The sequence below is a fragment of the Streptomyces sp. NPDC031132 genome (assembly GCF_055570595.1).
On the sequence record NZ_JBVIGX010000002.1, the window covers coordinates 55712 to 112078 of the forward strand.

Annotated in this window: 53 protein-coding genes and 1 pseudogene (1 of these 54 running past the window's edge); 17 read left to right on the top strand and 37 right to left on the bottom strand. The window is 71.7% G+C overall.

Annotation, left to right across the window (positions count from 1 at the left end):
- Positions 1 to 190: 190 nt before the first annotated feature.
- From trpA to hisI, 9 genes are all read right to left on the bottom strand, one after another.
- Positions 191 to 1003: a tryptophan synthase subunit alpha gene (trpA, locus tag ACZ49B_RS03270; RefSeq protein WP_468299936.1), complete on the bottom strand. Its 813-nt coding sequence runs from the start codon at positions 1001 to 1003 to the stop codon at positions 191 to 193.
- Positions 1000 to 2253, bottom strand: coding sequence for a tryptophan synthase subunit beta (trpB, locus tag ACZ49B_RS03275; RefSeq protein WP_468299938.1), 1254 nt, complete (start codon positions 2251 to 2253; stop codon positions 1000 to 1002). The genes trpA and trpB overlap by 4 nt, the downstream gene beginning before the upstream one ends.
- A gap of 222 nt (positions 2254 to 2475) precedes the next feature.
- Positions 2476 to 2685: a tryptophan biosynthesis modulator TrpM gene (gene trpM, locus ACZ49B_RS03280; protein WP_468299940.1), complete on the bottom strand. Its 210-nt coding sequence runs from the start codon at positions 2683 to 2685 to the stop codon at positions 2476 to 2478.
- Between the two features lie 8 nt (positions 2686 to 2693).
- Entirely contained in the window at positions 2694 to 3503 is an 810-nt protein-coding gene (trpC, locus tag ACZ49B_RS03285) for an indole-3-glycerol phosphate synthase TrpC (protein ID WP_266630169.1), read from the bottom strand.
- 183 nt (positions 3504 to 3686) lie between these two features.
- On the bottom strand, positions 3687 to 4178 hold the full coding sequence (locus tag ACZ49B_RS03290) for a DUF2752 domain-containing protein (RefSeq protein WP_468299942.1): 492 nt from the start codon (positions 4176 to 4178) through the stop codon (positions 3687 to 3689).
- Positions 4179 to 4248: 70 nt separating this feature from the next.
- Entirely contained in the window at positions 4249 to 4500 is a 252-nt protein-coding gene (locus tag ACZ49B_RS03295; protein WP_362635444.1) for an HGxxPAAW family protein, read from the bottom strand.
- 96 nt (positions 4501 to 4596) lie between these two features.
- Complete coding sequence (locus ACZ49B_RS03300; RefSeq protein ID WP_468299944.1) at positions 4597 to 5253, bottom strand: TIGR02234 family membrane protein; 657 nt, start codon at positions 5251 to 5253, stop codon at positions 4597 to 4599.
- Positions 5254 to 5267: 14 nt separating this feature from the next.
- Positions 5268 to 6758, bottom strand: a complete 1491-nt coding sequence (locus tag ACZ49B_RS03305; protein ID WP_468299946.1) for an anthranilate synthase component I — start codon at positions 6756 to 6758, stop codon at positions 5268 to 5270.
- Between the two features lie 19 nt (positions 6759 to 6777).
- A complete protein-coding gene (hisI, locus tag ACZ49B_RS03310) occupies positions 6778 to 7140 on the bottom strand; it encodes a phosphoribosyl-AMP cyclohydrolase (protein ID WP_053786912.1) in 363 nt (120 codons plus the stop codon).
- Positions 7141 to 7224: 84 nt separating this feature from the next.
- On the opposite strand from hisI, the gene ACZ49B_RS03315 reads away from it, so the two are divergent.
- Positions 7225 to 7857, top strand: coding sequence for a TIGR03085 family metal-binding protein (locus tag ACZ49B_RS03315; protein ID WP_468299948.1), 633 nt, complete (start codon positions 7225 to 7227; stop codon positions 7855 to 7857).
- 167 nt (positions 7858 to 8024) lie between these two features.
- A complete protein-coding gene (locus tag ACZ49B_RS03320) occupies positions 8025 to 8477 on the top strand; it encodes a hypothetical protein (RefSeq protein WP_468299950.1) in 453 nt (150 codons plus the stop codon).
- An 82-nt stretch (positions 8478 to 8559) separates the two neighbouring features.
- On the opposite strand, the gene hisF is transcribed toward ACZ49B_RS03320, so the two are convergent.
- From hisF to hisH, 4 genes are read right to left on the bottom strand one after another with little or no spacing between them, the layout of a single operon-like run.
- Entirely contained in the window at positions 8560 to 9315 is a 756-nt protein-coding gene (gene hisF / locus ACZ49B_RS03325; protein WP_468299952.1) for an imidazole glycerol phosphate synthase subunit HisF, read from the bottom strand.
- Positions 9312 to 9722: a RidA family protein gene (locus tag ACZ49B_RS03330; protein ID WP_468299954.1), complete on the bottom strand. Its 411-nt coding sequence runs from the start codon at positions 9720 to 9722 to the stop codon at positions 9312 to 9314. The genes hisF and ACZ49B_RS03330 overlap by 4 nt, the downstream gene beginning before the upstream one ends.
- Positions 9719 to 10450 carry a bifunctional 1-(5-phosphoribosyl)-5-((5-phosphoribosylamino)methylideneamino)imidazole-4-carboxamide isomerase/phosphoribosylanthranilate isomerase PriA gene (gene priA / locus ACZ49B_RS03335; RefSeq protein WP_468299956.1) on the bottom strand — a complete coding sequence of 244 codons (732 nt, stop codon included), beginning with the start codon at positions 10448 to 10450 and terminating at the stop codon, positions 9719 to 9721. Before priA ends, ACZ49B_RS03330 begins: the two co-directional genes overlap by 4 nt.
- A 5-nt stretch (positions 10451 to 10455) precedes the next feature.
- A complete protein-coding gene (gene hisH / locus ACZ49B_RS03340; RefSeq protein ID WP_468299958.1) occupies positions 10456 to 11115 on the bottom strand; it encodes an imidazole glycerol phosphate synthase subunit HisH in 660 nt (219 codons plus the stop codon).
- A 163-nt stretch (positions 11116 to 11278) separates the two neighbouring features.
- Between hisH and ACZ49B_RS03345 the strand changes: the two are divergent.
- A pseudogene (locus ACZ49B_RS03345) lies at positions 11279 to 12463 on the top strand (RNA-guided endonuclease InsQ/TnpB family protein); the annotation flags it as partial.
- A gap of 197 nt (positions 12464 to 12660) precedes the next feature.
- Here the strand turns inward: ACZ49B_RS03345 and hisB are convergent.
- From hisB to hisD, 3 genes are read right to left on the bottom strand one after another with little or no spacing between them, the layout of a single operon-like run.
- Positions 12661 to 13254: an imidazoleglycerol-phosphate dehydratase HisB gene (gene hisB, locus ACZ49B_RS03350; protein ID WP_030155936.1), complete on the bottom strand. Its 594-nt coding sequence runs from the start codon at positions 13252 to 13254 to the stop codon at positions 12661 to 12663.
- Positions 13251 to 14366, bottom strand: a complete 1116-nt coding sequence (locus ACZ49B_RS03355) for a histidinol-phosphate transaminase (RefSeq protein ID WP_468299960.1) — start codon at positions 14364 to 14366, stop codon at positions 13251 to 13253. Before ACZ49B_RS03355 ends, hisB begins: the two co-directional genes overlap by 4 nt.
- A complete protein-coding gene (gene hisD / locus ACZ49B_RS03360) occupies positions 14363 to 15685 on the bottom strand; it encodes a histidinol dehydrogenase (protein ID WP_468299962.1) in 1323 nt (440 codons plus the stop codon). Before hisD ends, ACZ49B_RS03355 begins: the two co-directional genes overlap by 4 nt.
- A gap of 125 nt (positions 15686 to 15810) precedes the next feature.
- Between hisD and ACZ49B_RS03365 the strand changes: the two genes are divergently transcribed.
- The 3 genes from ACZ49B_RS03365 to ybaK all read left to right on the top strand — a co-directional run bounded on the left by ACZ49B_RS03365 (position 15811) and on the right by ybaK (position 18743).
- Positions 15811 to 17409: an oxidoreductase gene (locus tag ACZ49B_RS03365; protein ID WP_468299964.1), complete on the top strand. Its 1599-nt coding sequence runs from the start codon at positions 15811 to 15813 to the stop codon at positions 17407 to 17409.
- A gap of 73 nt (positions 17410 to 17482) precedes the next feature.
- Positions 17483 to 18223, top strand: a complete 741-nt coding sequence (locus tag ACZ49B_RS03370; RefSeq protein WP_468299966.1) for an LON peptidase substrate-binding domain-containing protein — start codon at positions 17483 to 17485, stop codon at positions 18221 to 18223.
- Between the two features lie 28 nt (positions 18224 to 18251).
- Positions 18252 to 18743, top strand: coding sequence for a Cys-tRNA(Pro) deacylase (gene ybaK, locus ACZ49B_RS03375; protein WP_468299968.1), 492 nt, complete (start codon positions 18252 to 18254; stop codon positions 18741 to 18743).
- 168 nt (positions 18744 to 18911) lie between these two features.
- Here the strand turns inward: ybaK and ACZ49B_RS03380 are convergent, their stop codons facing one another.
- The 4 genes from ACZ49B_RS03380 to ACZ49B_RS03395 all read right to left on the bottom strand — a co-directional run bounded on the left by ACZ49B_RS03380 (position 18912) and on the right by ACZ49B_RS03395 (position 22899).
- The gene (locus tag ACZ49B_RS03380) at positions 18912 to 19673 is read right to left on the bottom strand and encodes a hypothetical protein (protein WP_468299970.1); all 762 of its coding nucleotides are present in this window, start codon (positions 19671 to 19673) and stop codon (positions 18912 to 18914) included.
- 67 nt (positions 19674 to 19740) lie between these two features.
- Positions 19741 to 20523 (bottom strand): ABC transporter permease, encoded by a 783-nt coding sequence (locus ACZ49B_RS03385; protein WP_468299972.1) that lies wholly within the window; start codon positions 20521 to 20523, stop codon positions 19741 to 19743.
- On the bottom strand, positions 20520 to 21560 hold the full coding sequence (locus tag ACZ49B_RS03390; RefSeq protein WP_468299974.1) for an ABC transporter ATP-binding protein: 1041 nt from the start codon (positions 21558 to 21560) through the stop codon (positions 20520 to 20522). The genes ACZ49B_RS03385 and ACZ49B_RS03390 overlap by 4 nt, the downstream gene beginning before the upstream one ends.
- Before the next feature lie 28 nt (positions 21561 to 21588).
- Positions 21589 to 22899: an NYN domain-containing protein gene (locus ACZ49B_RS03395; RefSeq protein WP_468299976.1), complete on the bottom strand. Its 1311-nt coding sequence runs from the start codon at positions 22897 to 22899 to the stop codon at positions 21589 to 21591.
- Positions 22900 to 23122: 223 nt separating this feature from the next.
- Between ACZ49B_RS03395 and ACZ49B_RS03400 the strand changes: the two genes are divergently transcribed.
- Positions 23123 to 23290 carry a hypothetical protein gene (locus tag ACZ49B_RS03400; protein ID WP_468299978.1) on the top strand — a complete coding sequence of 56 codons (168 nt, stop codon included), beginning with the start codon at positions 23123 to 23125 and terminating at the stop codon, positions 23288 to 23290.
- Positions 23291 to 23384: 94 nt separating this feature from the next.
- On the opposite strand, the gene dnaE is transcribed toward ACZ49B_RS03400, so the two are convergent.
- Positions 23385 to 26927, bottom strand: a complete 3543-nt coding sequence (dnaE, locus tag ACZ49B_RS03405; protein WP_468299980.1) for a DNA polymerase III subunit alpha — start codon at positions 26925 to 26927, stop codon at positions 23385 to 23387.
- A 170-nt stretch (positions 26928 to 27097) separates the two neighbouring features.
- Between dnaE and ACZ49B_RS03410 the strand changes: the two genes are divergently transcribed.
- The 5 genes from ACZ49B_RS03410 to ACZ49B_RS03430 all read left to right on the top strand — a co-directional run bounded on the left by ACZ49B_RS03410 (position 27098) and on the right by ACZ49B_RS03430 (position 33036).
- On the top strand, positions 27098 to 28423 hold the full coding sequence (locus ACZ49B_RS03410) for a DUF2252 domain-containing protein (RefSeq protein WP_468299982.1): 1326 nt from the start codon (positions 27098 to 27100) through the stop codon (positions 28421 to 28423).
- 128 nt (positions 28424 to 28551) lie between these two features.
- Positions 28552 to 29241, top strand: a complete 690-nt coding sequence (locus ACZ49B_RS03415) for a hypothetical protein (RefSeq protein WP_468299984.1) — start codon at positions 28552 to 28554, stop codon at positions 29239 to 29241.
- A 49-nt stretch (positions 29242 to 29290) separates the two neighbouring features.
- The gene (locus ACZ49B_RS03420) at positions 29291 to 30085 is read left to right on the top strand and encodes a thioredoxin domain-containing protein (RefSeq protein WP_468299986.1); all 795 of its coding nucleotides are present in this window, start codon (positions 29291 to 29293) and stop codon (positions 30083 to 30085) included.
- A gap of 110 nt (positions 30086 to 30195) precedes the next feature.
- Positions 30196 to 31860, top strand: a complete 1665-nt coding sequence (locus ACZ49B_RS03425; protein WP_468299988.1) for an alkaline phosphatase D family protein — start codon at positions 30196 to 30198, stop codon at positions 31858 to 31860.
- 234 nt (positions 31861 to 32094) lie between these two features.
- A complete protein-coding gene (locus ACZ49B_RS03430) occupies positions 32095 to 33036 on the top strand; it encodes a zinc metalloprotease (RefSeq protein ID WP_468299990.1) in 942 nt (313 codons plus the stop codon).
- Positions 33037 to 33101: 65 nt separating this feature from the next.
- Here ACZ49B_RS03430 and ACZ49B_RS03435 read toward each other — a convergent pair whose 3' ends face one another.
- Entirely contained in the window at positions 33102 to 33671 is a 570-nt protein-coding gene (locus ACZ49B_RS03435; protein WP_468299992.1) for a dienelactone hydrolase family protein, read from the bottom strand.
- A 65-nt stretch (positions 33672 to 33736) separates the two neighbouring features.
- Between ACZ49B_RS03435 and ACZ49B_RS03440 the strand changes: the two genes are divergently transcribed.
- Positions 33737 to 34789: a mechanosensitive ion channel family protein gene (locus ACZ49B_RS03440; protein ID WP_468299994.1), complete on the top strand. Its 1053-nt coding sequence runs from the start codon at positions 33737 to 33739 to the stop codon at positions 34787 to 34789.
- A 75-nt stretch (positions 34790 to 34864) separates the two neighbouring features.
- Here ACZ49B_RS03440 and ACZ49B_RS03445 read toward each other — a convergent pair whose 3' ends face one another.
- Both ACZ49B_RS03445 and ACZ49B_RS03450 read right to left on the bottom strand, forming a co-directional pair.
- On the bottom strand, positions 34865 to 36307 hold the full coding sequence (locus tag ACZ49B_RS03445) for a sensor histidine kinase (RefSeq protein WP_468299996.1): 1443 nt from the start codon (positions 36305 to 36307) through the stop codon (positions 34865 to 34867).
- A complete protein-coding gene (locus ACZ49B_RS03450; RefSeq protein WP_468299998.1) occupies positions 36304 to 37011 on the bottom strand; it encodes a response regulator transcription factor in 708 nt (235 codons plus the stop codon). The genes ACZ49B_RS03445 and ACZ49B_RS03450 overlap by 4 nt, the downstream gene beginning before the upstream one ends.
- A 72-nt stretch (positions 37012 to 37083) precedes the next feature.
- Here ACZ49B_RS03450 and ACZ49B_RS03455 point away from each other — a divergent pair, with 72 nt between their 5' ends.
- The 3 genes from ACZ49B_RS03455 to ACZ49B_RS03465 all read left to right on the top strand — a co-directional run bounded on the left by ACZ49B_RS03455 (position 37084) and on the right by ACZ49B_RS03465 (position 41084).
- A complete protein-coding gene (locus ACZ49B_RS03455; protein ID WP_468300000.1) occupies positions 37084 to 38289 on the top strand; it encodes a UDP-N-acetylglucosamine--N-acetylmuramyl-(pentapeptide) pyrophosphoryl-undecaprenol N-acetylglucosamine transferase in 1206 nt (401 codons plus the stop codon).
- Positions 38286 to 39281 carry an SDR family NAD(P)-dependent oxidoreductase gene (locus ACZ49B_RS03460; RefSeq protein WP_468300002.1) on the top strand — a complete coding sequence of 332 codons (996 nt, stop codon included), beginning with the start codon at positions 38286 to 38288 and terminating at the stop codon, positions 39279 to 39281. The genes ACZ49B_RS03455 and ACZ49B_RS03460 overlap by 4 nt, the downstream gene beginning before the upstream one ends.
- Positions 39282 to 39491: 210 nt before the next feature.
- Positions 39492 to 41084, top strand: coding sequence for a Na+/H+ antiporter (locus ACZ49B_RS03465; RefSeq protein WP_468300004.1), 1593 nt, complete (start codon positions 39492 to 39494; stop codon positions 41082 to 41084).
- A gap of 116 nt (positions 41085 to 41200) precedes the next feature.
- Here the strand turns inward: ACZ49B_RS03465 and ACZ49B_RS03470 are convergent, their stop codons facing one another.
- From ACZ49B_RS03470 to ACZ49B_RS03485, 4 genes are all read right to left on the bottom strand, one after another.
- On the bottom strand, positions 41201 to 41677 hold the full coding sequence (locus ACZ49B_RS03470) for a GNAT family N-acetyltransferase (protein WP_468300006.1): 477 nt from the start codon (positions 41675 to 41677) through the stop codon (positions 41201 to 41203).
- Entirely contained in the window at positions 41674 to 42615 is a 942-nt protein-coding gene (locus ACZ49B_RS03475; protein ID WP_389409288.1) for an RluA family pseudouridine synthase, read from the bottom strand. The genes ACZ49B_RS03470 and ACZ49B_RS03475 overlap by 4 nt, the downstream gene beginning before the upstream one ends.
- Positions 42616 to 42656: 41 nt before the next feature.
- Entirely contained in the window at positions 42657 to 43217 is a 561-nt protein-coding gene (gene lspA, locus ACZ49B_RS03480) for a signal peptidase II (protein WP_468300008.1), read from the bottom strand.
- A 134-nt stretch (positions 43218 to 43351) separates the two neighbouring features.
- Entirely contained in the window at positions 43352 to 44356 is a 1005-nt protein-coding gene (locus tag ACZ49B_RS03485) for a TraR/DksA family transcriptional regulator (protein ID WP_468300010.1), read from the bottom strand.
- Between the two features lie 613 nt (positions 44357 to 44969).
- Between ACZ49B_RS03485 and ileS the strand changes: the two genes are divergently transcribed.
- Entirely contained in the window at positions 44970 to 48116 is a 3147-nt protein-coding gene (ileS, locus tag ACZ49B_RS03490) for an isoleucine--tRNA ligase (protein WP_468300012.1), read from the top strand.
- Between the two features lie 266 nt (positions 48117 to 48382).
- On the opposite strand, the gene ACZ49B_RS03495 is transcribed toward ileS, so the two are convergent.
- From ACZ49B_RS03495 to ftsW, 9 genes are all read right to left on the bottom strand, one after another.
- A complete protein-coding gene (locus ACZ49B_RS03495) occupies positions 48383 to 49594 on the bottom strand; it encodes a DivIVA domain-containing protein (RefSeq protein WP_468300014.1) in 1212 nt (403 codons plus the stop codon).
- Positions 49595 to 49676: 82 nt separating this feature from the next.
- Complete coding sequence (locus tag ACZ49B_RS03500; RefSeq protein ID WP_030155988.1) at positions 49677 to 49973, bottom strand: YggT family protein; 297 nt, start codon at positions 49971 to 49973, stop codon at positions 49677 to 49679.
- Between the two features lie 60 nt (positions 49974 to 50033).
- Entirely contained in the window at positions 50034 to 50642 is a 609-nt protein-coding gene (locus tag ACZ49B_RS03505) for a cell division protein SepF (RefSeq protein ID WP_053790919.1), read from the bottom strand.
- Between the two features lie 151 nt (positions 50643 to 50793).
- Positions 50794 to 51513, bottom strand: a complete 720-nt coding sequence (locus ACZ49B_RS03510; protein WP_468300016.1) for a YggS family pyridoxal phosphate-dependent enzyme — start codon at positions 51511 to 51513, stop codon at positions 50794 to 50796.
- The gene (pgeF, locus tag ACZ49B_RS03515) at positions 51500 to 52288 is read right to left on the bottom strand and encodes a peptidoglycan editing factor PgeF (protein ID WP_468300018.1); all 789 of its coding nucleotides are present in this window, start codon (positions 52286 to 52288) and stop codon (positions 51500 to 51502) included. Before pgeF ends, ACZ49B_RS03510 begins: the two co-directional genes overlap by 14 nt.
- Positions 52285 to 53490, bottom strand: coding sequence for a cell division protein FtsZ (gene ftsZ, locus ACZ49B_RS03520; RefSeq protein WP_468300020.1), 1206 nt, complete (start codon positions 53488 to 53490; stop codon positions 52285 to 52287). The genes pgeF and ftsZ overlap by 4 nt, the downstream gene beginning before the upstream one ends.
- Positions 53491 to 53776: 286 nt before the next feature.
- Positions 53777 to 54637, bottom strand: a complete 861-nt coding sequence (locus tag ACZ49B_RS03525; protein ID WP_468300022.1) for a cell division protein FtsQ/DivIB — start codon at positions 54635 to 54637, stop codon at positions 53777 to 53779.
- A 16-nt stretch (positions 54638 to 54653) separates the two neighbouring features.
- Positions 54654 to 55748 (bottom strand): undecaprenyldiphospho-muramoylpentapeptide beta-N-acetylglucosaminyltransferase, encoded by a 1095-nt coding sequence (gene murG / locus ACZ49B_RS03530; RefSeq protein ID WP_468300024.1) that lies wholly within the window; start codon positions 55746 to 55748, stop codon positions 54654 to 54656.
- A 6-nt stretch (positions 55749 to 55754) separates the two neighbouring features.
- On the bottom strand, positions 55755 to 56367 hold the 3' portion of the coding sequence (gene ftsW, locus ACZ49B_RS03535) for a putative lipid II flippase FtsW (RefSeq protein ID WP_468300026.1). 803 nt of this gene lie beyond the right edge of the window; 613 of the gene's 1416 nt are visible here — the last part of the coding sequence; the start codon falls outside the window, past its right edge; the stop codon is at positions 55755 to 55757.

Genomic DNA, 56367 nt, shown 5'->3' on the forward strand with positions numbered 1-56367 from the left:
TTTCTCGCGCCCCCGCATCAGCGGGGGGCGTGGGGGTTGTGTTTTTTGTTTTGTGGGGCCCGTGTTTTTTTTTTTCGTGGCGGGGGGAAAAGGGGGGGGGGGGGGGCCCCCCCCCCCCCCCCCCCGCCCCCACTTCCACCCGATCGGACTACAGAACCCGATCAAGGGTTCGCGCCGCGAATCGAACGCGTCAGCTCCTGCGTACGCCTTCCGCCAGCTCGCCCGCCAGCTCCCGTACGGCGGCCAGCCCGGCCGGCAGGTCCGGCGCGTCCAGCAGCAGCTTCACGAACGCCGAGCCGACGATCACCCCGTCGGCGAAGCCCGCGACCTCCTTGGCCTGCACCGCGTTCGAGACGCCGAGGCCGACGCAGACCGGCAGGTCGGTGGTGGCGCGGGTGCGCCGGACCAGCTCCTGGGCCTCGTTGCCGACCGACTCGCGGGTGCCGGTGACGCCCATCAGCGAGGCGGCGTAGACGAAGCCGGAACCGGCGGCCGTGATGGTCGCCAGGCGCGCGTCCTTGCTGCTCGGAGCGACGACGAAGACGGTCGCCAGACCGTGCTTGTCGGCGTGCTCGCGCCACAGCGCGGACTCCTGGACCGGCAGGTCGGGCAGGATGCAGCCCGCGCCGCCCGCCGCGGCGAGCTCGGTGGCGAATCGCTCGACGCCGTAGCGGTCGATCGGGTTCCAGTACGTCATCACCAGCACCGGGGCCCCGGTCGCCGCGTGGGCCTCGCGCACGGTGCGCAGCACGTCGGCGATCTTGACGCCGCCGCGCAGGGCGATGTCGTCGGCGGTCTGGATGATCGCGCCGTCCAGGACCGGGTCGCTGTGCGGGAGGCCGACCTCGACGACGTCCGCGCCGCCCGCGATGACGGCCTTGACGGCCTCGATGCCGCCGTCGACGGTCGGGAAGCCGGCGGGGAGGTAGGCGACGAGGGCCGCGCGGTCCTCGGACTTGGCCTTCGCGAGGGTGGCCGAGAGGAGTTCGATGTTGCCGCTCACTTGGTCTCCCCCTCGGAGGCGTCGGTGTCGTACAGGTTGAAGTAGCGGGCCGCCGTGTCCATGTCCTTGTCGCCCCGGCCGGACAGGTTGACCACGATCAGCCCCTCCTTGCCCAGCTCCTTGCCCAGGTCGAGGGCGCCCGCGAGGGCGTGCGCCGACTCGATGGCCGGGATGATCCCCTCGGTGCGGGAGAGGAGGCGCAGGGCCTGCATCGCGGCGTCGTCGGTGACCGCGCGGTACTCGCCGCGGCCGCTGTCCTTGAGGTACGAGTGCTCCGGGCCGATCCCCGGGTAGTCCAGACCGGCCGAGATCGAGTACGGCTCGGTGATCTGCCCCTCCTCGTCCTGGAGGACGTAACTGCGGGAGCCGTGCAGGATGCCGGGCTCGCCGGCGGTCAGCGTGGCCGCGTGCTCGCCGCTCTCGACGCCGTGCCCGGCGGGCTCGAAGCCGACCAGGCGGACGCCGGCGTCCGGGATGAAGGCGTGGAAGAGGCCGATGGCGTTGGAGCCGCCGCCGACGCAGGCCGCGACGGCGTCGGGCAGCCGGCCGGCGCGCTCCAGGATCTGGCGGCGGGCCTCGACGCCGATGACCCGGTGGAAGTCGCGGACCATGGCCGGGAAGGGGTGGGGGCCGGCGACCGTGCCGAAGAGGTAGTGGGTGCGGTCCACGTTGGCGACCCAGTCGCGGAACGCCTCGTTGATGGCGTCCTTGAGGGTCCGGGAGCCGGACTTCACCGCGATGACCTCGGCGCCCAGCATCCGCATCCGGGCCACGTTCAGGGCCTGGCGCTGGGTGTCGATCTCGCCCATGTAGACGGTGCACTCGAGGCCGAAGAGCGCGCAGGCGGTGGCGGTCGCCACGCCGTGCTGGCCGGCTCCGGTCTCGGCGATGACGCGGGTCTTGCCCATGCGCTTGGTGAGCAGTGCCTGGCCCAGCACGTTGTTGATCTTGTGCGAGCCCGTGTGGTTGAGGTCCTCGCGCTTGAGGAAGATCCGGGCGCCGCCGGCGTGCTCGGCGAACCGCGGCACCTCGGTGAGGGCGCTGGGGCGGCCGGTGTAGTTGACCATCAGGTCGTTGAGCTCGGCGGCGAAGGCCGGGTCCCCCTTGGCCTTCTCGTACTCGACGGCGACCTCGTCCACGGCGGCGACGAGCGCCTCCGGGATGAACTTGCCGCCGAAGTCGCCGAAGTAGCCCTCGGCGTTGGGGACGTGACCCTCCGGGTCCGGAATGAAGAACGAGCTGCTGGACATGCCCAGTACTCCTACGGGTGCGATGGGATGGATGCACCGTATTGCGCTGCGGGCCCGTGGCACGCGCACCCCGCTGCGGGGGCGGGGATGCGTACGGACCCGGCGGCCCGCGCCCGGAGCCGGCGGCTCGGGGCGACGGGCCGTGAGCGAGCACCGCTCGGGGCGGTACACCGGGCGCCGTCGGGTGACGACGTCAGACGTACCGGACCGGGACGGCCCTCGTTACAGCGCGCCTGTCGTGCGCCATCGCATGCCGTTGACCTGACCGGGCTCGGAGCCGATCACGTACCTGACCCGCCGCCCGTGCACCCGCCGTGCCGGGGCGCGGCAGCCGCGGGGGCGGCAGCCGCGCGCCAGGGGCGCGTGCGCCGTCGGCACGCCGGCCGGGCCATGGCCCGGTCGGGTGCGGACGGAGGGGCGGTCGGGGGCCATGGGACGGGTCAGCTCCGTCCGTGGCGCAGGGCGGGGTGGGCTCCGGCGGCGACGAGGTCGGCCACGGCCGACTTCGGGTCGCGTCCGGTGACCAGGGACTCCCCGACGAGGACGGCGTCGGCGCCCTCGTTGGCGTAGGCGATCAGGTCGTGCGGCCCCCGGATGCCCGACTCGGCAACCTTGACGATGTGGGCCGGGATCTCGCCGACGACGCGCTCGAAGGTGGAGCGGTCGACCTTGAGGTCCTTGAGGTTGCGGGCGTTGACGCCGATGATCTTGGCGCCGGCCGCAACCGCGCGCTCGACCTCGTCCTCGTCGTGGACCTCGACGAGCGGGGTGAGCCCGATGGACTCGGCCCGCTCGATGAGGGAGACGAGGGCCTCCTGCTCCAGGGCCGCGACGATCAGCAGCACGAGGTCGGCGCCGTAGGCGCGGGCCTCCCACAGCTGGTACGCCGTGACGATGAAGTCCTTGCGCAGGATCGGGATGTCCACGCGCGCGCGGACGGCCTCCAGGTCGGCCAGCGAGCCGCCGAAACGGCGCTGCTCGGTGAGGACGGAGATGACCGCCGCACCGCCCGCCTCGTAGTCGGCGGCGAGTCCGGCGGGATCCGCGATCGCGGCCAGCGCGCCCTTGGAGGGGCTGGAGCGCTTGACCTCGCAGATCACCTTGACGCTGTCGCCGCGCAGGGCAGCGACGCCGTCCTTGGCCTGGGGCGCCTTGGCGGCACGCTCCTTGAGCTCGTCGAGGCTCACGCGGGCCTGCCGTTCGGCAAGGTCTTCGCGGACCCCTTCGATGATCTCGTCGAGCACACTCACGCGAGCGGCCCCCTTCCGGGTTGATGACGGTCGGCCGCCTTGCAGACACGTACAACTGCAAGGTCAGCAATCAAATGGTATCCGCAGGAGGCCTTGCGCTCCGCACGCGGTTGACGGCATCCCAATCGCTGGACATTCGGAATCCGGGATTCATATGGGCCCCGGTCAGGCCTGATGCGGGCCTCAGGGGGCCAGGGCAGATCCGAACGGCAGGTTTCGGACCACCACGAAAACCAGTGCCAGCACCCCGATGGCCCACCAGTACGGCCGCCGCAGGGCGAAGCGCGGGGCCGGGCCGCCGCGGTAGGCGCGAACCAGCCACAGGGCCATGAAGCCGACGAAGGCGAAGTAACCGACGACGGCCAGGGCATTTGCCCCGAAAGCGGTGATCAGATCGCCGTGGGCGAAGGCGTGCGCACTGCGCAGCCCACCGCATCCGGGGCACAGAATTCCGGTCAGCCGAAAGAGCGGGCAGACCGGATAGTGGCCGGGTTCATTGGGATCCACGGCCCCCACGTACGCAAAGGCCAGCGCTGCCGCGGCCAGCGTGAGCGCCGGCCTGGCCAGCCGCCGCGCGCGGCCGGGCGGCGGCGCGGGCGCGGGCGGCACGGGCGCGGGCCCGGGCGCCGCGAGGGGGCTGTGAGAGGCGTCCACGCGCTGATTGTCTCCGCTCATGACAAAAGGCGCAGCCCGACGGGGCCGCGCCTTTCGAAGGTATGCACCGGTACCCGGACCTCGGCGGTACTCAGACCTTGGCGGCGGCCTTGTTCGCGGCGATGACCACGGCCAGGTCTTCGTGAGCGGCCTTCGGCGCGCCCATGCCCGCCGCCTTCATCGCCAGGCCCACCACACCGCCGAGCGCGACGACGACGAGACCGGCCCAGAAACCGAGCGGGTTCGCGATCACCATGAACGCGCCGGAGATGCAGAAACCGATGAAGGCGATGATGACACCGGTCCAGGCGGCCGGGGTGTGTCCGTGGTTAGTGCCCGCCATGAGTTGCTCCTCGTTGCTCTGTCTCAGGGTGTTCAGAAATCGCGTTCTGTGTCGAATGCTCGGTGCCCATTGTCCCGCACCGGGCGCGGTGCCTGGTCAGCGGGTCGGGTCCTCACCGCGGTCCAGGGCCTTCCACAGGTCCTCGGGCCGGTCGGGGTCCACCGACGCCGCCTTGCGGGGCCGGGGGCTGCCGTCGCGCTCGTAGCGGCCGCCCATCGCCGGCCAGCTGCCGCCGAAGCGCAGGGCGAGCAGTCCGGCGACCAGGATCAGGGCCGCACCGGCGGCCGTGACGTACGGCCAGGCCGTGTGCGTCAGCGCCCCCACGTGCGCCGCGGTGTCCGCGGTCGTACGGGCTGCCTGCGCGTCCAGGGCCTGCCGGTCGTCGGCGGCCAGCGCCGCGGAGAGGGCCGCGCCCAGGCCGCTCAGCGCGAGCAGCCCGGAGACCAGCAGCCGGCTCCTGCCCCGTACGGCGAACACGGCGACCAGGGCCGCGAGGCCCACGATGGCCAGGGCCGCCGGCAGCCCGGTCACGGCCCGCCCGTCCGCGGTCAGCGGCAGCGAGCCGCCCCCCACGGCGGCGGTGCCCCGGGCCCAGACGCGGCCGGAGGCGAGCAGGACGACGGTGGAACCGAGCGCGCCGAGCAGCAGGGCGACGGCCACGCTGCGGCGGCCGCCGCGGCTCTCCGTGCCGTCCGCGGCGGTGGGGGCGTCGGTGTCGTTTCGGGGTGGGGGTACGGCACTCACGTACCCCACTATCCCCTACGCCGTCACGGGCCGTTCAGCCGGTTCGCCGCTCCCACCGCGCGCAGGACTGCGGCCGCCTTGTTGCGGCACTCGTTGTCCTCCAGCTCGGGCACCGAGTCGGCGACGACTCCCGCGCCGGCCTGGACGTACGCCGTGCCGTCGCGCAGCAGCGCGGTGCGGATCGCGATGGCCGTGTCGGAGTCCCCGGCGAAGTCGAGGTAGCCGACGCAGCCGCCGTACAGGCCGCGGCGGGAGGGTTCGAGCTCCTCGATGATCTGCATGGCGCGCGGCTTGGGGGCGCCCGAGAGGGTGCCGGCCGGGAAGCAGGCGGTGAGCACGTCGAAGGCGGTCCTGCCCTCGGCGACCCGGCCGGTGACGGTGGAGACGATGTGCATGACGTGCGAGTACCGCTCGATCGACATGAAGTCGACGACCTCGACCGACCCGGGCTCGCAGACCCGGCCCAGGTCGTTGCGGCCCAGGTCGACGAGCATCAGGTGCTCGGCGCGCTCCTTGGGGTCGGCCAGCAGCTCCTCGGCGAGCTCGTGGTCCTCCTGCGGGGTGGCCCCGCGGTGGCGGGTGCCGGCGATCGGGTGGACCATGGCCCGCCCGTCCTCGACCTTGACCAGGGCCTCCGGGCTGGACCCGACGACGTCGAAACCGTTCTCGAAGCGGAACAGGTACATGTACGGGGACGGGTTGGTGGCCCGCAGCACCCGGTAGACGTCCAGCGCGGAGGCGGCACAGGGGGTCTCGAACCGCTGCGAGGGCACCACCTGGAAGGCCTCGCCGGCCCGGATCCGCTCCTTGATGTCCTCGACGGCGTCCTGGTACTTCTCGCCGCCCCACAGCGCGGAGAACGCCGGCAGCTCTGAGGCGGGCAGCGGCGTGGGCGTGTACGGGGCGGGCCGCGCGAGGTCGGCCTCCATCGCGTCGAGCCGGGCCACCGCGTCCGCGTACGCCTCGTCCACGCCGGTGTCGAGGTCGTTGTGGTTGATGGCGTTGGCGATGAGCTGGACCGTGCCGTCCCAGTGGTCCATGACGGCCAGGTCGGAGGTGAGCAGCATGGTCAGCTCGGGCAGCTGCAGGTCGTCGGCGGTGTGCTCGCCGATGCGCTCCAGGCGGCGCACGATGTCGTAGCCGAGGTAGCCGACCATGCCGCCGGTGAAGGGCGGCATCCCTCCCGCGAGGTCGCGGGGCGTGTGCAGGGTCTGGACGGTGGCGCGCAGGGCCTCGAGCGGGTCGCCGCCGGTGGGGACGCCGACGGGCGGGGTGCCGATCCAGTGCGCCTGGCCGTCGCGGACGGTCAGCGTGGAGTCGCTGCGTACGCCGACGAAGGAGTAGCGGGACCAGGAGCGGCCGTTCTCGGCGGACTCCAGGAGGAAGGTGCCCGGGCGTTCGGCGGCCAGCTTGCGGTAGAGCCCGACGGGGGTGTCGCCGTCGGCCAGCAGCTTGCGGCTCACGGGGATGACGCGGCGGTCCGCCGCGAGCTTGCGGAACGTCTCAAGATCCATGGCTTGGGACCCTACCTACCTATTCGGCCAGCGGAAGGACATCGGCGTCGAAGCACGTACGGGCGCCCGTGTGGCAGGCGGCGCCGACCTGGTCGACCTTGACGAGGAGGGTGTCGGCGTCGCAGTCCAGGGCGACGGACTTCACGTGCTGGAAGTGGCCGGACGTGTCCCCCTTCACCCAGTACTCCTGGCGGCTGCGGGACCAGTACGTGCAGCGGCCGGTGGTCAGGGTGCGGTGCAAGGCCTCGTCGTCCATCCAGCCGAGCATGAGCACCTCACCGGTGTCGTACTGCTGGGCGATGGCCGGAACCAGGCCGTCTGCGGAGCGCTTGAGCCGGGCGGCGATGGCGGGATCGAGGGAGGACGTACTCATGGGGGCCATTGTGCCGCGCCCGGGCGGCCGTGATGGATCACCGTCCGCCTGATGAGCGGGCGCGGGCCGGGTTCCGGCCGTAGGCTGGCCCCCATGTCTACCCATGCGAAGCGTGAACGCCTGCTGCTGGCGGACCTGTTGGAAGCGGCCGGGCCGGAGGCGCCGACGCTGTGCGACGGCTGGTCGGCCCGGGAACTGGCGGCGCACGTGGTGGTCCGGGAGCGTCGCCCGGACGCGGCGGGCGGCCTGCTGCTGAACGTCCTGAAGGACCGGCTGGACAGGGCGATGGCCGAGTACGCGGCCAAGCCGTACGAGGAACTGATCCAGCTGATCCGGACCGGGCCGCCGAAGTTGTCGCTGTACGCGCTGAAGCAGATCGACGAGGCGGCGAACGCGGTGGAGTTCTACGTCCACGCGGAGGACGTACGCCGCGCCCAGCCGGACTGGTCGCCGCGCCAGCTGGACCCGGTGTTCTCGGACGCCCTGTGGTCCCGCCTGGAGAAGCTGGCCCGGCTGACGGGCCGCCGCTCCCCGGTGGGCCTGGTGCTGCGCCGCCCGAACGGCCAGACGGCGGTCGCCCACAAGGGCACCCCGGTGGTGACGGTCACCGGCGAACCGGGCGAACTGACCCTCTTCTGCTTCGGCCGCCAGGACGCTGCCGCGGTGGAACTGGACGGCCCGAAGGAAGCCATCGCCAAGCTGACGGTGGCGAAGCTGGGCATCTGAGGCGCGGGCGCTCCGGGGCGGGCGCCGCGGAGCACCTGTACCGCCGGGCCGGTGAAAACGGGCATGGCGGCCCCGGGGGAAAGGTTTCCGCACCCCGCCCCTCCCTACGCTCCGTCACGGATGCCGACCGGTTCGGTGTCGTCACCGTGGAAGGAACGGAAACCCCCATGCGTCTTCGCACCACTGCCGCCGCGCTCGCCGGAGCCCTCGCGCTGGTCCTCCCCGCCGGAGCCCAGGCGTTCGCCGACGACGGCAAGGCCCTCGACTACGTGTACCTGGACCAGAACAACGCCGAGCAGAACGCCCAGATCAAGGATGCCGGCGCGGACACGTGCCACGCGCTGCCGTCCGCCGCCTCGAACGTCGTCGAAGCGGTGAACGGGACCGACTCGGAGGCCCTGCTGTTCGAGGACGCGGAGTGTGGGGGCGAGCCGGTCGCCACCCTCCAGCCGGGTGACAAGGCCGGCGACTTCCACGCCGCCGCGGTGGTCTTCCGTCAGGCGCGCAAGCAGGAGCAGCAGCCGACGGACAAGCAGGAGGCGGACAAGCAGGAGAAGCCGCAGATGGGGCAGATGCCGGAGCAGCAGGAGCTCCCCGACGCCTTCGGCGACTTCTTCTAGGAACGCCCGCCGCCCGGCCGGGGAACCGGGGGCGTTCCCCCGCGTTCCCCCGCGTCCCCCGGCCGGTGCGGCCCGGCGAAGGTCAGCGGACCGGGTGGCCCGCCTCGCGGAGGGTGTCCTTGACCTGGCTGATCCGCAGGTCACCGAAGTGGAACACCGACGCCGCGAGCACCGCATCGGCACCGGCCGCGATCGCCGGGGCGAAGTGCTCCAGCCTCCCGGCACCACCGGAGGCGATCACCGGCACCGTGACGTGCTTGCGCACCGCCGCGATCATCTCGGTGTCGTACCCGTCCTTCGTCCCGTCGGCGTCCATCGAGTTCAGCAGGATCTCCCCGGCACCCAGTTCCGCCGCCCGGTGCGCCCACTCGACGGCGTCGATGCCGGTGCCCTGGCGGCCGCCGTGCGTGGTGACCTCGAAGGAACCGGTCGGCGTGCGGCGGGCGTCGACGGACAGGACGAGCACCTGCCGCCCGAAGCGCTCCGCGATCTCCTGGATCAGCTCGGGCCGCGCGATGGCGGCGGTGTTCACGCCCACCTTGTCCGCACCGGCCCGCAGCAGCTTGTCCACGTCCTCCGCGGTGCGGACGCCGCCGCCCACGGTCAGCGGGATGAACACCTGCTCGGCGGTCCGCCGCACCACGTCGTACGTGGTCTCGCGGTTCCCGGACGACGCGGTGATGTCGAGGAAGGTCAGCTCGTCGGCGCCCTCGGCGTCGTACAGCTTGGCCATCTCCACCGGGTCCCCGGCGTCCCGCAGGTTCTGGAAGTTGACGCCCTTGACGACCCGGCCGTTGTCCACGTCCAGGCAGGGGATCACTCGTACGGCGAGGGTCATGCGACGCCTCCCCCGGAAGCCTGGGGCGCCTTGTACGCCTCGACCTCCACCTCGACGACCATCGACGGGTCGACGAAGCCGGAGACGATGAGCATCGTCGCGGCCGGGCGGACCGCGTCGAAGAGCTCCTTGTGGGCGCGGCCCACCTCGTCCACGTCGCGGGCGTGCGTCAGGTACATGCGGGTGCGGACCACGTCCTCGGGGCCGAGGCCGGCCTGGGCGAGGGCCTTGAAGGCGACGCCGAAGGCCGCGATGGTCTGGTCGTACGGGCCGCCCGCGTCGGCCGCGGTGCAGCCGGAGACCAGCACGAGGCCGTTCGGGAGCTGCACGGCGCGGGAGTAGCCGATGACGTCCTCGTAGGGGCCGCCGGAGGAGATGCGGCGTACGTCGGCGGAGGGGTTGCTCATGCGGAGACCACCTTCAGGGCTTCTTCCAGGGTGAAGGCCTTGGCGTACAGGGCCTTGCCGACGATCGCGCCCTCGACGCCCAGCGGCACCAGCTCGGACAGCGCCCGCAGGTCGTCCAGAGAGGAGATCCCGCCGGAGGCGACGACCGGCCGGTCGGTGGCGGCGCAGACGTTCTTCAACAGCTCCAGGTTGGGGCCGGTCAGCGTGCCGTCCTTGCCGATGTCCGTGACGACGTAGCGGGCGCAGCCCTCGGAGTCCAGGCGCGCGAGGGTCTCGTAGAGGTCCCCGCCCTCGCTGGTCCAGCCGCGGCCCTTGAGGGTGGTGCCGCGTACGTCGAGGCCGATGGCGATCTTGTCGCCGTGCTCGGCGATGGCCTTGGCGGCCCACTCGGGGGTCTCCAGGGCGGCGGTGCCGAGGTTGACGCGGGTGCAGCCGGTCGCGAGGGCCGCGGCGAGCGAGGCGTCGTCGCGGATGCCGCCGGAGAGCTCCACCTTGATGTCCATGGCGCCGGTGATCTCGGCGACCAGGGCGCGGTTGTCGCCGGTGCCGAAGGCGGCGTCCAGGTCGACGAGGTGCAGCCATTCGGCGCCGGAGGCCTGCCAGGCGAGGGCCGCGTCCAGCGGGGAGCCGTAGGAGGTCTCGCTGCCGGACACCCCGTGCACGAGGCGGACGGCCTGCCCGTCGCGGACGTCGACCGCGGGGAGGAGTTCCAGCTTGTTGACGGGCATCGGCATCAGAGGGTCTCGATCCAGTTGGTGAGGAGCTGGGCTCCGGCGTCGCCGGACTTCTCGGGGTGGAACTGGGTGGCCCACAGGGCCCCGTTCTCCACCGCCGCGACGAACGGCTCGCCGTGGGTGGCCCAGGTGACCTTGGGGGCGCGGATCACCGGGTTGGTGACCTCCAGGCTCCAGTCGCGCACCGCGTACGAGTGCACGAAGTAGAAGCGGGCGTCGTCGTCCAGGCCCTTGAAGGCCTGGCTGTCGGCCGGGGCGTCCACGGTGTTCCAGCCCATGTGGGGCACGATCGGGGCGCGCAGCGGCTCGACGGTGCCGGGCCACTCGTCGAGGCCCTCCGTCTCCACGCCGTGCTCGATGCCGCGCTCGAAGAGGATCTGCATGCCGACGCAGATGCCCATGACCGGGCGGCCGCCGGAGAGCCGGCGGCCGATGATCCAGTCGCCGCGGACGTCCTTGAGGCCCTGCATGCAGGCGGAGAACGCGCCGACGCCGGGGACCAGGAGCCCGTCGGCGTCCATCGCCTTGTCGTAGTCGCGGGTGATCTCGACGTCCACGCCGACGCGCGCGAGGGCACGCTCGGCGGAACGGACGTTTCCGAAGCCGTAGTCGAAGACCACGACCGTCTTGGTCGGTCTGGCGGGACTAGCGGCGCTCATCCCAACCTCCTTGCGTGAAAACTCCCGGCGTCAGCCGGGTGGGCGAACGGCGACCGCCGCTTGGTACCGATCTTGAGGGGTACCGCTGCGTGAGGCCTTGACCCGCAGTTGTGTTCGTATCGTGACCGCCCCTAACGTCCGAGGCGTGGGCCCTTCTCATCCGGTGAGGCGCGCGTTCAAGTACCGCTTCTATCCGACCGACGCGCAGGCAGCCGAGCTGTCGCGGACGTTCGGCTGCGTCCGGAAGGTCTACAACCTGGCATTGGCCGCACGCACGGACGCTTGGAGCCGCCAGGAAAGTATGAGCTACGGACAGACGTCGGCGATGCTCACGGCGTGGAAGCGGACGGAAGTGCTGGCCTACTTGGCCGACGTGTCGTCGGTTCCGTTGCAGCAGGCTCTCCGGCACTTGCAGACTGCCTTCGTCAACTTCTGGGGCAAGCGCGCCGAGTACCCGCGCTTCAAATCCAAGCGGAAGTCCAGAGCTTCGGCGGAATACACGCGCAGTGCGTTCCGGTACGCCGACGGTCGGCTTACGCTCGCGAAAATGGCCGAGCCGCTCCGCGTCGTGTGGACCCGCGCCCTTCCGTACGGCGCAATGCCGAGCACGGTGACGGTTTCGCGGGACAGCGCCGAGCGATGGTTCGTCTCGCTCCTCTGTGAGGACACGCCGCAGCAGCTGCCCACCACCACGAACGCGGTCGGCATCGACATCGGGCTGACGGCGCTGGTCACCCTGTCCACCGGCGAGAAAGTCCCCAACCCCAGACATCAGCGCGGGGAGTGCCACCGCTTGGCGAAGGCGCAGCGGGAGCTGGCGCGGAAAAAGAAGGGGAGCAAGAACCGCGCCAAGGCGCGCATCCGGGTGGCGAGGATCCACGCGCGGACAGCTGACCGCCGCAGGGACCTCCTGCACCAGCTGACGACTCGACTCGTGCGCGAAAACCAAACGCTCGTGATCGAGGACCTCACGGTCGACAACATGCGGAGGAACCGCACACTGGCCCGGAGTATCAGCGACGCGGGCTGGCGTGAGCTGCGCTCCATGCTGGAGTACAAGGCAGCCTGGTACGGACGCGAGCTGATCACTATCGACCGGTGGTTCCCCAGCACGCGCATGTGCTCGGCATGCGGAACCGTCAAGGACACAGTGCCCCTGAACATCCGCGAATGGACGTGTGACGCCTGCGGGACGACCCACGACCGCGACGGAAACGCCGCGATCAATCTTCTGGCCGCCGGGCTGGCGGTAGCTGCCTGTGGAGCGGGTGTAAGACCTCATCGGGAGTCCTCCTCTCGGTCGGGGCGGTCTGTGGTGAAGCAGGAATCCCCACCCGCGAGGGTGGGAGCTCTCTCCGCTGGGGAGGGAGCGAGGTCAATCCCAAATCCCCTGGATCCGCAGGACTCCGGCGGCGAGGCACATCGCGGAGCCGATGGCGAGCAGGATGATGACCGACTTGGGCATCTGCTGCTTCTGGAAGGAGTAGACGCCTCCGGCCAGGAAGAGGCCGAAGACGATCAGGATGGTGTTGAGGCCGTTCACGGCTAGAGGGCGCCCTTCGTGGAGGGCAGGATCCCGGCGGCGCGCGGGTCGAACTCGGCCGCGTAGCGCAGGGCGCGCGCGAGGGCCTTGAACTGGCATTCCACGATGTGGTGGGCGTTGCGGCCGTACGGGACGTGGATGTGCAGGGCGATCTGGGCCTGCGCGACGAAGGACTCGAAGATGTGCCGGGTCATCGTCGTGTCGTACTCGCCGATCATCGGCGCCATGTTCTCGGGCTCGGTGTGCACGAGGTACGGGCGACCGGAGAGGTCGACGGTCACCTGGGCGAGGGACTCGTCGAGCGGCACGGTGCAGTTGCCGAAGCGGTAGATGCCGACCTTGTCGCCGAGGGCCTGCTTGAAGGCGGCGCCGAGCGCGAGGGCGGTGTCCTCGATGGTGTGGTGGCTGTCGATGTGCAGGTCGCCGTCCGTCTTGACCGTGAGGTCGAAGAGGCCGTGGCGGCCGAGCTGGTCGAGCATGTGGTCGTAGAAGCCCACGCCCGTCGAGACGTCGACCTTGCCGGTGCCGTCGAGGTTTATCTCGACGAGGACCGAGGTCTCCTTCGTCGTCCGTTCGACCCGTCCGATGCGGCTCATGCGTGCTGCTCCTTCTTCAGTGCGCGAACCGCTTCCAGGAACGCGTCGTTCTCGGCCGGGGTGCCGGCGGTGACCCGCAGCCAGCCCGGTACGCCGTTGTCCCTGACCAGGACACCCTGGTCGAGGATCTTCTGCCAGGCGGTGTGCGAGTCCTCGAACTTCCCGAACTGGATGAAGTTCGCGTCGGACTCGGTGACCTCGCAGCCGATCGCCCGCAGCTCGGTGACGAGGCGGTCCCGTTCGGCCTTGAGCTGCTCGACGTAGCCGAGCAGGGTGTCGGTGTGCTCCAGGGCGGCCAGCGCGGTCGCCTGGGTGACGGCCGACAGGTGGTACGGCAGGCGTACGAGCTGGACGGCGTCGACCACGGCCGGGTGCGCGGCCAGGTAGCCCAGGCGCAGCCCGGCGGCGCCGAAGGCCTTGGACATGGTCCGGGAGACCACCATGTGGGGGCGGCCCTCGATCAGCGGGAGGAGGGAGTCGCGGTGGCTGAACTCCACGTACGCCTCGTCGACGATGACCAGGGAGGGCTTGGCCGCCTGCGCGGCCTCGTAGAGGGCGAGGACCGTCTCCGCCTCGACCGCGGTGCCCGTGGGGTTGTTGGGCGAGGTGATGAAGACGACGTCGGGCGCGTTCTCGGCGATGGCCTGCGCGGCCGCCTCCACGTCGATCGTGAAGTCGTCGCGGCGCGGGCCGGAGATCCAGCCCGTCCCGGTGCCCCGGGCGATCAGTGCGTGCATCGAGTACGAGGGCTCGAAGCCGATCGCGGTGCGGCCGGGCCCGCCGAAGGTCTGCAGCAGCTGCTGGATGACCTCGTTGGAGCCGTTGGCGGCCCATACGTTCTCCCGCGCGACCGGGTGCTTGCCCGTACGGGTGAGGTAGGCGGCCAGGGCGGTCCGCAGCTCGATCGCGTCCCGGTCGGGGTAGCGGTTGAGGGTGCGGGCGGCCTCGGAGACGCGCTCGGCGATGCGCCGGACCAGCTCTTCGGGGAGCTCGTACGGGTTCTCGTTGGTGTTCAGCTGGACGGGCACGTCGAGCTGCGGGGCGCCGTACGGGGTCTTGCCGCGCAGCTCGTCCCGGATGGGGAGGTCGTCGATGCCGATCGGGCCGGTCATGACTGCGGGACCTTCCATCCGAAACGCGCCTTCAGGGCCGCGCCGTGCGCCGGCAGGTCCTCGGCCTCGGCCAGCGTCACCACGTGGTGGGTGACCTCGGCGAGGGCGTCCCGCGTGTAGTCGACGATGTGGATGCCGCGCAGGAAGGACTGCACGGACAGGCCGGAGGAGTGGCAGGCGCAGCCGCCGGTGGGCAGCACGTGGTTCGACCCAGCGCAGTAGTCGCCGAGCGAGACCGGGGCCCACGGGCCGACGAAGATCGCGCCGGCGTTGCGGACGCGGGCGGCCCAGGCCGCGGCGTCGGCGGTCTGGATCTCCAGGTGCTCGGCGCCGTACGCGTCGACGACCTTGAGGCCGTCCTCCAGGCTGTCGACCAGGACGATCGCGGACTGCTTGCCCGCGAGGGCCGGCTTGATCCGGTCCTCGACGTGCTTGGTGGCCGCGACCTGCGGCTCCAGCTCCCGCTCGACGGCGGCCGCGAGCTCCTCGGAGTCCGTGACGAGCACGGCGGCGGCCAGCGGGTCGTGCTCCGCCTGGCTGATCAGGTCCGCGGCGACGTGCACCGGGTCGGCCGTGGAGTCCGCGAGGACCGCGATCTCGGTCGGGCCGGCCTCGGTGTCGATGCCGATCCGGCCGGTGAAGTAGCGCTTGGCGGCGGCGACCCAGATGTTGCCGGGCCCGGTCACCATGTTGACGGGGAGGCAGTCCTCGGTGCCGTACGCGAACATCGCGACGGCCACCGCGCCGCCGGCCGCGTACACCTCGTCCACGCCGAGCAGCGCGCACGCGGCGAGGATCGTCGGGTGCGGCAGGCCGCCGAACTCCTTCTGCGGCGGGGACGCGAGCGCGATCGACTCGACGCCCGCCTCCTGCGCCGGAACGACGTTCATGACGACGGACGAGGGGTACACCGAGCGGCCGCCGGGCGCGTACAGGCCCACGCGCTCGACCGGAACCCACTTCTCGGTCACGGTGCCGCCGGGGACCACCTGGGTGGTGTGCTCGGTGCGGCGCTGCTCGCGGTGCACGATCCGGGCGCGCCGGATGGACTCCTCGAGGGCGGCGCGGACGGCCGGGTCGAGCTCGTCGAGCGCGGTCTTGAGCGCCTCGGCAGGGACCCTGACCTGCGAGAGCTCCACCCCGTCGAACTTCTGCGCGTACTCGATCAGCGCCGCCGTGCCACGATGATGGACGTCCTCGCAGATGGGCCGCACCTTCTCCAGGGCAGCTTCTACGTCGAACTCGGCACGGGGCAGCAGATCGCGCAGGGCGCCGCCCTCGGGGAGGGCGTCACCGCGCAGGTCGATACGAGAGATCACCTCCCAATTCTCTCAGACCGTCTCCCGCCACCGTCCGCCCGTATCACTGGCTGATACACGCCCCGGATGTCACTGCCGCCCACTAGCGTTCCCCGTACACGTATGCACAGCGGAGGGGGGCCGCCATGGCGGAGGCACGGCCGGGCGAGGAGCCCGCGGATCTCACCGGTCCCGAACGCCGTATGTGGCAGGCGTACCGGACGGGCAGCGTGTGCGATCTCAGCGCCCGGGCCGCCGCCGAGGACGATCCGCACAGCGACCGGGTCTGGGACGCCGGGCGCAGCGTCCGTGCCCAGGTGGTGGCGCTGCTGCTGCTCCACGGGCCGCCGCCGGTGCCGGGCCGGGTGGCCTCGCTGAAGCTGCGCGGCGTACGGATCACCGGGCGCCTCGACCTGTCCGGCGGCACGGTGCAGCCGTACGTCGAACTCCAGTCCTGCCGCTTCGACAGCGAGATCCAGCTGTCCGAGACCCGGTTCGTCACCCTGCGCATGGTCAACTGCGCGATACCCCGGCTGGACGCCTCCCGGCTGCACACGGAGGGCGACCTGCACCTGCCGCGCTGCCGGGTGGCCCGCGGGATCCGGCTGACCGACGCGCAGATCGGCACCGACCTGCTGATCAGCCAGGCGGTGGTGCAGCGGGACAACAAGGGCCGGGCCATCGCCGCGGACGGGATGTCGGTCGCGCAGGACTTCCAGGGCGAGCTGCTGGAGACGTACGGGGAGGTGAGCCTGCGCGGCGCGAAGGTCGGCGTGTCGATGAACCTGCGCGGGGCGCGGCTGCGCAATCCGTACGGGCGGCGCGCGCTGAACGCCCCGCAGCTGACCGTCGAGCGGACCCTGTACCTGACGTCGATCGCCCTGGACTACGTCCTCGGCGACTCCGGCTCCTCCACTCCTCCGTACGGGCTCGGCCAGACCCCGACGCGCGGGCAGCGGGCCCAGCGGTTCGAGTGCCGGGGCGGGCTGCGGCTGGACGACGGCCGCTTCGGAGACGCGGTCGACTTCTACGGCGCCCGGTTCACGCTGACCGAGGAGCAGGAGGTCTCGCTGCGCCGGATCCAGACGCCGGAGCTGCGGTTCGTCGGCGAGCGGCCGGAGCGCGGGCGGGTGGTGTTGTCGGGGGCGAAGGTGGTCAAGCTGGTCGACACCTCCACCAGCTGGCCGGGCCAGGGCGGCGTGTCGATCGAGGGGTTCGCGTACGAGAACCTCGCGCCCCGCGGCCACTTCCCGCTGGTGCGCCGGCTGGAGTGGGTGGCGGCGGCCACTGCGGAGTACTCGCCGGAGCCGTACGAGCGGCTGGCGACCGTACTGCGCGCCAGCGGCGAGGACGCGGACGCCCGCGAGGTGCTGCTCGCCAAGCAGCGGCGGCGCCGGGCCACCCTGCCGCCGGCGCTCAAGGCGTGGGGGTACCTCCAGGACTGGACGGTGGCGTACGGGTACCGCCCGGGCCGGGCCGCGCTGTGGATGGCGGTGCTGTGGGCGGCGGGCGCGCTGCTCTTCTCCCGGCACGAGCCGCCGCCGATCAAGGCGGACGAACACCCGAACTGGGAGGCGGCGCTGTACGCGCTGGATCTGCTGCTCCCGGTCATCGATCTCGGTCAGGAGGGTCAGTGGAAGGTGGAGGGCGGCTGGCAGTGGGGCTCGGCGGCCCTGGTCCTGCTGGGCTGGATCCTTGCGACGACGGTGGCGGCGGGAGCCTCGCGGCTGCTGAGACGGGGATGACCGGGAAGGCGGGGAACGACCGGGGAACAACTGAGGTGACAGGCCCTGGCCTGCGGCCACTACCCTGTGCCTCGTGACCTCCGTTCGCCTGCCCCTCTTCCCGCTGAACTCGGTGCTGTTCCCGGGACTCGTCCTCCCGCTGAACGTCTTCGAGGAGCGTTATCGCGCCATGATGCGGGAGCTGCTGAAGACGGGCGACGACGAACCGCGCCGCTTCGCGGTCGTCGCGATCCGCGACGGCCGGGAGGTCGCGCCGACCGCGCCCGGCCTGCCGGACCAGACGGCCCTGCCCGAGCGCGGCCCGACGGCGGGCTTCGGCCCGGACCCGATCCAGGCCTTCCACCGGGTGGGCTGCATCGCGGACGCGGCGACGATCCGGGAGCGGGAGGACGGCAGCTTCGAGGTCCTGGCGACCGGTACGACGCGGGTGCGCCTGCTGTCGGTGGACGCCTCGGGCCCGTACCTGGTCGCGGAGCTGGAGGAGCTCCCGGAGGACGGGGGCGACGGCGCGGGCGCGCTGGCGGAGGGGGTCCTGCGGGCCTTCCGGAACTACCAGAAGCGGCTGGCCGGGGCCCGGGAGCGGTCGCTGTCCTCGCCCGCGGACCTGCCGGACGAGCCGTCGGTGGTCTCGTACCTGGTGGCGGCGGCGGCCGTACTGGACATCCCGGCCAAGCAGCGGCTGCTGCAGGCGCCGGACACCGCGACGCGGCTCGCGGAGGAACTGAAACTGCTGCGCGCGGAGACGGCGGTCATCCGCCACCTCCCGTCGCTCCCGGCGGTGGACCTGACGCGCGCGCCGACGAGCCCGAACTGACGGCGCCCGAACCGATGGCGAAGGACTGATGGCGAAGAAGAAAGCCCCTGCGGGTACTCCGGCCATCGCGGCCCTGACCTCTGCCCAGGCGGAGTTCACGGTGCACGCGTACGAGCACGACCCGGCGCACTCCTCGTACGGCGAGGAGGCGGCGCAGGCCATGGGGGTGTCCCCGGACCGGGTCTTCAAGACGCTGGTCGCGGACGTGGACGGCGTGCTGACGGTGGCGGTGGTCCCTGTGTCGGGCAGCCTGGACCTGAAGGCGCTGGCGACCGCGGTCGCCGGGAAGCGGGCGGCGATGGCGGACCCGGCGCTGGCGGAACGCACGACGGGTTACGTGCGGGGCGGCATCTCCCCGCTGGGCCAGCGCAAGCGGCTCCGCACGGTGGTGGACGTGTCGGCGTCCGGGCACGCCACGATCTGCATCTCGGCGGGCCGCCGGGGCCTGGAGGTCGAGCTCCCGCCCACCACCCTGACCACCTTGACGGGCGCCACCCTGGCCCCCATCGCCCGCCACTAGCCTCCGCTGCGCGGGGCCTTCTCCCCGCCCCGCCCTTCTCCCGTTCACCGGGGCAAGCCCCGGACCCCCGCGCCTGAAACGACCGGGTCCGGGCAGAGCCCGGTGAACGGGAGAAGGGCGCGGCGGGGCCGGCCCCGCGCAGCGGACCGCCGCCGCCCAGGCGGACGGTCAGCCCCGCGGAGGCTCCGGTGCGGACGGGTCCGACGGGTTCGGCCGACCGGACGGGTCCGGCCGGTTGGCCCGGGCCGACGGGTACGACTCGTCCGACGGGGTCGACTCGGCCGAGTGGGCCGACGCGGGCGTCCCGTGGACGTACGGCGGGGGATAGGTCTCCCACGCCGGGTCGGCGGCGGCGTCGGCCGGGTCCGGGTCCTGGGGGGACCACAGGGCCGTCAGGCCGAGGTGGACGGCCACGGCGACCATCGGCCAGACCAGCAGCACGCCCCGCGCCAGCAACTGCAGCGGCGCATCGAACGGCACCCCCTTCCCCGCCTTCAGCGCGGCCGCGGCCACGTCCGCCGACGGCCCCAGCCACAGCCCCAGCCGCCAGCCCACCAGCGCGGCGAAGCCGGACCCGATCATCAGGCCGACGACCAGCGGGACACCGCCCCGCCTCCGCCACAGGAACACGAGCACCGCGGTCAGCACGCCGAACCCCAGCGACAGAACGAAGAACGTCCCGTCGGCCCCTATCCGGGCCTCGCTCTCGCTGCTCCGCAGGAAGACGGCCTCGCCGTTCGACACGTACTGCGCCCTCGGCGCCAGCCACACCCACAGCAATCCGAGCAGCACCCCGGCCACCCCGGTCACCAGGGCCACGGCGGCCCCGTCGCGGATGTCCCCCGGGGTGATGCCCGTGGTGGAGCCGGCCGGCTTCCCGGGCGGCAGCGGCGGTTCGAACGGGGACGGCGTGGTCACGGCTTCGGTCACCCCCACATCGTGCCAGGTGCCCGCCGCGTCGGCTTCAGCGGCTACGGCGCCGGCGGCGTCGTCGCCGTCAGCGGACCGACGCCCGCCGGTACGCCCACGTCGCGGCGGCCAGCGAGAGCACGCCCACCGCCCCGCACACCCCGAGGTCCAGCCCGACCGCCGCCCAGTCCGGATGCGGTGCGAACGTCCGCGCGAACGCCTCCACCCCGTACGTCGACGGCAGCAGGTCCCGCGCCCACACGATCACGTCCGGCATCCGCTCCGGCGGCAGCACCCCCAGCAGCAGCGCCGCCGACATGCCGAGCTGCCCGGCCAGCGTGGCCAGCTCCTGCCGCGGCGCCAGCAGCCCCAGCGCCGCGCCCAGCCCGGCCAGCGCGGCCCCGGCCAGCGGCACCACCGCGGCCAGGATCCACAGCCCGCCCATCGGCAGCCCGAACAGCAGGCATCCGAACACCGCCGTCACCAGCGTGCCCGGCAGCGTGAAGGAGGCGTACGCGGCGGCCGCGCCCAGCACCACCGAGGCGGGCGGCACGGGCAGCGTGGCGTAGTGGTCCAGCCCGCCGCTGGCCCGCAGCTGCCCGAAGTACTGCGCGAGCAGGTTCAGCGCGACGAAGGCGACGACCAGCACGGACGAGCCCGCGACCACGGCCCGGGCCTCCGAGCCGCCGTCCACCACGCCCCGCATCAGGATCATGATCCCGACGGACTGGAAGGTGGCGACGAAGAGCAGCGGGATCCGGGACACGCGGGCCCGGGACAGCTGCGCCCGGTACACGGCGGCCAGGGACGGGAAGAGCCGCGCCCGCGGTGCGAGCACCCCGACCGCGCCGCCCACAGCAGTGGTGCTCACGACTTCACCAGGCCCTTCGTCGTACGCCCGCCCAGCGCGAGGTAGACGTCCTCCAGGCTCGGGGTCGCCAGCGTGAAGTCGTCGAGGGCGGCGAAGGCCGGCCCGCCGGTCACCGCGGCGACCGCGGCACGCGCCGCGTCGGGCTCCAGCCGCAGCACCCACCGGCGCCCGGCTCCGGCGGCCGCCGGCGCGAGCGCCGCGACCTCGGGTACGTCCAGCGGCGGCGCGGTGCGCCACACCAGCTCCAGCCGGACCTCGCCGGAGACGCGGGCCTTCAGCCCGGCCGGGGTGTCGCAGGCGATGACCCGGCCCTGGTCGATGACGGCGACCCGGTCCAGGACGGTCTCGGCCTCGATGACGTTGTGCGTGACGAGCAGGACGGTGGCCCCGTGCCGTGCGCGCCGCCGGTCCACGGCCGCCCACACGGCCCGCCGGGCCACGGGGTCCATGCCGGTGGTGGGCTCGTCGAGGACCAGCACGGGCCGCTCCCCCACCAGTGCGGCGGCGAAGCAGGCCAGGCGCCGCTGCCCGCCGGAAAGTTTCTTCAGGGGCCGCCCGGCGATCGGGGTCAGCCCGAGTTCCTCGAGTACGGCGTCCCGCTCGGCCCGCGCCGCCCGTGCGTCGAGCCCGCGCAGCCGTCCCGTGGTCTCGGCGGCCAGCGCCACCGTGAGCTCGTCGAGGGCGGTGGACTCCTGCCCCAGGTAGGCGAGCAGCCGGGCCGCCCGCTCGGGGTGGCGTACGAGGTCGTGGCCGAGCAGGGTCACGGCGCCCGAGTCGGGCCGCAGCAGGCCGGTGAGCTGCCGGACCAGGGTGGACTTGCCGGCGCCGTTGGGGCCGAGCAGGCCGAAGATCTCGCCGCGCCTGACGTCCAGGGAGATCCCGTCGGTGGCCCGGGTCTCGGGCAGGGCGGGGGCCCCGCGCCGGCCCCGTACCGCTGGGTACGTCTTGACCAGGTCACGCACCACGCAGACCACGTCGGAGGCCGCGTCCGCGGCCGCTGCCGTGCTCGGTCGTGCTGATGCTGTGCCCGTACTCACGAGGGAGCAGCCTACGCGGCTTCGGCCCTTACTCCGCTGCCGGGGTCGGCGGCCCGGCGGGCACGGCGGAGGGTGTGGCGGCCACGTGCTCGGCGGCGGCGCGGACGTCGATCTCCCTCCAGAACCCGGCGCGGATGGCGTAGCGGTCGTGCTCGTCGATCTGGTCGTCCTTGTGGGCGAGCAGCCCGAACCGGGCGGCGTAGCGCAGCAGCTCCCCGTCGATGCGGTGCGGGATCCGCGGGTACATCGTGGCGAGTTTCTGCAGGTGGACGGTCTCCGGGAGGCGTTCCATCCAGCGCCGGGCGAAGACCTGGCCGACCTCGAAGGGGTCTCCGCCGACGGTGGTGATGTCCTCCTCGCGGTCGGCCCAGCGCTGTTCGGCGCTGGTGAGCTGGGCGAGGGTGGGCAGCGAGGCGGTCTCGGCGGGTTCGCCGAGCGGTCCGGCCCGGTCGATCCAGCCCTTGTCGGAGGACCAGCGCAGGGCGCTGCCGGCCGGGGGCTGCTGGGCGGCGGCGCCGTGGGCTCCGGAGGGGCCGGGCTGCTGGCCGGGGGCGCGCAGCGAGCCGGCGAGGTCCTTGGGCGTGGGGACGGTCTTGCCCCCGGCGGCGGGTGCGGGCACGGGGGCGCCGTTGCCTTCGGGCGCGGCGGGGGCGGGGGCTCCGGCGCCGTTGCCGCCGGCGCTGCGGGCGGCCTCGGCGAGGGCGGCCTCGGGCAGTGGGGCGGAGAGGATCGCGGCGATCTCGGGGCGCGGCGCGGGCGGCGGTGCGCACAGTCCGGCGAGGTCCTTGGCGCGGACGGCGCGGGTGATCCAGGCCCGGTCCAGGACGCGGCGCTCGTCGGCCTCGGCGACGAGGTCCTCGGACTGGTTGTAGTCGCCGTCGGCGGCCTGGACGGCCCACAGGTGGACGGCGACGCCGTGTTCCTTGGCGGACATCAGGCCGGGCAGCAGGTCCCCGTCGCCCGTGACGAGTACGACGTCGGAGCAGGCGCGGTTGCGGGCCAGCTCGGTGAGCTCGGCGTGCATGGCGGCGTCCACGCCCTTCTGTGCCCAGCGGCCGTCGCTGCGGGTCAGGGCGCCGAGGCGGACGGTGACACGGGGCATGACGCGCAGCCGCCGGTGCTCGGGCTGGGGCACCCGGTCGGGTGCGCCGTCGAACCAGTAGATGCGCAGCAGGGGCTGCTCGGTGTCGGCCTCGGCCCGCTCGCGCAGTCCCTGGATGAGGGCGGCATGGTCCACGGTGATACGGGAGCGGGAGGGCTCTCCGGCGAGAAGACTGGCGGCGGCGCCCAGCAGATAGCCGGCGTCCACCAGGACGACGCAGCGGTCCACGCGTACCACCCTCTTCCCCGGGGATCCTGTGTGTTTGTCGTGGGTTCCCCGAGTCTGCCCGACCGCAAGGGTGTTGACGGCCGGAACTCGATCATCGGCGTGGCGGATCTTGCGGGCGTTTCCGAAAGCGGACTTCCCGGCTACACGCAGTAAAGATCCAAAATGCGCGGTTTGTGGTGGCGTGTGAGGGTGAAGGCGGTCCTGGCCCCTAGACCCTCACGGAGGCTCCACCATGGCCAAGAACAAGAACCGCCAGCATGAGCAGAAGCAGCAGGCCCGCTCGTCGTCGCAGGATCCGTCGAAGGGCTCGACGGAATCCGTGTCCGAGCCGTCCGGCAGCAGCCCGAGTCCGATGGACATGGCCCGCAAGGGCAAGCAGAAGAAGTTCGGCCACAACTGACGCCTCCGCGAGCACCGCGCACGAGGGCGCGCCCAGAGCTCTGGGCGCGCCCTTCTTCACGTCCGGCTGCGGGCGCAGGCCCCCGCGTACGGCGTCATCCGGCCAGGCAGGACGGACCGAGGAGCACCTTGAGGTCGCCGAAGAGCGCCGGGTCGGGCTGGACCCGGTGCTTGTCGAGGCGCAGCACGGTGGTGGTCCGCGGCCCCTGGAGCTTGATCCGGACCTCGGTGTTGCCCTTGTGGTGGCGAAGGATCTCGCCCAACCGGGTGACCATCGGAGGAGTGACCTTGACCGTCGGGATGGTGAGGACGACGGGTGCGTTCGTTCCGGCCGAGGAGAGGTCGGGGACCATCATCTCCATGGCGACCAGCCGGGGCACGTCCTCGCGCTTGTCGAGGCGGCCCTTGACGAAGACGACGGTGTCCTCGACCAGCTGGGTGGAGACGAGCTGGTAGGTCGCGGGGAAGAACATGCACTCGATGGATCCGGCGAGGTCCTCGACGGTGGCGATGGCCCAGGCGTTGCCCTGCTTGGTCATCTTGCGCTGGAGGCCCGAGATGATGCCGCCGATGGTGACGACGGCGCCGTCGGAGTGCTCGCCGCCGGTCAGCTGGGAGATGCCGGCGTCCGTCTTGTCGGAGAGCACGTGCTCCAGGCCGAAGAGCGGGTGGTCGGAGACGTACAGGCCGAGCATCTCGCGCTCCTGGGCGAGCAGGTAGGACTTCTCCCACTCCACGTCGGAGAACTCGACGTCGAGCCCGAAGCCGGGTTCGTCGCTCGCGCCCTCGTCACCCATTCCGCCGAAGAGGTCGAACTGTCCCTCGGCCTCCTTGCGCTTGACCGCGACCACGTTGTCGATCATCGATTCGTGGTGGGCGACCAGGCCCTTGCGGGTGTGGCCCATCTCGTCGAAGGCGCCGGCCTTGATCAGCGACTCGACGGTGCGCTTGTTGCAGACGACGGCCTCGACCTTGTCCAGGAAGTCGGGGAAGCTGGAGTACTTCCCCTTGGCCTTCCTGGTCTTGATGATCGACTCGACGACGTTCTGGCCGACGTTGCGCACGGCGGTGAGGCCGAAGAGGATCACGTCGTCGCCCTGGGCGGCGAAGTTCGGCTCGGACTCGTTGACGTTCGGCGGGAGCACCTTGATGCCCATGCGCCGGCACTCGTTCAGGTAGATCGCGGACTTGTCCTTGTCGTCCTTGACCGAGGTGAGCAGGCCGGCCATGTACTCGGCCGGGAAGTTCGCCTTGAGGTAGGCGGTCCAGTAGGAGACCAGGCCGTACGCGGCCGAGTGGGCCTTGTTGAAGGCGTAGCCGGCGAAGGGGACCAGGACGTCCCACAGGGCCTTGATCGCCTGGTCGCTGAAGCCCTTCTTCTTGGCGCCCTCCTCGAAGATGACGAAGTTCTTCGCCAGCTCCTCGGGCTTCTTCTTGCCCATCACGCGGCGCAGGATGTCGGCCTCGCCGAGCGAGTACCCGGCGATGATCTGGGCGGCCTTCTGGACCTGCTCCTGGTAGACGATCAGGCCGTAGGTGACCGCGAGCACCTCTTCGAGGGGCCCCTCCAGCTCCGGGTGGATCGGGGTGATCTCCTGCTGCTTGTTCTTGCGCAGGGCGTAGTTCGTGTGCGAGTTCATGCCCATCGGGCCCGGCCGGTACAGGGCCGAGACGGCGGAGATGTCCTCGAAGTTGTCGGGCTTCATCAGGCGCAGCAGGGAGCGCATGGGCCCGCCGTCGAACTGGAAGACGCCGAGCGTGTCGCCGCGGCCGAGCAGTTCGAAGGTCTTGGGGTCGTCGAGCGGGAGGGCCAGGAGATCGATGTCGATCCCCTTGTTGGCCTTCACCATCTTGACGGCGTCGTCCATGATCGTGAGGTTGCGCAGGCCGAGGAAGTCCATCTTCAGCAGGCCGAGCGACTCGCAGCTCGGGTAGTCCCACTGGGTGATGGTGACGCCGTCGGTGTGCCGCACCCAGACGGGCACGTGGTCGGTGATCGTCTCGCTGGACATGATCACGCCGGCGGCGTGCACGCCCATCTGGCGGACCAGGCCCTCCACACCGCGCGCGGTGTCGATGACCTTCTTCACGTCCGGCTCGTTCTCGTACATCCCGCGGATCTCGCCGGCCTCGCCGTAGCGGGGGTGCTGCGGGTCGAGGATGCCGGAGAGGGGGATGCCCTTGCCGAGGACGTCGGCGGGCATGGCCTTGGTGAGCCGGTCGCCCATGGCGTACGGGTAGCCCAGGACGCGGGCCGAGTCCTTGATCGCGTTCTTGGCCTTGATGGTGCCGTACGTGCCGATCATGGCGACCTTGTCGGCGCCGTACTTCTCGGTCACGTACCGGATCACCTCGACGCGCCTACGCTCGTCGAAGTCGATGTCGACATCGGGCATGGAGACGCGCTCGGGGTTCAGGAACCGCTCGAAGATCAGGCCGTGGGTGAGCGGGTCGAGGTCGGTGATGCCCATGGCGTACGCGACGATCGAGCCGGCCGCGGAGCCTCGGCCCGGGCCCACCGCGATGCCCTGGTTCTTCGCCCACATGATGAAGTCGGCGACCACGAGGAAGTAGCCCGGGAAGCCCATCGAGATGATCGTGTCCATCTCGTACTCGGCCTGCTGCATCCGGTCGTCCGGGATGCCTCCGGGGTAGCGGCGGTGCATGCCGCGCATGGTCTCCTCGCGGAACCAGCTGACCTCGGTGTGGCCCTCCGGGATGTCGAACTTCGGCATCAGGTTCCGGAACTTGAACATGCCCTCGGTGTCGACCTGGTCCGCGACCAGCTTCGTGTTGGCGCAGCCCTCCTGCCAGGCGTCCGAGGAGTCGATCGCGTACATCTCGTCGGTCGACTTCAGGTAGTAGCCGGTGCCGTCGAAGCGGAAGCGGTCGGGGTCCGAGAGGTTCTTGCCGGTCTGGATGCAGAGCAGGGCGTCGTGGGCGCCGGCCTCGCTCGCGTACGTGTAGTGCGAGTCGTTCGTGACCAGCGGCGGGATGCCGAGCTTCTTGCCGATCTCCAGCAGGCCGTCGCGGACGCGGCGCTCGATCTCGATGCCGTGGTCCATCAGCTCCAGGAAGTACCGGTCCTTGCCGAAGATGTCCTGGTACTCGGAGGCCGACTTCAGGGCCTCGTCGAACTGGCCGAGGCGCAGTCGGGTCTGGAGCTCGCCGGAGGGGCAGCCGGTGGAGGCGATCAGGCCCTCCGACCACTTGCTGATGGTCTCCTTGTCCATGCGCGGCCACTTCGTGAGCCAGCCCTCGGCGTACGCGTCGGAGGACAGCCGGAAGAGGTTGTGCAGGCCGGTGGCGTTCGCCGCCCAGATCGTCTTGTGGGTGTAGCCACCGGAACCGGACACGTCGTCGCGCTTCTGGTGGGGCTGGCCCCACTGGATGCGCCGCTTGTTGCGGCGGGACTCGGGGGCGACATACGCCTCGATGCCGATGATCGGGGTGATCCCGGCCTTCTGGGCGGTGTGGAAGAAGTCGTACGCCCCGTGCAGGTTGCCGTGGTCGGACATCGCGATGTGCGTCATGCCCATCTCGTTGCACGCGTTGAACATGTCCTTGAGCCGCGCGGCACCGTCCAGCAGCGAATACTGGGTGTGGACGTGCAGGTGCGTGAACGGCTGCTTGGTCACGGCGGGAGGCTCCTGACGGTGGGGGCGGCGGCAGCTATGAATCCTACGTCCCAGGAGTGACAGACCGCGGGCACTGCGGGGTACGGTCGGGCGTTGCAGAACCAGGACGACCCACCCGACGTCCAGTCGGTCAGAACCTGTACCAGCCCGTGCACCAGGAGGCATCCGCCATGGCGGTTCCCGAGACGACGAACGAGCAGCGCGCCGAGCAGATACTCGACGTGTTCGACACCGCATTCGGTGAGCTGCTCGCCGCCGACCCCGCGGCCTTCCAGGTCAAATTCCGGAAGATGGCCGCCTCCGCGTTCGCCTTCTACCGGGGCACGGCCTGCCTCTTCTACGCCGACCTGGAGCGGGACCGGCACGGCGGGCCCTACCTCGACGAGCGGACCGGCCGGGTCTGGATCCACGGCGATCTGCACGCCGAGAACTTCGGCACGTACATGGACGCCAACGGCCGGCTGATCTTCAACGTCAACGACTTCGACGAGGCGTACGTCGGCCCCTTCACCTGGGACCTCAAGCGGTTCGCGGCCTCCGTCGCCCTGATCGGCTACACCAAGGCGCTCAGCGACGAGCAGATCGGCGAGCTGGTGCGCACCTACGCGGGCGCCTACCGGGAGCGGATCCACCGCCTGGCGACCGGCGCCAAGCACGAAGAGGTGCCCTCCTTCACCCTGGACACCGCCGAGGGCCCGCTGCTGGGCGCCCTGCGCTCGGCCCGCTCCCGCACCCGCTTCTCGCTGCTGGACTCGATGACCGAGATCCGCGACTACGAGCGCCGCTTCACCTCCGGCGGGGGCTCGATCGAGCTGGACGCGGCCACCCGGTACAAGGTGCTGGCCGCCTTCGACGGGTACCTGGAGACCCTGCCGGACGAGTCCCTCGTCCGGCCGGACTCCTACCGGGTCAAGGACGTGGTGGGCCGCCGCGGCGTCGGGATCGGCTCGGCCGGCCTGCCCTCGTACAACATCCTGCTGGAGGGGCACAGCGACGCCCTGGAGAACGACGTCGTGATCTACCTCAAGCAGGCGCAGACCCCGGCGGTGTCCCGGCACATCACCGACCGGGCGGTACGGGACTACTTCCAGCACGAGGGGCACCGCACGGTGATCTCCCAGCGCGCCCTCCAGGCGCACGCCGACCCGTGGCTGGGCTGGACCGAGCTGGACGGGTCCGGGCAGCTGGTGGCGGAGGTCTCCCCGTACGCGGTGGACCTGGACTGGTCGGACCTGGACGACCCGGAGGAGATCGCGGCCGTGGTCGCGGACCTGGGCCGGGCCACGGCGACCATGCACGCGTCGGCCGACGAGGCCGAGAGCGGGCACTCGCTGGTCCCGTTCTCCACCGAGCGGGCCATCGACGCGGCGATCGCGGCGGACGAGGAGGGCTTCGCGGACCTGCTGGTCGACTTCGCCCACGCGTACGGCGCCCGGGCGCGCGCCGACCACCAGATCTTCGTGGACCTGTTCCGCAACGGCCGCATCATGCACTGAGCGCTTTCGTGCACTGAGCGCTTTCGTGCACTGAGCACTCTCATGCATCGGGCACTTTCGGCCGCGGGCCCCGGGCCGCACGGGACCGGGGACCCGTGTTCACAGGTACTCGTGGCAGACTCGCGGCGATGGACATATCGAGGGCAGGACTCCGGGGGCTGCGGGCCGCGCTGTTCAGCGCACTCGTCGTGCTGCTCTCGGCCGGCTCGCACGTCCTGATGTCCCGGGTCCCGCTGCCGCCCGCGCTGGTGGCCGGGGCCTTCGCCGGGGTGTTCCTGCTCACGTACGCGCTGGCGGGCCGCGAGCGGGGCTTCGGTCCCATCGCCGGGCTGCTGGTTCCGCTGGAGCTGGCCGCCGACACGGTCTTCACCGCCGGGCAGCACGTCTGCTACGGCCCGGCCGGCGGGCCCGTCGCCGGGCCGCTGCGGGCATTGGGCCTGGACGAGCTGTGCGGCGGGCCGCCGCTGGGCGGACCGCTGGCCGAGGTGCCCGGAGCCGTCCCCGACGCGGTGGCCCTGCTGGCCTCGCCCGGACCCTGGACGCCGTGGCTGCTGCTCGGCGCGCACGTCTCGGTCGGGCTGTTCGCCGCGGCCTGGCTGCGGTACGGGGAGCGCGCGCTGGGCCAGCTGCTGCGCGCGGTGGCCGCCTTCGCGTTCCGGCCGCTGCTGCTGGCGGCGGCCTCGGCGGCAGCCGCCGTCGGCCCGGTGCGGCGGGTGCGGCGCCCGGCCCTTCCGGGTGCGGGGGCCCGTACCCGCTTCCCCGCCCATTCCGTGGGACGCCGGGGACCTCCCGTACGCGGCGCGCTCGTCTGCGCCTGACACCCGTACGCAGTCCCCCCTTTCCTTGTCACGTCCCACGGAGATCACCATGAGTTCACGCAACAGCCAGGCGAACAAGGCAGCGGCCCGCGAGCGGCTGCGTGCCGAGCGCGAGAAGCAGGCCAAGAAGGCCAAGGTGCGCCGCCAGGTCCTGGTGGCCTGCGCCGTCGTCGCCACCCTCGCCGTGGCCGGCGGCGTCGGCTACCTGGTCGTGCAGGCCAACCAGCCGAGCGAGTGGGACAAGGCCGCCGACGCCACGCTGGTCGCCCCGAAGAACACCACGGGCGACAACGGCACCACCGTCGTCATAGGCAAGGCCGACGCCAAGAAGACCCTCGAGCTCTACGAGGACGCGCGCTGCCCGATCTGCTCCCAGTTCGAGCAGACCGTGGGCCCGCAGATCAAGAAGGACCTGGACGCCGGCAAGTACAAGATCCAGTACGTCGGCGCCACCTTCCTCGACAAGGGCTTCGGCGGCAGCGGTTCGAAGAACGCGCTGAGCGCACTGGGCGCGGCGCTGAACGTCAGCCCGGAGGCGTTCCTGGAGTACAAGAGCGCCCTGTACTCCAAGGAGAACCACCCGGAGGAGCGCGACGACAAGTTCGGCAAGGACGACTACCTGCTGAAGATCGCGGACCAGGTGCCGGCGCTCAAGGGCAACGCCGAGTTCAAGAAGGCCGTCGAGGACGGTACGTACAACCGCTGGGCGCTCGAGATGTCGAAGCTCTTCGAGAAGAGCGGCCTCGAGGGCACCCCGTCGCTGAAGATGGACGGCAAGAAGATCGAGATCAAGATGGTGCCGGAGGAGTTCACGGCCGCGGTCGACAAGGCCATCGCGGGCTGATCCACCCCTAAAGGACCGAACCAACGGGCAGGCGAACTCTGAGAGTTCGCCTGCCCGTTGCTTGCACAGGGCTGTTCCAACCGGTGTACCCGTCAGTAATATGCCGGTCCGTGACCAGTCATCTCCCCTCCCCCACTGCGGCAACTCCGCGCCGGCGTACGGTCGTCAAGGCCGCTGCGGCCACGGCCGCCCTCGCGCCCTTCGCGACGGCCGCACTGGGCGTCTCCCCCGCATCGGCGGCCTCGAACGGGCCCGCCTTCCTGCACGGCGTCGCCTCCGGCGACCCGCTGCCCGACGGGATCCTGCTGTGGACCCGCGTGACCCCCACCCCCGAGGCCGTGCCCGGCTCCGGCGCCGGCCCGGCCACCCAGGTGACCTGGGAGGTCGCCGAGGACAAGGCCTTCTCCCGGATCGTCGTGAGCGGCTCGGTCACGGCGACCGCCGCCTGCGACCACACGGTCAAGGCGGACGTACGCGGACTGCGGCCGCAGACCCCGTACTTCTACCGGTTCACGGCCGGCGGCGCCGTCTCCCCGGTCGGACGCACCCTGACCGCGCCGGGCCATGACGCCACGACGCCCGGCGTCCGCTTCGGCGTGGTCTCCTGCGCCAACTGGGAGTCCGGCTACTTCTCGGCGTACCGCCACCTGGCCGCCCGCACCGACCTGACCGCGATCCTGCACCTCGGCGACTACATCTACGAGTACGCGAACGGGGCCTATCCCGAGGCGAAGTACGTCGTACGCGCGCACGAGCCGCGGCACGAGATCCTCACCCTCGCCGACTACCGGACCCGGCACGGCACGTACAAGACCGACGCCGACCTCCAGGCCCTGCACGCCGCACACGCGATCGTGGCGATATGGGACGACCACGAGTTCGCCAACGACGCCTGGTCGGGCGGCGCGGAGAACCACACGCCGGGCGCCGAGGGCGAGTGGGCGGCCCGCGCGGCCGCCGCCAAGCAGGCGTACTTCGAGTGGATGCCGGTACGCACCTCCACCGCCGGCACCGTCTACCGGCGGCTGCGCTTCGGCACCCTCGCCGATCTGCACCTGCTGGACCTGCGCACCTTCCGCTCCCAGCAGGCCAAGATAGGCAGCGGCTCGGTCGACGACCCGGACCGCACCATCACCGGGCGCGCCCAGCTCGACTGGCTCAAGTCGGGCCTCGCCACCTCGAACGCGACCTGGAAGCTGGTCGGTACGTCGGTGATGATCTCGCCGGTCGCCTTCGCCTCGCTGCCCGCGCACCTGCTGGCTCCGCTGGCGAAGCTGCTGGGCCTGTCCGAGGGCGGCCTCGCGATCAACGTGGACCAGTGGGACGGCTACACGGACGACCGCAAGGAGCTGCTGGCCCACCTCAAGGACCGGAAGATCAAGAACACGGTGTTCCTGACGGGTGACATCCACATGGCGTGGGCGAACGAGGTCCCGATGAACATGGCGACGTACCCGGGGTCGGGTACGGCGGCCACCGAGTTCGTGGTGACGTCGGTGACCTCCGACAACATCGACGACCTCCTGCACGTGCCGGCGGACACCGCGTCGCTCGTAGCGGAATCGGCGATCAAGGCGGCCAACTGGCACGTGAAGTGGCTGGACATGGACTCCCACGGCTACGGGGTCCTCGACGTGACGGCCGAGCGTTCGCAGATGGACTACTTCGTGGTGTCCGACAAGCGGAATCCGGCCGCGACGGCCGCGTGGGCCCGCTCGTACCGCACCCCGAACGGCTCGCAGAAGGTGGAGCGGGCGTACCAGCCGGTCAGCTGACGATCTTCTGACTGTCTGTCAAATCTGCTGTTCAGGGGGGCTCCTGGTGCAGACCAGGAGCCCCTTCGCCCTCAGAAGCAACAAATCTTTTACTTCCAGGGCTTGCTTAGTGCATGACATGGACACATAAGCTTCGCGCCAGCGTGAGGAAATCCCTCACCCCCCACCACGCTTCCGCGAGGAGTCAACGTGCGCGCTTCCGCCCGCATATCCCCCATGCTCCGACGCCGCCTCATGGGAACGGCCGTTCTGGCCGGAACCCTGGCGTTCGCCCCGCTCACGGCCCCCACGACCGTGGCCGCGGCCCCCCAGACCGGCTCCGAGGCCTGTGCCGACGCCGGCACGTCCGCCAACGCCCGGGTCGCCCGCCCCAAGGACAACCACGTGGCCGACCCCAACGAGGTGACGGACGCCCAGGTCAAGGCCATGGACGCCGACCTGGCGAAGAAGAGCGCCGAGCTCGGGCCGCAGCGCCAGATGCGCGCCGCCGAGGTGACCGCCGCGACGACCATCCCGGTCTACGTCCACGTCATCACCTCCGGCACCGCCGGCAAGCTGACCGCCACGGACATCAACAACCAGATCGCGGTCCTCAACTCCGCCTACAGCGGCAAGGGCACCGGCAACGTCGACTCGGGCTACCAGTTCTCGCTGGTCTCCACCGACTACACCGACAACGCCGCCTGGTACAACGTCTCGGACGGCACCCAGGCCGAGAAGGACATGAAGAACGCCCTGCGCAAGGGCGGCGCGAACGCGCTGAACCTGTACACCGCCAACCTCGGCGGCGGCCTGCTCGGCTGGGCGACCTTCCCGAGCTCCTACGCCTCGCAGCCGAAGATGGACGGCGTGGTCGTCCTCAACACCTCGCTGCCGGGCGGCTCCGCCGCCAACTACAACGAGGGCGACACCGGCACCCACGAGGTCGGCCACTGGATGGGCCTCTACCACACCTTCCAGGGCGGCTGCTCGGGCAGCGGCGACTCCGTCTCCGACACCCCGGCCGAGAAGACCGCAGCGTTCGAGTGCCCGACCGGCCGCGACAGCTGCACCAACAAGACGGGCGTCGACCCGATCCACAACTTCATGGACTACACGTACGACTCCTGCATGTACCAGTTCACTGCGGGTCAGGTTTCCCGCATGAAGAGCATGTGGAGCGCGTACCGCGCCTAGTCACTGCGTGAAGCGTCGAGGGGCAGGGCACGCGGTTCGTGCCCTGCCCCTCACCTTTGGCTCCGCTACAGGCTGTCGAGGAAGGCGAGCGCGACCCTCCAGGTCTGCTCCGCGGCCTCCGCGTCGTAGTCGTCGAGGTCCGGATCCGTGAACAGGTGCCCGGCACCCGGGTAGCGGTGCACCTCCACGTCCGCACCCGCGCGCTGCATCCGCAGGTACCAGGCCGTCAGCCAGTCGTGCGTCTCGAACGGGTCCGGATCCGCGATGTGCAGCTGCACCGGCAGCTCGTCGACCGCGGTGTCCTCCTCCAGGTCCGCCGTCCCGTGCAGGAGCAGCAGCCCGCGCGCCTTCTCGTCGGCCAGCGCCAAGTGCTGGGCCACGGAACCGCCGAAGGAGAAGCCGGCGTAGACCAGGCCCTGGTCGGAGTAGGGGGCGGAGGCCAGCACCGCGCGCTTGAGCAACTCGTCGCGGCCGATCTCGTCCCGGTGTGCCATGCCCTCTTCGACGGTCTCGAAGGTGCGCCCCTCGAAGAGATCCGGCACCTGGACCTGGTGACCGGCCGCGCGCAGCCGGTCGGCCGCCGCGTTCACCGCGGGCCGCAGCCCGTACGTCGAGTGGAAAAGCATGATGTTCATGCACCCATCGTGCCATTCGTGGAAGGGGAGGAGGCCGAGCCCGCGTTCCGGTTACGTTGAAGTCCATGGACACGGACACCGTTCTGCGCCCGATCGCGGTCCTCGGCGGCTCACTGGTCGTCACCCTCCTCGCCGGTTGGCTGCTGGACCTGCTGCTGCGCCGCGCCGACGCCCGGCACAGCGAGACCCCGCTGTGGGGGCTGCTGCGCCAGTGCCGGCTGCCGTTCCAGGTCGTCCTGTGCACGACGCTGCTGTACGGCTCCCACCGCCGGGCCGGGATCCCCGCGGACCACGTGTTCGCCGTGGGCCACGCCCTGACCCTCGTACTGATCGCCTCGGCGGCCTGGCTGCTGGTGCGCATCGCGACGGCCGTCGTGGACTCCTCGTACGCCCGCTACGCGGACCGGAACCCCGACGACGCGCGGGTGCGCCGCGTCCGCACCCAGGTGACGCTGATCCACCGGGTGGTCACGGCGGTGGTCGTGGTGGTCGCGGTGGCGGCGATGCTGCTCACGTTCCCGCCGATGCGGGCGGTCGGCGCCTCGATGCTGGCCTCGGCGGGCGTCCTCGGCATCGTGGCGGGCATCGCCGCCCAGTCCTCTTTGGGCAACCTGTTCGCCGGACTGCAGATCGCCTTCGGCGACACGGTGCGGATCGGCGACACGGTGGTCGTGGACGAGGAGTGGGGCACGGTCGAGGAGATCACCCTGACCTTCCTCGTGGTGCGCACCTGGGACGAGCGCCGGATCACGATGCCTGTGTCGTATTTCACAGGCAAGCCGTACGAAAACTGGTCGCGCGGCGGCGCGCAGATGACCGGAACGGTGTTCTGGCACCTGGACCACAGCGCACCGCTGGACCTGATGCGGGAGGCGCTCCAGCGGATCCTGAAGGAGATCCCGGAATGGGACGGCCGCACCGGCAGCCTGGCGGTGACGGACACCACCCCGCACACGATCCAGGTCCGGGCGGTGGTCACGGCGAAGGACGCCACGGACATCTGGACGGTCCGCTGCCAGGTCCGCGAACGCCTGATCACCTGGCTCCTGGCCCACCATCCGTACGCCTTGCCCCGCATCGCGACATCGCCCGCCGACCCCCGGCCGGGGACACCCTGACGGGCACGTCCAGCCCCGCCGGCGCGGGGGGCGCGGGGTCCTGGGCGGAGCCCCGGGAAGCCGGGCCGCCGGTGATCAGGGGCCGAAGGTCAGCCGGAACAGGGCTCCGCCGCCCGGGGCCGGCTCGGCCACGAGCTCCGCGGCATGCGCCCGGGCGATCTGGCGGGCCATCGCCAGCCCCAGCCCCGACCCCGGCAGGGCACGCGCCGCCCCCGCCCGGTAGAACCGGTCGAAAACGTACGGCAGATCCTCGGCCGCGATCCCGGGCCCGTGGTCCCGTACCGTCAGCTCGGCCCGGCCGGCGCCGCCGGCGCCGCCGCCGCCCAGCGCCACCAGCTCCACCTCCACCGGCGCCCCCGCGGGGCTGAACTTCGCCGCGTTGTCCAGCAGGTTCGACACCAGCCGCGTCAGCCGCGCCGGCACCCCCGGCACCACCACCGCCTCCTCCCCGCGGACGCGCACCTGCACCGGTACCGAAGGCCAGTGCGCCCGCGCAGCCTCCGCACAGTGCTCCACCAGCGGAGCCAGCCTGACCTGTTCCACCAGCGGCTGGGGCTCCTCGTCCCGGGCCAGCTCGATCAGGTCGTTCACCAGCCCGGTCACCTCCCGCAGCTGCCGCCCCAGCGCGAGCGAGGCCCGCTCGCGCTGCTCCGCCGTCAGCCGCTCCCCACGCGCCAGCAGCTCCGCGTTGGTCCGCAGCGCCGTCAGCGGGGTCCGCAGCTCGTGCGAGGCGTCCGCGACCAGCCGCCGCTGCGCCGTCACCGACTGCTCGAGCTCGCCCAGCATGGTGTTGAAGCTCCCGGCCAGCCGCGTGATCTCGTCCTCCCGGACCGGCGACCCCGGCGGCCCCGGCGGCGGCAGTTCGATCCGGTGCCGCGGATCCCGCGTCGCCGCGATCCGCTCGGCGGTGGCCGTGAGCCGGGTCACCGGGGCCAGCCCGGTCCGCGACACCCAGTACCCGAGCCCGGCCGCCACCAGCACGCCTCCCGCGCCGATCAGGGCCAGCCACCACGCCGCCTCCGCGATCCCGCGCTCGACGGTGTCGGCCCGCAGCGCCACCTGCAGCGCCCGCCCCTTTGCGTAGTCGGTGGTGAGCATCCGCGTCGGGTGCCCCGCGTGCACGATGTCCTTGTAGTACGGCGCGTGCCGCCCGGCCGCCACCGCCCGCGTCGTCGCGTCCACCGGCAGCAGGTAGGGCGCCGCCGGGTCGTCCGCCGGGTCGGCCGGCACCACCTCCGCGCAGGCGGGCGCCGCCAGGAACCGGCACTCCCCGGCCAGGATCTCCGGCCCGGAGTCCGGGTTGCGCTGGGCCGCGAGCCGCGCGGACTGGGTGAGGCTCAGGTCCAGCTGCTCGTAGAGGGCGCTGCGGACGACGAAGAACGCCGCCGTGCACACCCCGACCGCGACCAGCGCCACCGCCGCGGTGACCGCCAGCGCCAGCCGCGTCCGCAGCGGCCGCCGCCTGCGCCAGCGCGCCCCGAGCCTGCGCCGCCCTCTCCTGGGCCCGCCGCCGTTCACGCCGTGCCCAGCCGGTACCCGACCCCGTGGACGGTGTGCACCAGCCGTGGCTCGCCGCCCGCCTCCAGCTTCCGCCGCAGGTAGCCCACGTACACGGCCAGCGAGTTGGAGTCCGGTCCGAAGTCCCGCCCCCACACCAGCTCCAGGATCAGCTCCCGCGGCAGCACCTGCCCGGGGTGGCGCAGCAGCAGTTCCAGCAGGGCCGCCTCGGTGCGGCTGAACTCCAGCAGCCGCCCGCCGCGCCTTCCGGTGCGCGTCCCGGGATCGAGCACCAGGTCCGCGAACCCGAGCACGGCCGCGCCGGCCGGATCGGGCGCGGCCCGCCGCAGCAGGGCCCGGACCCGGGCCACCAGCTCGTCCAGCGCGAACGGCTTGACCAGGTAGTCGTCGGCGCCCGCCTCCAGGCCGTCGACCCGCTCGCTCACCGAGTCCAGCGCGGTCAGGACGAGTACGGGCGTACGGTCGCCCAGCGCGCGCAGCTGCCGGCAGACCCCGAGTCCGTCCAGCACGGGCATCATCACGTCGAGCACCACCGCGTCGGGCTGCCAGCCGGCCACCTCCGACAGCGCGGCCAGCCCGTCGCCGGCTCCCCGAACCTCGTACCCCTCGACGGCCAGCCCGTCCTGGACGGCGGCCCGGACCTCGGGCTCGTCGTCCACGACCAGGATCCGCTGCCCGCTCGCGTGCGCACTCGTGCTGCTCATGGGCAAAGCCTGCCAAACGGTTCTGAGAGAACCTCTTAGAACGTTCTTAGGACGCACCGGGAAGGTGCGTCCATGACCACACAAGGCACAAGAGGCACACGAGACACGCAAGGAAGGCCGCCCCTGTCGGTCGTGATCGGCGCGGGCGGCACCGGCGGCCACATCTATCCCGGGCTCGCTCTCGCCGAGGCGCTGCGCGCGGCCGTCCCCGGTGCCGTGGTCTCGTTCATCGGGACCGAGCGGGGCCTGGAGACCGAGCTGATCCCGGGCGCCGGGTACCGCCTGCACACCGTCGACATGATCCCGTTCGATCCGTCGCTCGGCGCGAAGCGCTATCTGCTGCCCGCCGCGCTGCTGCGCTCGGCCACGCAGGCCCGGTCGGTGATCAGGGCCCAGGGTGCGCACGCCGTCGTCGGCATGGGCGGCTACCCGAGTGCGCCGGCCGTGCTCGGGGCCCGCATGGCGGGGCTGCCGGCCGTCATCCACGAGTCCAACGCGGTGCCGGGCCGCGCCAACCAGTTCGCGGCCCGGCTCACCCCGCACATCGCCGTGGCCTTCGACCGCAGCCGGGCCCATCTGGCGGGCGGGGCGCATGCCCTGACCACCGGAATGCCGATCTCCGCGGCCCTCGCGCGACTGGCGGACCTGTCGCGCCCGGAGCGCGCGGCCCTGCGCGCGGAGGCCCGGCGGGCCCTGTACGTCCCCGACGGCCGCCGCCTGGTCGTCTTCAACGGCGGCAGCCTGGGCGCCGCCCGGCTCACCGCGGCCGCGGTCGGGCTGGCCGGGCTCTGGCAGGGGCGGGACGACGTACAGCTGCTGATCAAGACGGGCCCGCAGGCGCTGCCGGACACCGCCGCCGATCTCGCCGCCTGCGGCGGGCAGCGGATCGCCCGGGCCGTGCCGTACCTGGACCGGATGGACCTCGTGTACGCGGCCGCCGACCTGGTGGTGTGCCGGGCCGGGTCCGCGACGGTGGCCGAGCTGGCGGCGACCGGCGTCCCGGCCCTGCTCGTGCCGTACCCCCACGCCCCCGGTGACCACCAGACCCACAACGCCCGGGTCCTGTCGGACGCGGGAGCGGGCCTGCTGCTGCCGGACGCCGAAACCACGGCCGACCGGCTGGCCGTCCTGCTCGGCCCCCTGCTGGCCGACCCGGCCCGGCTGTCCGCGATGGCCGGCGCCGCCGACCCCGGCCCGCACGCCCGGGCCGCCGAACTGCTGGCCGCGGAGGTCCTCCGCGTGGCCGGCGTCGCCCTTCCCACCCTGGAGCGCATATGAACACCTGGACCGACCGCACCGTGCTCGTCACCGGAGCCGAGGGGTTCATCGGGTCCACCCTGGTCGACCTGCTGGTGGCCCGTGGCGCCCGGGTCCGCGCCTTCGTCCACTACAAGCCGTACGCGGAGAAGGGCAACCTGGCGCGGTACCTCGCGGACCCCGACGGCCCGGTGGAGATGTGGGCGGGCGACATCCGCGACGCGGGCCGGGTCAGCGACGCGGTGGAGGGCTGCGACACGGTGTTCCACCTGGCGGCGCTGATCGGGATCCCGTACAGCTACGCCTCGCCGGGCGCGTACGTCCAGACGAATGTGACCGGCACGGAGAACATGGCGGAGGCCTGCCGCCGACACGGGGTGCGGCGCCTGGTCCACACCTCCACGAGCGAGGTCTACGGGACGGCCCTGACGGCCCCGATCTCCGAGACCCACCCGCTTCAGCCGCAGTCCCCGTACTCGGCGTCGAAGATCGGCGCGGACATGATGGCGCTGTCGTTCCACCACGCGTTCGAGCTGCCGGTGACGGTGGTCCGGCCGTTCAACACGTACGGCCCCCGCCAGTCGGCGCGCGCCGTGATCCCGACGATCCTGGCGCAGCTGCACGCGGGCGCGCAGGAGATCCGCCTCGGCTCCCTCTCCCCCACCCGGGACTTCACGTACGTGACGGACACGGCGGAGGGCTTCCTCGCGGTGGCGGAATGCGACCGGGCACTGGGCGAGGTGGTCAACCTCGGCACGGGCCAGGAGATCTCGATCGGCGTCCTGGCAGAGGCCCTGATCAAGGCGTCGGGCCGCGACGCCCGCGTCGTGGTGGACGAGACCCGCCTCCGCCCTGCGGGCAGCGAGGTCCAGCGCCTGCTGTCGGACAACTCCCGGGCGAGGCAGTGGGCGGGCTGGAAGCCGGAGGTCTCCCTGACGGAGGGCCTCGCGCACACGTCGTCATGGATCGCCTCGAACCTCTCCCTCTTCGCCCCGTCCCGCTACGAGGTCTGACCCCGCCCGGGTCCCCCCGTACGCGATGCCCGGGCGCAGCCCGGAGCCCGCTCGCGCGGCGGCGCCGCACGTCGGGCTCCGGGGGCCGCCCCCGAGGCAGGGCGCGGCCCCCGCCGGGCCGGGGCCCCGGCAGCGGGTGGGAGCCGCCAGGCGGGCGAGGCTTCGACGGGGCGCGGGTTGCCGCGGCCGGCAGTACGGCAGGGTGGGGGAGTGGATCAGCTTGCTCTTCTGTTCGTACTCCTGCTCGGGGCCGTGGTCAGCGTGCCGCTCGGGGATCGGCTCAAGCTGCCCGCGCCCGTCCTGATGACCATCGTCGGGATCGCGCTCGCGCTGGTGCCGGCCGTGCCGAATGTCGACATCCCGCCCGAGTTCATCCTGCCGCTCGTGCTGCCCCCGCTGCTCTACGCCTCGGTGCAGCGCACCTCGTGGCGGCAGTTCGCCGCCAATGTCCGGCCGATCCTCCTGCTCGCCGTGGCCCTCGTGTTCGTCACGACCGCCGCCGTCGGCGCCGTCGCGTACGCCGTCGTCCCCGGGCTGCCGCTGGCCGCCGCCCTCGCGCTCGGTGCGCTCGTGGCCCCGCCCGACCCCGTCGCCGCGACCGCCGTCGCCGGATCGCTCGGGCTGCCGCGCCGCATGGTGTCGATCCTGGAGGGCGAGGGCCTGTTCAACGACGTCACCGCGATCGTGCTCTACCACGTGGCCATCGCCGCCGCGGTCAGCGGCAGCTTCTCCTGGCCGGACGCGCTGGGGGAGTTCGTGCTCTCCGCCGTGGTCGCCGTCGCCGTCGGGCTCGGTCTGGGCTGGGCCGCCAACGCGCTCATGGGGCGGCTCGGCGACGCCACGCTGCAGATCGGGCTGACGCTGCTGGTGCCGTTCGTGGCGTACGTGGTGGCCGAGGAGTTCAAGGGGTCCGGGGTGCTGGCCGTGCTGACGACGGCCCTGTTCCTCTCCGAGTACGCGACCGACGCGGACGACGTGCTGGGGCGCCTCGCCGGGCACACCTTCTGGGAGGTCGTGGACACGCTGGTCACGGGCGTGGCCTTCGGGCTGATCGGGCTGGAGCTGCACAACGTGTTCGGCGTCGCCCGCGGCCGCGAGCTGGAGATGGCCGGGTGGGCGGCCGCCGTGATCGCGGTGGTGGTCGGCGTACGGCTGATGTGGCTGTTGCCGGCCGGGTGGCTGGCCAAGCGGCTGCACACGCGGCGCGACTACGCCGAGGAGATCCCGCTGAGCTGGCGGGAGAGCGTGGTGATGTGGTGGGCCGGGATGCGCGGGGTGGCCTCGGTGGCGCTGGCGCTGGCCATTCCGCTGAGGGTCGACGGCGGGGCGCCGTTTCCGGGGCGCGACCAGATCATCTTCATCGCCTTCGCCGTGATCATGGTGACGCTGGTGTGCCAGGGGCTGACGCTGCCGTGGCTGGTGCGGACGCTGGGGGTGGAGGCGGACGAGGATGCCGAGCGGGAGACGGAGCGGCAGCTGGCGATCCGCGCGGCGAAGGCGGCGAAGCGGCGGCTGAAGGAGATCGAGGAGGTCGAGGACCTCCCGGAGGACCTGGTGGAGGTGCTGTACCGGCGGGCGTACGACGTGGGGGCCAGGATCAGCCCCGACATGGTCGACGAGGAGCGGCGGGAGGCGTACGCGAAGCGGGTGGAGCGGATCCGGGACGTCCAGCGGATCCAGCGGGAGATGATGTCGGCGGCGCGGCACGAGGTGCTTTCGGCGCGCAGCGAGCCCGGCGCGGATCCGGAGATCGTGGACCGGGTCCTGCGCCACCTGGACGTCCGCAGCCTCCGCAGCACGTGACGGGCCCGTTCCGGCGCCGCCGGCGTTCGAGACGCGGGTCCGGGCAGGGCCCGGGGAACGGTGGAAGCGCGGGGCGGGGACGGCCCCGCAGGGCCCCCGCTCCGGCACCGGGCCGGCTACGGCAGGCTGCGCCGCATCGCCCGGTGCGGGATGCCCGCGTCCTCGAACTCCGGCCCGTACGCCACGTACCCCAGCCCGGCGTAGAAGCCGACCGCATGCGTCTGCGCGCCCAGGTCCACGGCCGTCAGGCCCAGACGAACGGCCTCCGCCTCGATGGCCCGCACCAGCGCCACCCCCACGCCCAGCCCGCGCGCGGCCTTGCGTACGGCCAGCCGCCCGAGCGAGCCGACCGTCACGTCGCCGCCCGTCTTGCCCAGCGCCGCAGGCCCGTGCAGCAGTCGCCCGGTGCCCAGCGGCTCCCCGTCCGGCCCCACGGCCAGCACGTGCACCGCGACCGCGTCGTACGCGTCGTACTCGATCGTCTCCGGAACGGACTGCTCGACCACGAACACCTCCGCCCGGACCGCACGGCAGGCCGCCAGGTCGGCCTCCCCCACCGCGACCCGAACCGCAAAGGCCGCGCCGGCCGTCACTCGCTCTCGGCCCGGATCACGTCCAGCGCGTGCTGGAGGTCCGCCGGGTAGGTGCTCTCGAACTCGACCCACTGGCCGTCCGACGGGTGCTCGAAGCCGAGCCGCACCGCGTGCAGCCACTGCCGGGTCAGACCCAGCCGCTTCGCGACGGTCGGGTCGGCGCCGTACGTGAGGTCGCCGACGCACGGGTGCCGGTGCGCGGACATGTGCACGCGGATCTGGTGCGTACGCCCGGTCTCGAGCTTGATGTCGAGCAGCGAGGCCGCGCGGAAGGCCTCGATCAGGTCGTAGTGGGTGACGGAGGGCTTGCCCTCCTGCGTCACGGCCCACTTGTAGTCCGCGCTGGGGTGGCGGCCGATCGGGGCGTCGATGGTGCCGCTCATCGGGTCCGGGTGGCCCTGTACGAGCGCGTGGTAGCGCTTGTCCACGACCCGCTCGCGGAACTGGTTCTTCAGCGAGGTGTACGCGCGCTCGGACTTGGCGACGGCCATCAGGCCGGACGTGCCGACGTCCAGGCGGTGCACGATGCCCTGGCGCTCGGAGGCGCCGGAGGTGGAGATCCGGTAGCCGGCGGCGGCGAGGCCGCCGATGACGGTGGTGCCGGTCCAGCCGGGGCTCGGGTGCGCGGCGACGCCCACCGGCTTCATGATGACGACGATGTCGTCGTCGTCATGGACGATCTCCATGCCCGGGACGGGCTCGGCGACGAGCTCGACCGGCCGCGGCGGCGCGGGCATCTCGACTTCGAGCCAGGCGCCGCCGTGCACGCGCTCGGACTTCCCGACGACGCTGCCGTCGACCGACACCTTCCCCGCGGCGGCGAGCTCGGCCGCCTTCGTCCGGGAAAAACCGAACATACGGGCGATGGCGGCGTCGACGCGCTCGCCCTCGAGGCCATCGGGAACGGGCAGGGTGCGGATCTCGGGAATCGTACTCACCTGTCGAGTATGCAGGACTCGGCAGCGCAGCTTTCCCGCGATCAGTCCTTGTGGACCGTGCCGTCCGGGTCCAGCCCCTTGAACGAGAGCAGCACGATCAGGATGCCGCCGCACACGATCGCCGAGTCCGCGAGGTTGAAGACCGCGAAATGGGCGGGCGCGATGAAGTCGACGACGGCTCCCCGGAACACCCCCGGCGAACGGAAGATGCGGTCGGTGAGATTGCCCAGCGCACCGCCCAGCAGCAGGCCCAGCGCGATCGCCCACGGCAGGCTGTAGAGCTTCCGGGCCAGCCGTACGATCACGATGATCACGGTGGCCGCGATGCAGGTGAAGATGACGGTGAAGGCCTCGCCGAAGCCGAAGGCGGCGCCCTGGTTGCGGATCGCCTCGAACTTCAGCAGGTCGCCGATGATCCGGATCGGCGGCTGGTGCTCCAGCTTCGCGACGACCAGCATCTTGCTGCCGAAGTCGAGCAGGTAGGCGAGCACCGCTACGACGAGCAGCGCGACGATCCGCCGACGCCCCTTGGGCTCGACGGACTCCGGCTGGGCGTCGTCCCCGACCTCCGGCGTACCGATGATGCTCTCCGCCTCTGCCACGTGAGTCCCTCGACTAGCTCGAACCAGGTTGCCGACGACACAGCCCTGCCAGGTCCCTGGACCCTGACGAGACACGAGAGTACGTCAGGGTCCGCCTGTGGCGGCAGCCCGGCCCGTGCCGTCTCAGCGCCCGCTCAGTGCCGCCGCTCCTGCTTCTGCTTGCAGTCCACGCACAGCGTCGCCCGCGGGAACGCCTGCATCCTGGCCTTGCCGATGGGCTGGCCGCAGTTCTCGCAGAGCCCGTACGTGCCCGCGTCCAGCCGCTCCAGGGCCCGCTCGGTCTGTTCGAGCATCTCGCGGGCGTTCGCGGCGAGGGCCAGCTCGGACTCCCGGGTGATGTTCTTGGTGCCCGTGTCGGCCTGGTCGTCGCCCGCGCCGTCGCCGGAGTCCCGCATGAGCCCCGAGATGGCCTCGTCGGAGGCCTGCAGCTCGTCCCGCACCCGCAGGACCTCGCTCTGCAGCTCGCTGCGCGCCTCGGCCACCTCCGCCGGGGTCCAGGGGTCCTCGCCGGGCCGTACGGCCAGCTCGCCCGGCGCCAGGCCCGCCGTGGCCCTGGCCTTCGGCAGGCCGCTGGTCGCGGCCGCAGCCGTCTTCCTGGCCGTGCCGGTGCTCTTCTTGGCAACCACTTTCCGGGCTCCCGTCTGTTGCGCGGCGTGCGCCGCCCCCTCGGCCCCGGCCGCCTTGGCCGTGGCCTTCCTCGCGGTCGTCTTCCCGACGCCGGTCGCCTTCTTCGCGGCCACCTCGTCGACGACCGTCGTGTTCACGGCCGAGGTCTTCCCGGCCGGGGTCTTCCCGGCGGCCGCCTTCTTGGCCACCGCCTTCTTGGCCGGAGCCTTCTTGGCCGCCGTCTTCTCGGCGGGCGCCTTCTCGGCCGTCTTGGCCGCCGACTTCACCGCCGTCTTGGCCGCCGCCGTGGTCACCTCGGCCGCTTTGGTCGCCTTGGTTGCCACCTTCACCGGTTTGGCCGGCTTCACCGAGTTCACCGAATTCACCGCCGTCCCGGCCGCCGGCTTCGCGGCCTTCTTCCCGACAGCGGTCGCCTTCCGGGCCGGAGCCGCTTTCTCGGCCGACGTCGCCTGCCCGGCGGCCTTTCCGACAGCCTTCTCGGCAGTTCTGTCGGCGGTCTTCTTCGCCACCATGGCCGCGGCCCCTTCACATACTGTGATCTTGCGCGCGAATCGTGCCGGAACGATAAATCGACTCCGGCCTCGCGGCAACGGGGCACGCGTCCATCGATGCCAACCTGCATCCGTTGTGCCCATCAGGGAGCCCGGTAATCCGCCCCACCCGTCACACCGGAGCCCGGACCGGCCCATCGGCCCGTTCGGGTCATGCCACGCCCCCGTCCGGCCACCGCCCCGCACCCGGTCCCGGGCCCCGCCGCAACCCGCTCCCCGACCCCGCGCAAACCGGTCTGCCGAGCGCGCCCCCGCCCCGTACACTGGGCCCAGCGAAAGGCATGGACGGGGACGAGTAGCGTCGGACGCAGCCAGGAGCGACCCGGGGACGGTGAGAGCCCGGGGGCGAGCGCGATGCGAAGGATCACCCCCGAGCCGCCGGAAGAAAGCCGTACGGGTCCCCAGGGGCCGGCAACGGCGAGTAGAACCGGCTTCGCACCCCAATGAGGGGGCCACCGGATCCGTCCGGCGGCCAAGGAGGGTGGTACCGCGGGAGCAGGCGTCCTGGATTCTCAGGGCTGGCTCTCGTCCCTCCGACGGAAGTGACATCCCGCCGGAGGAAGAGTTCAGCCTCATGACCACACCGCCGCAGTACCGCCCGGTACCCGCCCAGGTCGACCTGCCCGCCCTCGAGCACGCCGTTCTCGACTTCTGGCGCGAGAGCAAGACCTTCGCCAAGACCTTGGAGCAGTCCGAGGGCCGGCCCGAGTGGGTCTTCTACGAGGGCCCGCCCACCGCGAACGGCATGCCCGGTGCCCACCACATCGAGGCGCGCGTCTTCAAGGACGTCTTCCCCCGGTTCCGCACCATGCGCGGCTACCACGTGGCCCGCAAGGCCGGCTGGGACTGCCACGGCCTGCCCGTCGAGCTCGCCGTCGAGAAGGAGCTGGGCTTCAACGGCAAGCAGGACATCGAGGCGTACGGCATCGCCGAGTTCAACGCCAAGTGCCGCGAGTCGGTGACCCGCCACACCGACGCGTTCACCGAGCTCACGACCCGGATGGGCTACTGGGTCGACCTGGACGACGCGTACCGGACGATGGATCCCGAGTACGTCGAGTCCGTGTGGTGGTCGCTGAAGGAGATCTTCAACAAGGGCCTGCTCACCCAGGACCACCGCGTCGCCCCCTGGTGCCCGCGCTGCGGCACCGGCCTCTCCGACCACGAGCTGGCGCAGGGCTACGAGACCGTCGTCGACCCCTCGGTCTACGTCCGCTTCCCGCTGACCTCCGGCCCGCTCGCCGGCCAGGCGGCCCTCGTGGTCTGGACGACCACCCCCTGGACCCTGGTGTCCAACACGGCGGTCGCGGCCCACCCCGAGGTCACGTACGTCGTCGCCACGAACGGCACCGAGAAGCTGGTCGTCGCCCAGCCGCTGCTGGAGAAGTCCCTCGGCGAGGGCTGGGAGGCCACCGGCCAGACCTTCACGGGCAAGGAGATGGAGCGCTGGACGTACGAGCGTCCCTTCGACCTCGTGGAGTTCCCGGCTCCGGCCCACTACGTCGTGAACGCCGAGTACGTCACGACCGAGGACGGCACCGGTCTGGTCCACCAGTCCCCCGCCTTCGGCGCCGACGACCTCGCGGTCTGCCGCGCGTACGGCCTGCCCGTCGTGAACCCGGTCCGCCCCGACGGCACCTTCGAGGAGGAGGTCCCGCTGGTCGGCGGCGTCTTCTTCAAGAAGGCCGACGAGAAGCTGACCGCCGACCTCGACGCGCGCGGCCTGCTCTTCAAGCACATCGCGTACGAGCACAGCTATCCGCACTGCTGGCGCTGCCACACCGCGCTGCTGTACTACGCGCAGCCGTCCTGGTACATCCGCACCACCGCGGTCAAGGACGCGATGCTGCGGGAGAACGAGAAGACGAACTGGTTCCCGGACTCGGTCAAGCAGGGCCGCTTCGGTGACTGGCTGAACAACAACATCGACTGGGCGCTCTCGCGCAACCGGTACTGGGGCACCCCGCTGCCGATCTGGCGGTGCGAGGAGAACCACCTCACCTGCATCGGCTCGCGCGCCGAGCTGAGCGAGCTGACCGGCCAGGACCTCTCCTCCCTGGACCCGCACCGCCCGTACATCGACGACGTCACCTTCACCTGCACGGCCGAGGGCTGCTCGCTGGAGGCGGTGCGCGTGCCGGAGGTCATCGACGCCTGGTACGACTCGGGCTCGATGCCGTTCGCGCAGTGGGGCTACCCGTACAAGAACAAGGAGATCTTCGAGAAGCGCTACCCGGCGCAGTTCATCTCGGAGGCCATCGACCAGACCCGCGGCTGGTTCTACACGCTGATGGCGGTCGGCACCCTGGTCTTCGACCAGTCCTCCTACGAGAACGTGGTCTGCCTGGGCCACATCCTCGCCGAGGACGGCCGCAAGATGTCCAAGCACCTGGGCAACATCCTCCAGCCCATCCCGCTCATGGACCAGCACGGCGCGGACGCGGTGCGCTGGTTCATGGCGGCCGGCGGCTCCCCCTGGGCCGCCCGCCGCGTCGGCCACGGCACCATCCAGGAAGTCGTCCGCAAGACCCTCCTGACGTACTGGAACACGGTCGCCTTCCAGGCCCTGTACGCCCGCACCTCCGCCTGGGCCCCGTCGGCGGCCGACCCGGCCCCCGCGGAGCGCACGGTCCTGGACCGCTGGCTGCTCTCCGAGCTGAACACCCTCGTCGTCGAGGTCACCGAGGCGATGGAGTCCTACGACACCCAGCGCGCCGGCAAACTCCTGTCCGCGTTCGTCGACGACCTCTCCAACTGGTACGTGCGCCGCTCACGCCGCCGCTTCTGGCAGGGCGACACGGCGGCCCTGCGCACCCTCCACGAGGTCGTGGAGACGATCACCCGCCTGATGGCCCCGCTGACCCCCTTCATCACGGAGCGGGTCTGGCAGGACATGATCGTCCCGGTCACCCCCGACGCCCCCCAGTCCGTCCACCTCTCCACCTGGCCGCAGGCGGACACGGCGACCATCGACCCGACCCTCTCGCAGCAGATGCTGCTGGTCCGGCGTCTGGTGGAGCTGGGCCGCGCCACGCGCGCCGAGTCCGGGGTCAAGACCCGCCAGCCGCTGTCCCGCGCCCTGGTCGGCGCGGTGGGCTTCGACGCCCTCTCCGCCGACCTCCAGGCCCAGATCACCGAAGAGCTGAACGTCTCCTCCCTGGCCTCCCTCTCCGAGGTCGGCGGCTCGCTCGTCGACACCACCGCCAAGGCGAACTTCCGGGCGCTGGGCAAGCGCTTCGGCAAGGGCGTCCAGGACGTCGCCAAGGCCGTGGCCGCGGCCGACGCCGCGGCGCTGTCGCTGGCGCTGCGCTCCGGCTCGGCGACCATCTCGCTGAACGGCGAGGAGATCTCCCTCACCCCGGAGGAGGTCATCATCACCGAGACCCCCCGCGAGGGCTGGTCGGTGGCCTCCGACTCCGGCGCCACGGTGGCCCTCGACCTGGAGATCACCCCGGAACTGCGGCTGGCGGGCCTGGCCCGTGACGCGATCCGCCTGATCCAGGAGGCCCGCAAGAACTCCGGCCTGGACGTCGCGGACCGCATCGCCCTGCGCTGGTCCTCCTCCGACCCGGAAGTCACCACCGCCCTGACCGACCACGCGACCCTCATCGCGGACGAGGTCCTGTCCACGGACTTCGCCACCGGCAACGCCGACACCACGTACGGGGAACCGTTCACCGACGAGTCCCTGTCCCTGGAGTTCCGCCTCCGCAAGGCGTAACCCTCCCGGCCCCCTGTGGCCCGGCGCCCCCACGGGGGTGCCGGGCCACAGCCGTTTCTCTCTGCACGGGATCTGGGGCGGAGCCCCAGGAAACGGAGAACGGGCGGGGCGGGGAGACGGCTCCGCGCAGCGGAACCCGGCTACCGGCCCGCTCACAGATGGCGCCGCGCGACGGTGGCGGGACGCAAAACGGGCCGGGCCCGGTGCCCCCGTAGGGGAACCGGGCCCGGCCCGTGAAGCGACTGCCGCCGACTGGCGAGCGGCGCCTAGTTGTCGTCCTCGTCGATCAGGAAGCCCCGCATCGGCGACGGCGCCTGCTGCATCGGCTGCGGACCGGCCGGCCGCACCGGAGCCATCGGCTGCGTCATCGCGGGAGACATCTGCTGCTGACCACCGTACGAGGGGCCGCCCATCGGGGACGGGCCACCCATCGGCGAGGGACCGCCCATGGGCGACGGAGCGCCCATCGAGTGCCCCATCGCTCCGGCCGGAGCCATCGACGGCGTCGGCGACGGCGGCAGCGCCGGACCGGCCGGGTTGCGCGGCGGGGCGAGGGAGTCGTCCGCCTGGGTCTCCAGCTGGCGCAGCTGCGACTCCAGGTAGGACTTCAGACGCGTACGGTACTCACGCTCGAAGCCCCGCAGGTCCTCGACCTTGCGCTCCAGCGTGGCGCGGGCGGACTCCAGGGAGCCCATCGCGACGCGGTGCTTCTCCTGCGCGTCCCGCTCCAGCGCGTCGGCCTTGGCACGGGCGTCCCGCTCCAGGCCCTCGGCACGGCTGCGCGCCTCGCCGACGATCTTGTTGGCCTCGGAGCGGGCCTCCGCGATCGCCTGGTCGGCGGTCTGCTGCGCCAGCGACAGGACGCGGGCGGCGCTGTCGCCACCGGGGCCCTGCTGCGGGAGCTGCGGCTGCTGCTGGTGCATCGGCTGACCCATGGGCTGCATCTGCTGCCCCATCGGCTGCATCTGCTGGCCCATGGGCTGCATCTGCTGGCCGAGCGGGTTCTGGCCGCCCATGGACTGCTGGCCCATGCCCTGCTGGCCCATCTGCTGCTGGCCGCCCATGGTGTGCATGGGGCCGCCCATCGGGCCCGGACCGCCCGGACCCTGCGGTCCGTGTCCACCGGGGCCGGCCGGAAGCTGCGGCTGGCCGCCCGGCAGCTGCGGCGGGCCCATCTGCGGCGGGCCCTGCTGCGCCGGCGGGCCGGATATGGCCGCGGGCACGGGGGCACCGGGGCCGCCGGGGCCGCGCTGGTCCTGGGGTTCCGGCTTGCGCATGCCCTGCTGCTGCTGGTTCTGCGCGGCGGCACGCGTGGCGGCGGCCAGCTTGGCGCGCAGGTCCTCGTTCTCGCGCAGCAGGCGCGTCAGTTCGGACTCGACCTCGTCGAGGAAGGCATCGACCTCGTCCTCGTCATAGCCTTCTCGGAGGCGGACGGTCGTGAACTGCTTGTTCCGCACGTCCTCGGGAGTCAGCGGCATGTCTTCTTCACCTCTACGTAGTCGTCGGCAGTCGGCAGGACCGTATCGGGACTGTCCCCGCGCCTGCGGGGAAGCTCATCGTTCACACGCTTCTCGCAGCGGTGCTCACGAAACTGATGAGGATGTAAACGATGATCATCAGAACGAAGAAGGACAGGTCGAGTGCCACGCCCCCGAGACGCAACGGCGGAATGAATCGCCGGAGAAGCTTGAGCGGTGGATCGGTGACAGTGTAGGTGGCCTCAAGGACGACCACCATCGCCTTGCCGGGTGTCCATGAACGTGCGAACTGGAAGACGTAGTCCATCACCAGTCGGAAGATCAGCACGATGAGGAAGCACATCAGCGCGATGTACACCACCTGCAGTGCAACGCCCATCCCGCGCTTCCCTCTCCCCTGCTCTCGCTCTGTCCCCGGCCCCGTGTCTGACGGATCGGTCTAGCTTTGGTTGAAGAACCCGCCCTCCGCGATGCGGGCCTTGTCCTCCGCCGTGACATCGACGTTAGCAGGCGACAGCAGGAACACCTTCTGTGTCACGCGTTCAATGCTGCCGTGCAGACCGAAGACGAGGCCGGCGGCGAAGTCGACAAGTCGCTTCGCGTCCGTGTCGTCCATCTCCGTGAGGTTCATGATCACCGGAGTGCCCTCACGGAAGTGTTCCCCGATGGTACGGGCCTCGTTGTAGGTCCGGGGGTGCAGCGTCGTGATGCGGTACGGCTCCCGCTCGGAGACGACCTTGGGCATGATCACGGGGGCGTTCTTCTCCAGGTTCGAGCGTTCAGGTGTGATGGATGCCACGGGGGCGATTCGCGCAGGACGTCCGTTTTCCACCGGCAATGGGATGGGTTCCCGTTGCGCCGGAGGCTGGGCAATTCGTACCGGTTCGTCCGTTACGGGCGGTTGGTGCACGGGCTGCTGGCGCCGGCGATCCCGCTCCGGTTCCGGCTCGGGCTCGAACTCGTCGTCGGGGTCGTACCCCGGGTTGTCGTACCGGTCGTCCTCCACGAGGCCGAGGTAGACCGCCATCTTGCGCATCGCGCCGGCCATTCTCTGAGTCCTCCGCTCTGTGGTGGATCGCCCTGTCGCAGGTGTGTCGCTGTGTCACCAAAGTCACCAACTGCCCGCGATCCACGTGGTCCGTCCGCCCATCAGCGGTAATGACCATATTTTCTGCTGTGGTCCGACTTTCTTCGCGACGTTACCCGAGCCGGGGTCTCGCGCCGAGTACCGCAGTGCCGACGCGTACATGTGTCGCACCGGCCGCAACGGCCTGTTCCAGGTCTGCACTCATCCCGGCCGACACCATCGTGGCAGTCGGATGGTCCGCGCGCAGGCGGGATGACAATTCCACCAGCCGCTCGAAAGCGGCCTGTTCGCGTCCCGCGTAGGGCCCTGCCAGCGGAGCCACGGTCATCACACCGTCGATCCGCAGTCCGGGCGCCCCGGCCACGAGGTCCGCGAGTTCGGCGAGCTGCTCCTGAGCGGCGCCGCCCCGGGTCCCGCGCTCCCCCGACTCGGCGTCGAGGGCGATCTGTACGAGGCAGCCGAGTTCGCGTCCGGCTCCCTCCGCGGCCGCCGAGAGCGCGGTGACGAGCTTCGGCCGGTCGACCGACTGCACCACATGCGCGTATCCCGCCACGGAACGGACTTTGTTCGTCTGCAACTGGCCCACGAAATGCCAGCTGAGCGGCAGATCCGCGCAGGCCGCGGCCTTGGGGGCGGCATCCTGGTCGCGATTCTCCGCCACATGACGGACCCCCAGGTCCGCCAGCAGTCGTACGTCGCTCGCGGGGTAGGTCTTGGTGACGACGATGAGCGTCACCTCGTCCCGTCCGCGTCCCGCGGCCGCGCAGGCGGACGAGATACGTTCCTCCACCCGCGCGAGGTTCTCCGCGAGCTCCGACTTACGGTCCGTCATTCTTCTTTTCCCCCGGGGGTCCGGGGGTCGTCCCCCGGGAAATCGCTGTCAACCAGACATATCCGGCAAGCCGTCCGGTCACCCGGTCGCGGCGGTACGAGAAGTGGTCCCGCGACTCCAGTGTGCAGACCGGCGAGCGGTGCACGTTCACCACCCCCGCCTCCGCGAGCTGGGCGTGCACCCCGGCGACCACGTCGACGGACGGCGTCCCCCAACTCGTCTCGCCGTAGGCGGCCGGTACCGCCTCGGCGACCGCGGCCCGCATCTCGGCCGGCACCTCGTAGCAGCGGCCGCAGATCGCGGGGCCGGTCCGGGCGATGATCCGTCCCGGCTCGGCCCCGAGGGAGACCATCGCCTCCACCGCGGCGGGCACGACCCCGGCGACCAGCCCGGGCCGGCCCGCGTGGGCCGCTCCCGCGACCCCGGCGACGGGGTCGGCCAGCAGGACCGGGGTGCAGTCCGCGGTGAGCACCGCGAGGGCGAGCCCCCGGCGGGCGGTCACCACCGCGTCCACCGCCGGTACGTCGGCGGCGGCGCCCCAGGGTCCGGGGACCACCGCCACGTCCTTGCCGTGCACCTGGTTCATCCAGACCACGTGGTCCGGCTCGATGCCCAGGGCCCCGGCCGCGACGGCCCGGTTCGCGAGAACGGCGGTGGGGTCGTCTCCGACCGCGCCGCCGAGATTGAGCTCCTCGTACGGAACGGCGCTCACCCCGCCCCACCGGTCGGTGAAGGCGAAGTGGGCGCCGTTCTCGATGTGCTGGTCCAGCGTCACTTCAAGAAGTCCGGAACGTCCAGTTCCTCGGCCGGGCTGTCCTGGTACGGCCGGGCCGTCGGGACCTGCGGCGCGGGGGCCGCGGCCTCGGCCGGAGCCGCCTCGACCGGGGCCGGGGGCTCTTCGCGCGGGGTGACCGTGCCCAGTCCGCCGAAGGCCGGGCGCACCGGCTCGGCAGCGCGGACCGGCGCCGGGGCCGGCTCCTCGCGCTTGGTGGACGCGGCGCCGATGACGTTGTCCCGGCGGGCCGGGGGCTGTCCGCCGTCGAAGCCGGCGGCGATGACGGTGACCCGTACCTCGTCGCCGAGCGCGTCGTCGATGACGGCGCCGAAGATGATGTTGGCCTCGGGGTGGGCGGCTTCGCTGACCAGCTGCGCGGCCTCGTTGATCTCGAAGAGGCCGAGGTCCGAGCCGCCGGAGATGGAGAGCAGCACGCCGCGGGCGCCGTCGATGGACGCCTCCAGCAGCGGCGAGGAGATGGCCATCTCGGCGGCGGCCACGGCGCGGTCGTCGCCGCGGGCGGAGCCGATGCCCATGAGGGCCGAGCCGGCCTCGGACATCACGGACTTGACGTCGGCGAAGTCGAGGTTGATCAGACCCGGGGTGGTGATGAGGTCGGTGATGCCCTGGACACCCGAGAGCAGGACCTGGTCGGCCGACTTGAAAGCGTCCAGGACCGAGACCTGGCGGTCCGAGATGGACAGCAGCCGGTCGTTGGGGATGACGATGAGGGTGTCGACCTCTTCGCGGAGCTCGGCGATGCCGTCCTCCGCCTGGTTCGCGCGGCGCCGGCCCTCGAAGGTGAACGGCCGGGTGACCACACCGATCGTCAGGGCGCCGAGCGAGCGCGCGATGTTGGCGACGACGGGTGCGCCGCCGGTGCCGGTGCCGCCGCCCTCGCCGGCGGTGACGAAGACCATGTCGGCCCCCTTGAGGACCTCCTCGATCTCCTCGCGGTGGTCCTCTGCCGCCTTGCGACCGACTGCCGGGTTGGCGCCGGCGCCGAGGCCCCGGGTGAGTTCACGGCCGACGTCGAGCTTGACGTCGGCGTCGCTCATCAACAGCGCCTGGGCGTCCGTGTTGATGGCGATGAACTCGACGCCCTTGAGACCGACCTCGATCATTCGGTTGATGGCATTGACACCACCGCCGCCGACACCGATGACCTTGATGACTGCGAGGTAGTTCTGCGGTGCTGCCACGTCGAAGGCCTCTCGCCTCGAGTTACGTGTCGCCGCCTCGCGGGCCTGCGTTGCGACGACTGATGCCGAAATGTGGGACGGTCCGAACGCGCCGACCCGAACCCTAACCCTGAAGTTTAGGGTTAAGAGTGTGCCTGTTGCTGGATCCCATGGACTTCCGAACAGGACACTAAGTCGACAAGTAGCGCGTGTTCAACGAACACGCCGAACCTCCCGTTTTTCTTTTCACCCTATGTGATCACCCGTATCGGTGGCCAACCAGGGTGCGTCGCTGTTCGACCCGACGTCAACTCCCGGACACCGCAGGGGCGGTGGGGACGCTCACGTCAAAGTGGTCAGCCTTGGGCGCCGCTTTCAGGAGGGCGGTCAGCGCACGGCCCTTCGCCCCGCCCTGTTCGCCGCTGCCCCACACCACGGTCCGGCCCCGGGTCAGCTCCAGTACGACCGAGTCGTACGACCCCACCTTGACCTGCACGGTCTCCTTGGCGACCGTCTCGGGGAGGTCTCCGGCGACGCCCACGGCCTCGTGCAGCAGCCGCTCCTCGTCGAAGCGGCGGCCGCTCGGTGACTGCGCCGCGGACCATTCGAGGACCGGAACGCCCGCGGGTGCTTTCGGAACCGTGTCGAATCGCACACCCGAAGCGTCCACTTCCACGAACTTGGCGTCCTTTTTGATGAGGAGGACCGGTTTGCGCTCCGTTACTTTCAGCCCGATTCCGTGCGGCCAGGAGCGCACCACATCGACCGAGTCGACGCGGGGCAGCCTGCTGCGGACCCGGTCCGCGATCTCGTCGGTGTCCACGGTCACCAGCGGCGCCCCGACCGGTACGGCCGCGGCGGCCAGCACCTGCTCGGGGGTCAGCACCCGGGTTCCGCTTGCGGTCACCTTCTCGATGCGGAACCAGGAGGAGCCGTAGAGCACCCAGCTGCCGCCCCCGACGAGGAGCACCGCGGCGAGGAGGCAGAGCAGCACGCGGCCCCGGTTCCGCATGCGCCGGACGAGGCGCTGCAGACCGGGGCCTCGCGGGCCGGACCCCCCTGAGGGCCCCGACGACCTGGGCGGCTTGGGCGGTTTGGGAGAGCCGGAGCCCTTGCCCTTCCGGGCGGGCCCGGGATTGCCGCGCTGTGCGGTGGTCGCTCCGGCCACTCCTGTGCCTCCTGCGCTAGCGGTTCCTGTGGGCGGCGATCGCCTCGTACACCATCCCGACGAGCAGCTCGTCGGCGTCCCGGCGGCCGAACTCGCCGGCGGCGCGGGACATCTCGTACAGGCGGTGCGGGTCGGCGAGCACCGGGAGGACCTGGCTGAGCACCCACTCGGGCGTCAGTTCCGCGTCGTCGACGAGCAGGCCGCCGCCGGCCTTGACCACCGGCTGTGCGTTGAGCCGCTGTTCGCCGTTGCCGATCGGCAGCGGGACGTACGCGGCCGGCAGCCCGACGGCGGAGAGTTCGGCGACGGTCATCGCGCCCGCGCGGCACAGCATCATGTCGGCGGCGGCGTACGCGAGATCCATCCGGTCCACGTACGGTACCGGCACATACGGCGGCATCCCGGGCATGTTGTCGACACGCGGCAGTTCGTTCTTCGGGCCGACCGCGTGCAGGATCTGGATCCCGGAGCGCTGGAGGGTCGGAGCGACCTGCTGGATGGTCTCGTTGAGGCGGCGGGCGCCCTGCGAGCCGCCGGAGACCAGCAGGGTCGGCAGGTTGGGGTCCAGGCCGAAGGCGGCGCGCGCCTCCGGGCGGACCGCGGCCCGGTCCAGGGTCGAGATGCTGCGGCGCAGCGGGATGCCCACGTAGCGGGCGCCGCGCAGCTTGCTGTCGGGGGTGGAGACCGCGACGGCGTGCGCGTAGCGGGAACCGATCTTGTTGGCCAGTCCCGGCCGGGCGTTGGCCTCGTGGACGATGATCGGCACCCCGAGCCGCTTGGCGGCGAGGTAGCCGGGCAGGGCCACGTAGCCGCCGAAGCCGACGACGCAGTCGGCCTTGGTGCGCTCCAGGATCTCCTCTGCGGCCTTGATCGTGCCGCGCAGCCGTCCGGGGACGGTGATCAGCTCGGGAGTGGGCTTGCGGGGCAGCGGGACGGCCGGGATCAGCCCCAGCTCATAGCCGCGCTCGGGCACGAGGCGGGTTTCGAGCCCGCGCTCCGTGCCGAGGGCGGTGATGCCCACGGAAGGGTCCTGCCTGCGCAGGGCGTCCGCGAGGGCGAGCGCCGGCTCGATGTGGCCGGCGGTCCCCCCACCGGCGAGTACGACATGCACCGAAATTCACCGCTCTCCGGACGGACGCCTCTTGACGCTCCGTCTCATCGACTTCCATCTCTGCCCGGTCCGCTTCCAGCCGGTCTTCGGCTGGCGCATCGCGAGCGCCGCGCGCGCCGCCGGCTCCTCCCGCGCGAAGGCGATGAGCAGTCCGACCGCGAACATCGTCGGCAGCAGCGCGGACCCCCCGTACGAGAACAGCGGGAGCGGGACTCCGGCGATCGGCAGCAGACCGAGCACCGCACCGATGTTGATCACGGCCTGGGCCGTGATCCAGGTGGTCACGCCTCCCGCGGCATACCGTACGAAGGAGTCCTCCGTGCGTCCGGCCACGCGGATACCCGCATAGCCTAGAGCCGCGAACAGGGCGAGTACCGACAGCGTCCCTGCCAGACCCAGTTCCTCCCCGGTGATGGCGAAGATGAAGTCGGTATGGGCTTCGGGCAGTTGCCCCCATTTTTCCACACTGGCACCCAAACCGGAACCGAACCATCCACCGGATGCGAGGGCGTAGATCCCGTGCACGGCCTGCCAGCACAGGTCGCCCCGGCCGGGGTCCGTCGCGCCGATGCAGGCGAGCCGGTCCATCCGGTGCGGGCTGGTCTTGATCAGCAGTGCG

Bases quoted from the DNA above. Each gene is read 5' to 3' on its own strand.
- ACZ49B_RS03320 (WP_468299950.1), top strand. From the start codon at position 8,025: ATGCGTCTTCGCACCACTGCCGCCGCGCTCGCCGGAGCCCTCGCGCTG.
- ACZ49B_RS03495 (WP_468300014.1), bottom strand. From the start codon at position 49,594: ATGCCGCTGACTCCCGAGGACGTGCGGAACAAGCAGTTCACGACCGTC.
- hisB (WP_030155936.1), bottom strand. From the start codon at position 13,254: ATGAGCCGCATCGGACGGGTCGAACGGACGACGAAGGAGACCTCGGTC.
- ACZ49B_RS03435 (WP_468299992.1), bottom strand. From the start codon at position 33,671: ATGAACATCATGCTTTTCCACTCGACGTACGGGCTGCGGCCCGCGGTG.
- hisH (WP_468299958.1), bottom strand. From the start codon at position 11,115: ATGAGCGCCGCTAGTCCCGCCAGACCGACCAAGACGGTCGTGGTCTTC.
- hisI (WP_053786912.1), bottom strand. From the start codon at position 7,140: ATGGCCCCCATGAGTACGTCCTCCCTCGATCCCGCCATCGCCGCCCGG.
- ACZ49B_RS03510 (WP_468300016.1), bottom strand. From the start codon at position 51,513: ATGACGGACCGTAAGTCGGAGCTCGCGGAGAACCTCGCGCGGGTGGAG.
- ACZ49B_RS03460 (WP_468300002.1), top strand. From the start codon at position 38,286: ATGAACACCTGGACCGACCGCACCGTGCTCGTCACCGGAGCCGAGGGG.
- ACZ49B_RS03455 (WP_468300000.1), top strand. From the start codon at position 37,084: ATGACCACACAAGGCACAAGAGGCACACGAGACACGCAAGGAAGGCCG.
- ACZ49B_RS03500 (WP_030155988.1), bottom strand. From the start codon at position 49,973: ATGGGCGTTGCACTGCAGGTGGTGTACATCGCGCTGATGTGCTTCCTC.
- trpM (WP_468299940.1), bottom strand. From the start codon at position 2,685: ATGGCCCCCGACCGCCCCTCCGTCCGCACCCGACCGGGCCATGGCCCG.
- ACZ49B_RS03410 (WP_468299982.1), top strand. From the start codon at position 27,098: ATGGCGGTTCCCGAGACGACGAACGAGCAGCGCGCCGAGCAGATACTC.
- trpB (WP_468299938.1), bottom strand. From the start codon at position 2,253: ATGTCCAGCAGCTCGTTCTTCATTCCGGACCCGGAGGGTCACGTCCCC.
- ACZ49B_RS03305 (WP_468299946.1), bottom strand. From the start codon at position 6,758: ATGGATCTTGAGACGTTCCGCAAGCTCGCGGCGGACCGCCGCGTCATC.
- ybaK (WP_468299968.1), top strand. From the start codon at position 18,252: ATGGCGAAGAAGAAAGCCCCTGCGGGTACTCCGGCCATCGCGGCCCTG.
- ACZ49B_RS03400 (WP_468299978.1), top strand. From the start codon at position 23,123: ATGGCCAAGAACAAGAACCGCCAGCATGAGCAGAAGCAGCAGGCCCGC.
- ACZ49B_RS03330 (WP_468299954.1), bottom strand. From the start codon at position 9,722: ATGAGCAACCCCTCCGCCGACGTACGCCGCATCTCCTCCGGCGGCCCC.
- ACZ49B_RS03430 (WP_468299990.1), top strand. From the start codon at position 32,095: ATGGGAACGGCCGTTCTGGCCGGAACCCTGGCGTTCGCCCCGCTCACG.
- ACZ49B_RS03295 (WP_362635444.1), bottom strand. From the start codon at position 4,500: ATGGCGGGCACTAACCACGGACACACCCCGGCCGCCTGGACCGGTGTC.
- ACZ49B_RS03420 (WP_468299986.1), top strand. From the start codon at position 29,291: ATGAGTTCACGCAACAGCCAGGCGAACAAGGCAGCGGCCCGCGAGCGG.
- ileS (WP_468300012.1), top strand. From the start codon at position 44,970: ATGACCACACCGCCGCAGTACCGCCCGGTACCCGCCCAGGTCGACCTG.
- ACZ49B_RS03290 (WP_468299942.1), bottom strand. From the start codon at position 4,178: ATGAGCGGAGACAATCAGCGCGTGGACGCCTCTCACAGCCCCCTCGCG.
- ACZ49B_RS03365 (WP_468299964.1), top strand. From the start codon at position 15,811: ATGGCGGAGGCACGGCCGGGCGAGGAGCCCGCGGATCTCACCGGTCCC.
- ACZ49B_RS03315 (WP_468299948.1), top strand. From the start codon at position 7,225: ATGTCTACCCATGCGAAGCGTGAACGCCTGCTGCTGGCGGACCTGTTG.
- priA (WP_468299956.1), bottom strand. From the start codon at position 10,450: ATGCCCGTCAACAAGCTGGAACTCCTCCCCGCGGTCGACGTCCGCGAC.
- ACZ49B_RS03450 (WP_468299998.1), bottom strand. From the start codon at position 37,011: ATGAGCAGCACGAGTGCGCACGCGAGCGGGCAGCGGATCCTGGTCGTG.
- ACZ49B_RS03355 (WP_468299960.1), bottom strand. From the start codon at position 14,366: ATGACCGGCCCGATCGGCATCGACGACCTCCCCATCCGGGACGAGCTG.
- ACZ49B_RS03415 (WP_468299984.1), top strand. From the start codon at position 28,552: ATGGACATATCGAGGGCAGGACTCCGGGGGCTGCGGGCCGCGCTGTTC.
- ACZ49B_RS03485 (WP_468300010.1), bottom strand. From the start codon at position 44,356: ATGGTGGCGAAGAAGACCGCCGACAGAACTGCCGAGAAGGCTGTCGGA.
- hisF (WP_468299952.1), bottom strand. From the start codon at position 9,315: ATGACCCTCGCCGTACGAGTGATCCCCTGCCTGGACGTGGACAACGGC.
- ACZ49B_RS03505 (WP_053790919.1), bottom strand. From the start codon at position 50,642: ATGGCCGGCGCGATGCGCAAGATGGCGGTCTACCTCGGCCTCGTGGAG.
- ACZ49B_RS03440 (WP_468299994.1), top strand. From the start codon at position 33,737: ATGGACACGGACACCGTTCTGCGCCCGATCGCGGTCCTCGGCGGCTCA.